The 57,671-nt window shown below is 67.9% G+C and carries 47 protein-coding genes and 3 pseudogenes (2 of these 50 cut by a window edge); 38 read left to right on the forward strand and 12 right to left on the reverse strand.

Features of this window, described 5'->3' with window-relative positions; genetic code table 11:
- Positions 1–609, forward strand: the end of a protein-coding gene (locus tag BN118_RS03255) for a replicative DNA helicase (protein ID WP_003813089.1). It extends 765 nt beyond the left edge of the window; only the last 609 of its 1,374 coding nucleotides appear in the window; its start codon lies beyond the left edge, outside the window; its stop codon occupies positions 607–609.
- 20 nt (positions 610–629) lie between these two features.
- Here the strand turns inward: BN118_RS03255 and BN118_RS03260 are convergent, their stop codons facing one another.
- The 5 genes from BN118_RS03260 to BN118_RS03280 form a co-directional block, all read right to left on the reverse strand.
- A complete protein-coding gene (locus tag BN118_RS03260) occupies positions 630–1,598 on the reverse strand; it encodes a bile acid:sodium symporter family protein (RefSeq protein WP_014905515.1) in 969 nt (322 codons plus the stop codon).
- A gap of 79 nt (positions 1,599–1,677) precedes the next feature.
- Positions 1,678–2,655, reverse strand: a complete 978-nt coding sequence (pdxA, locus tag BN118_RS03265) for a 4-hydroxythreonine-4-phosphate dehydrogenase PdxA (protein WP_003813085.1) — start codon at positions 2,653–2,655, stop codon at positions 1,678–1,680.
- 104 nt (positions 2,656–2,759) lie between these two features.
- On the reverse strand, positions 2,760–4,439 hold the full coding sequence (locus BN118_RS03270) for a PhoH family protein (protein ID WP_003813082.1): 1,680 nt from the start codon (positions 4,437–4,439) through the stop codon (positions 2,760–2,762).
- A 79-nt stretch (positions 4,440–4,518) separates the two neighbouring features.
- Positions 4,519–4,983: a peroxiredoxin gene (locus BN118_RS03275; protein ID WP_003813079.1), complete on the reverse strand. Its 465-nt coding sequence runs from the start codon at positions 4,981–4,983 to the stop codon at positions 4,519–4,521.
- 2 nt (positions 4,984–4,985) lie between these two features.
- On the reverse strand, positions 4,986–5,438 hold the full coding sequence (locus tag BN118_RS03280; protein ID WP_003813077.1) for an Mth938-like domain-containing protein: 453 nt from the start codon (positions 5,436–5,438) through the stop codon (positions 4,986–4,988).
- 216 nt (positions 5,439–5,654) lie between these two features.
- Between BN118_RS03280 and alaC the strand changes: the two genes are divergently transcribed.
- From alaC to BN118_RS03320, 8 genes and pseudogenes are all read left to right on the forward strand, one after another.
- On the forward strand, positions 5,655–6,842 hold the full coding sequence (gene alaC, locus BN118_RS03285; RefSeq protein WP_010931132.1) for an alanine transaminase: 1,188 nt from the start codon (positions 5,655–5,657) through the stop codon (positions 6,840–6,842).
- The gene (locus BN118_RS03290; RefSeq protein WP_003813074.1) at positions 6,839–8,143 is read left to right on the forward strand and encodes a homoserine dehydrogenase; all 1,305 of its coding nucleotides are present in this window, start codon (positions 6,839–6,841) and stop codon (positions 8,141–8,143) included. Before alaC ends, BN118_RS03290 begins: the two co-directional genes overlap by 4 nt.
- A complete protein-coding gene (gene thrC / locus BN118_RS03295; protein WP_010931131.1) occupies positions 8,140–9,546 on the forward strand; it encodes a threonine synthase in 1,407 nt (468 codons plus the stop codon). The genes BN118_RS03290 and thrC overlap by 4 nt, the downstream gene beginning before the upstream one ends.
- Before the next feature lie 213 nt (positions 9,547–9,759).
- Positions 9,760–9,981 carry a YgdI/YgdR family lipoprotein gene (locus tag BN118_RS03300; RefSeq protein ID WP_003813070.1) on the forward strand — a complete coding sequence of 74 codons (222 nt, stop codon included), beginning with the start codon at positions 9,760–9,762 and terminating at the stop codon, positions 9,979–9,981.
- Positions 9,982–10,189: 208 nt separating this feature from the next.
- A complete protein-coding gene (locus BN118_RS03305) occupies positions 10,190–11,140 on the forward strand; it encodes an IS481-like element IS481 family transposase (RefSeq protein ID WP_005012808.1) in 951 nt (316 codons plus the stop codon).
- A gap of 56 nt (positions 11,141–11,196) precedes the next feature.
- Entirely contained in the window at positions 11,197–12,309 is a 1,113-nt protein-coding gene (locus BN118_RS03310) for an Ldh family oxidoreductase (RefSeq protein WP_003812917.1), read from the forward strand.
- Between the two features lie 48 nt (positions 12,310–12,357).
- Positions 12,358–14,099, forward strand: a pseudogene (gene araD, locus BN118_RS03315) (L-arabinonate dehydratase).
- Between the two features lie 45 nt (positions 14,100–14,144).
- A pseudogene (locus tag BN118_RS03320) lies at positions 14,145–14,693 on the forward strand (Bug family tripartite tricarboxylate transporter substrate binding protein); the annotation flags it as partial.
- Here the strand turns inward: BN118_RS03320 and BN118_RS03325 are convergent.
- Positions 14,693–15,643, reverse strand: coding sequence for an IS481-like element IS481 family transposase (locus BN118_RS03325; protein WP_005012067.1), 951 nt, complete (start codon positions 15,641–15,643; stop codon positions 14,693–14,695). The pseudogene BN118_RS03320 and the gene BN118_RS03325 overlap by 1 nt on opposite strands.
- Before the next feature lie 280 nt (positions 15,644–15,923).
- Between BN118_RS03325 and BN118_RS03330 the strand changes: the two genes are divergently transcribed.
- From BN118_RS03330 to rpsT, 10 genes are all read left to right on the forward strand, one after another.
- Positions 15,924–16,544 (forward strand): MotA/TolQ/ExbB proton channel family protein, encoded by a 621-nt coding sequence (locus BN118_RS03330; RefSeq protein WP_003812889.1) that lies wholly within the window; start codon positions 15,924–15,926, stop codon positions 16,542–16,544.
- Positions 16,541–16,954 (forward strand): ExbD/TolR family protein, encoded by a 414-nt coding sequence (locus tag BN118_RS03335; RefSeq protein WP_010931122.1) that lies wholly within the window; start codon positions 16,541–16,543, stop codon positions 16,952–16,954. The genes BN118_RS03330 and BN118_RS03335 overlap by 4 nt, the downstream gene beginning before the upstream one ends.
- Positions 16,951–17,994, forward strand: coding sequence for a tetraacyldisaccharide 4'-kinase (gene lpxK, locus BN118_RS03340; RefSeq protein WP_010931123.1), 1,044 nt, complete (start codon positions 16,951–16,953; stop codon positions 17,992–17,994). Before BN118_RS03335 ends, lpxK begins: the two co-directional genes overlap by 4 nt.
- A 55-nt stretch (positions 17,995–18,049) precedes the next feature.
- Complete coding sequence (locus tag BN118_RS03345; RefSeq protein ID WP_003812895.1) at positions 18,050–18,238, forward strand: Trm112 family protein; 189 nt, start codon at positions 18,050–18,052, stop codon at positions 18,236–18,238.
- A 9-nt stretch (positions 18,239–18,247) separates the two neighbouring features.
- Positions 18,248–19,012 carry a 3-deoxy-manno-octulosonate cytidylyltransferase gene (gene kdsB, locus BN118_RS03350; protein ID WP_010931124.1) on the forward strand — a complete coding sequence of 255 codons (765 nt, stop codon included), beginning with the start codon at positions 18,248–18,250 and terminating at the stop codon, positions 19,010–19,012.
- A 90-nt stretch (positions 19,013–19,102) separates the two neighbouring features.
- A complete protein-coding gene (adk, locus tag BN118_RS03355; RefSeq protein WP_003812899.1) occupies positions 19,103–19,759 on the forward strand; it encodes an adenylate kinase in 657 nt (218 codons plus the stop codon).
- A gap of 91 nt (positions 19,760–19,850) precedes the next feature.
- Positions 19,851–20,609 (forward strand): 3-hydroxyacyl-CoA dehydrogenase, encoded by a 759-nt coding sequence (locus tag BN118_RS03360; protein ID WP_010931126.1) that lies wholly within the window; start codon positions 19,851–19,853, stop codon positions 20,607–20,609.
- Between the two features lie 25 nt (positions 20,610–20,634).
- Complete coding sequence (gene murJ, locus BN118_RS03365) at positions 20,635–22,236, forward strand: murein biosynthesis integral membrane protein MurJ (protein ID WP_010931127.1); 1,602 nt, start codon at positions 20,635–20,637, stop codon at positions 22,234–22,236.
- A gap of 200 nt (positions 22,237–22,436) precedes the next feature.
- Positions 22,437–23,441, forward strand: coding sequence for a FecR domain-containing protein (locus BN118_RS03370; RefSeq protein WP_003812906.1), 1,005 nt, complete (start codon positions 22,437–22,439; stop codon positions 23,439–23,441).
- 100 nt (positions 23,442–23,541) lie between these two features.
- Complete coding sequence (gene rpsT / locus BN118_RS03375) at positions 23,542–23,805, forward strand: 30S ribosomal protein S20 (RefSeq protein WP_003812908.1); 264 nt, start codon at positions 23,542–23,544, stop codon at positions 23,803–23,805.
- A 117-nt stretch (positions 23,806–23,922) separates the two neighbouring features.
- Here rpsT and garL read toward each other — a convergent pair whose 3' ends face one another.
- Together garL and BN118_RS03385 are read right to left on the reverse strand one after the other, a co-directional pair.
- The gene (gene garL, locus BN118_RS03380; RefSeq protein ID WP_014905516.1) at positions 23,923–24,699 is read right to left on the reverse strand and encodes a 2-dehydro-3-deoxyglucarate aldolase; all 777 of its coding nucleotides are present in this window, start codon (positions 24,697–24,699) and stop codon (positions 23,923–23,925) included.
- A gap of 50 nt (positions 24,700–24,749) precedes the next feature.
- Positions 24,750–25,187, reverse strand: a pseudogene (locus BN118_RS03385) (tripartite tricarboxylate transporter substrate-binding protein); the annotation flags it as partial.
- Between the two features lie 102 nt (positions 25,188–25,289).
- Between BN118_RS03385 and BN118_RS03390 the strand changes: the two are divergent.
- From BN118_RS03390 to pcaF, 5 genes are all read left to right on the forward strand, one after another.
- Positions 25,290–26,240, forward strand: coding sequence for an IS481-like element IS481 family transposase (locus BN118_RS03390; protein WP_005012067.1), 951 nt, complete (start codon positions 25,290–25,292; stop codon positions 26,238–26,240).
- Positions 26,241–26,407: 167 nt separating this feature from the next.
- Positions 26,408–27,799 carry an exodeoxyribonuclease VII large subunit gene (gene xseA, locus BN118_RS03395; RefSeq protein ID WP_014905517.1) on the forward strand — a complete coding sequence of 464 codons (1,392 nt, stop codon included), beginning with the start codon at positions 26,408–26,410 and terminating at the stop codon, positions 27,797–27,799.
- Positions 27,800–27,871: 72 nt separating this feature from the next.
- Positions 27,872–28,450, forward strand: a complete 579-nt coding sequence (sodB, locus tag BN118_RS03400; protein WP_010931119.1) for a superoxide dismutase [Fe] — start codon at positions 27,872–27,874, stop codon at positions 28,448–28,450.
- Between the two features lie 116 nt (positions 28,451–28,566).
- Positions 28,567–29,964: a chloride channel protein gene (locus BN118_RS03405; RefSeq protein WP_041166132.1), complete on the forward strand. Its 1,398-nt coding sequence runs from the start codon at positions 28,567–28,569 to the stop codon at positions 29,962–29,964.
- A gap of 115 nt (positions 29,965–30,079) precedes the next feature.
- Positions 30,080–31,285, forward strand: a complete 1,206-nt coding sequence (pcaF, locus tag BN118_RS03410) for a 3-oxoadipyl-CoA thiolase (RefSeq protein WP_014905519.1) — start codon at positions 30,080–30,082, stop codon at positions 31,283–31,285.
- Between the two features lie 99 nt (positions 31,286–31,384).
- Here the strand turns inward: pcaF and BN118_RS03415 are convergent, their stop codons facing one another.
- Both BN118_RS03415 and BN118_RS03420 read right to left on the reverse strand, forming a co-directional pair.
- Positions 31,385–31,903 carry a DUF192 domain-containing protein gene (locus BN118_RS03415; RefSeq protein ID WP_003820399.1) on the reverse strand — a complete coding sequence of 173 codons (519 nt, stop codon included), beginning with the start codon at positions 31,901–31,903 and terminating at the stop codon, positions 31,385–31,387.
- A gap of 94 nt (positions 31,904–31,997) precedes the next feature.
- Positions 31,998–32,243 carry a cold-shock protein gene (locus BN118_RS03420; RefSeq protein ID WP_003812875.1) on the reverse strand — a complete coding sequence of 82 codons (246 nt, stop codon included), beginning with the start codon at positions 32,241–32,243 and terminating at the stop codon, positions 31,998–32,000.
- 227 nt (positions 32,244–32,470) lie between these two features.
- On the opposite strand from BN118_RS03420, the gene clpS reads away from it, so the two are divergent.
- The 8 genes from clpS to putA all read left to right on the forward strand — a co-directional run bounded on the left by clpS (position 32,471) and on the right by putA (position 50,267).
- Complete coding sequence (gene clpS / locus BN118_RS03425) at positions 32,471–32,785, forward strand: ATP-dependent Clp protease adapter ClpS (RefSeq protein ID WP_003820400.1); 315 nt, start codon at positions 32,471–32,473, stop codon at positions 32,783–32,785.
- A gap of 98 nt (positions 32,786–32,883) precedes the next feature.
- Positions 32,884–38,064 carry an alpha-2-macroglobulin family protein gene (locus BN118_RS03430; RefSeq protein ID WP_162471245.1) on the forward strand — a complete coding sequence of 1,727 codons (5,181 nt, stop codon included), beginning with the start codon at positions 32,884–32,886 and terminating at the stop codon, positions 38,062–38,064.
- Positions 38,061–40,229: a penicillin-binding protein 1C gene (gene pbpC, locus BN118_RS03435; protein ID WP_010931115.1), complete on the forward strand. Its 2,169-nt coding sequence runs from the start codon at positions 38,061–38,063 to the stop codon at positions 40,227–40,229. Before BN118_RS03430 ends, pbpC begins: the two co-directional genes overlap by 4 nt.
- 55 nt (positions 40,230–40,284) lie before the next feature.
- Positions 40,285–42,600 carry an ATP-dependent Clp protease ATP-binding subunit ClpA gene (gene clpA / locus BN118_RS03440; RefSeq protein WP_014905521.1) on the forward strand — a complete coding sequence of 772 codons (2,316 nt, stop codon included), beginning with the start codon at positions 40,285–40,287 and terminating at the stop codon, positions 42,598–42,600.
- A gap of 4 nt (positions 42,601–42,604) precedes the next feature.
- Positions 42,605–43,924: a paraquat-inducible protein A gene (locus tag BN118_RS03445; protein ID WP_003820402.1), complete on the forward strand. Its 1,320-nt coding sequence runs from the start codon at positions 42,605–42,607 to the stop codon at positions 43,922–43,924.
- 18 nt (positions 43,925–43,942) lie between these two features.
- Positions 43,943–45,616, forward strand: a complete 1,674-nt coding sequence (locus tag BN118_RS03450) for a PqiB family protein (RefSeq protein WP_014905522.1) — start codon at positions 43,943–43,945, stop codon at positions 45,614–45,616.
- 4 nt (positions 45,617–45,620) lie between these two features.
- Positions 45,621–46,289, forward strand: coding sequence for a PqiC family protein (locus tag BN118_RS03455; protein ID WP_010931111.1), 669 nt, complete (start codon positions 45,621–45,623; stop codon positions 46,287–46,289).
- Positions 46,290–46,445: 156 nt separating this feature from the next.
- Positions 46,446–50,267 (forward strand): trifunctional transcriptional regulator/proline dehydrogenase/L-glutamate gamma-semialdehyde dehydrogenase, encoded by a 3,822-nt coding sequence (putA, locus tag BN118_RS03460; protein ID WP_010931110.1) that lies wholly within the window; start codon positions 46,446–46,448, stop codon positions 50,265–50,267.
- Between the two features lie 154 nt (positions 50,268–50,421).
- Here putA and BN118_RS20080 read toward each other — a convergent pair whose 3' ends face one another.
- Positions 50,422–50,580 (reverse strand): hypothetical protein, encoded by a 159-nt coding sequence (locus BN118_RS20080; RefSeq protein ID WP_158322896.1) that lies wholly within the window; start codon positions 50,578–50,580, stop codon positions 50,422–50,424.
- A gap of 17 nt (positions 50,581–50,597) precedes the next feature.
- Between BN118_RS20080 and BN118_RS03465 the strand changes: the two genes are divergently transcribed.
- The 6 genes from BN118_RS03465 (at position 50,598) to BN118_RS03490 (ending at position 56,406) form a co-directional block, all read left to right on the forward strand.
- The gene (locus BN118_RS03465; RefSeq protein ID WP_005015810.1) at positions 50,598–51,548 is read left to right on the forward strand and encodes an IS481-like element IS481 family transposase; all 951 of its coding nucleotides are present in this window, start codon (positions 50,598–50,600) and stop codon (positions 51,546–51,548) included.
- Positions 51,549–51,569: 21 nt separating this feature from the next.
- Positions 51,570–52,715 carry a branched-chain amino acid ABC transporter substrate-binding protein gene (locus BN118_RS03470; RefSeq protein ID WP_003812857.1) on the forward strand — a complete coding sequence of 382 codons (1,146 nt, stop codon included), beginning with the start codon at positions 51,570–51,572 and terminating at the stop codon, positions 52,713–52,715.
- A gap of 226 nt (positions 52,716–52,941) precedes the next feature.
- On the forward strand, positions 52,942–53,793 hold the full coding sequence (locus BN118_RS03475; protein ID WP_414734100.1) for a branched-chain amino acid ABC transporter permease: 852 nt from the start codon (positions 52,942–52,944) through the stop codon (positions 53,791–53,793).
- Positions 53,790–54,878 carry an ABC transporter permease subunit gene (locus tag BN118_RS03480; protein WP_003812851.1) on the forward strand — a complete coding sequence of 363 codons (1,089 nt, stop codon included), beginning with the start codon at positions 53,790–53,792 and terminating at the stop codon, positions 54,876–54,878. The genes BN118_RS03475 and BN118_RS03480 overlap by 4 nt, the downstream gene beginning before the upstream one ends.
- Entirely contained in the window at positions 54,875–55,678 is an 804-nt protein-coding gene (locus tag BN118_RS03485) for an ABC transporter ATP-binding protein (protein WP_010931109.1), read from the forward strand. Before BN118_RS03480 ends, BN118_RS03485 begins: the two co-directional genes overlap by 4 nt.
- A complete protein-coding gene (locus BN118_RS03490) occupies positions 55,675–56,406 on the forward strand; it encodes an ABC transporter ATP-binding protein (protein WP_003812846.1) in 732 nt (243 codons plus the stop codon). Before BN118_RS03485 ends, BN118_RS03490 begins: the two co-directional genes overlap by 4 nt.
- 57 nt (positions 56,407–56,463) lie before the next feature.
- On the opposite strand, the gene BN118_RS03495 is transcribed toward BN118_RS03490, so the two are convergent.
- Positions 56,464–57,671, reverse strand: partial view of an MFS transporter gene (locus BN118_RS03495; RefSeq protein ID WP_010931108.1) — the 3' portion only. It continues 82 nt past the right edge of the window; the window shows 1,208 of its 1,290 coding nt (coding positions 83–1,290); its start codon lies beyond the right edge, outside the window — the gene reads right to left on this strand; it ends in the stop codon at positions 56,464–56,466.

Raw genomic sequence — 57,671 nt, forward strand, 5'->3', positions numbered from 1 at the left:
CAGCTGGCCATGCGTATGCTGGGCTCGGTGGGCATGCTCGACCAGCATCGCATGCGTACCGGCAAGCTGGTCGCCGACGATTGGCCGCGCGTCACCCACGCGGTGCAACTGATGCAGGACGCGCAGGTCTACATCGACGAAACGCCCGCGCTCAGCTCGATGGAAGTGCGCGCCCGCGCGCGGCGCCTGGCGCGCCAGTGCGGGCAGCTGGGCCTGATCATCATCGACTACCTGCAGCTGATGTCGGCCAACAGCGCGGGCGAAAACCGCGCGACCGAAATCTCGGAAATCAGCCGCTCGCTCAAGGGCCTGGCCAAGGAGCTCAACTGTCCGCTGATCGCGCTGTCGCAGCTCAACCGCAGCCTGGAGCAGCGCCCCAACAAGCGGCCGGTAATGAGCGACCTGCGCGAATCCGGCGCCATCGAGCAGGACGCCGACGTGATCCTGTTCATCTATCGCGACGAGGTCTACAACCCGGACTCGCCCGACAAGGGCTCGGCCGAGATCATCATCGGCAAGCAGCGTAACGGTCCGATCGGCACCGTGCGCCTGACCTTCCAGGGGTCGAGCACGCGCTTTCTCAATTTCGCGCCCGGCACCCAGTACTGAGCCCGGCCGCCGCGCCCGGATCAGTCCGGGCGCTTGCCGTAGCGCGTGGCCAGCACGGCGCACACCATCAGCTGGATCTGGTGAAACAGCATCAGCGGCAGCACGATGGCGCCCACGGCCTGTCCGGCAAAGATCACCTGGGCCATCGGGATACCGCTGGCCAGGCTCTTTTTCGAGCCGCAGAACAGCAGCGTGATGCGGTCGGCCACATCGAATTTGAACAGCCGCCCCAGCAGCAGCGAGCCCGCCATCGCCAGGACCAGGATGATGCAGCACACGGCCAGCAACCCCAGCAGCGCCGGGATCGGCGTATTGCTCCACAGGCCTTCGTTGACCGCTTCCGAGAAGGCGGTGTAGACCACCAGCAGGATGGATCCCTGGTCGACCCACTTGAGCAGCGCCTTGCGGCGATGCACCCAGGCGCCGATCCAGGGCCGCAGCAATTGCCCCAGCACGAAGGGCAGCAGCAGTTGCAGCATGATCTTGCCGACCGCGTCGAACGAAATCGGCGCGGCCGCGGCGCTGGCCACGACGGTGCCCACCAGCAGGGGAGTGATGAAGATGCCCAGCAGGCTGGAGGCCGATGCGCTGCAGACGGCGGCCGGCACGTTGCCGCGCGCGATCGACGTGAAGGCGATGGCCGACTGTACCGTGGCCGGCAGGCAGCACAGGAACAGCACGCCCAGGTACAGTTCGGGCGTGACCAGCGGCTCGAGCACCGGCTTGAGGGCGACCCCCAGCAGCGGAAACATCAGGAACGTGGCCGGGAAGATCGTCAGGTGCAGGCGCCAGTGCGTGACTCCCGCCACGATGGCGTCGCGCGACAGGCGCGCGCCGTGCAGGAAGAACAGCAGCGCCACGGCCAGGTTGGTGATCCAGCCGAACGCGACGATGCCTTGCCCGTAGGCGGGCGCCAGGCTGGCGATGATGACGGTGGCGACGAGCAGGAGCGTGAAACGATCGGGCAGAAAGCGGGCAATGCGTTGCATCGGATTGGAGGAGGCGCTGAGAGTGTTTGGGTCGCCGCTATTGTAGGGTGCGCGGGATCAGGCCATCGTCAGCTGGCGGTCAGGTCATCGCCAGCGCGAGGTCGAAGGCCGCGACCAGCGACGCGTGGTCGGCGATGCCCTGCCAGGCGATGTCGAACGCGGTGCCATGATCGACGCTGGTGCGCACGAACGGCAGGCCGACGGTGACATTGACGCCCTGGTCCAGCCCCAGGTACTTCACGGGTATCAGGCCCTGGTCGTGGTATTGCGCCACGACGATGTCGAACTCGCCGCGGCGGGCTCGCATGAAGACGGTGTCGCCCGGCCACGGGCCCGAGGCATCGATGCCTTCGGCGCGCGCCTGGGCCACCGCGGGGGCGATGATGTCGATGTCCTCGCGGCCGAATTTGCCGTCTTCGCCGGCGTGCGGGTTCAGGCCCGCCACCGCCACGCGTGGCCGCGTCACGCCCATCTGGCGGCAGGCGCGGTCGGCCAGCCGGATCGCGCGCAGCTCGGCCTGTGGCGTGATCTGCGCCACCACCGCCGCCAGCGGAATGTGTATGGTGACCAGCAGCACGCGCAATTCGTCGTTGGCCAGCATCATGGCGAAGTCGCGGGTGCCGGTGCGTTCGGCCAGGATCTCGGTGTGGCCCGGCTGGTCGATGCCGGCCAGTTGCATGGATTTCTTGTTCAGCGGCGCGGTGACGATGGCGCGTATGCGTCCCGCTCGCGCATCGTCGATCGCGGCGCACAGGTAGTCGTAGGCGCCCTGGCCGGCCGCCGCGCTGACGCGTCCGGCGGGCAGGTCGGGCGGCAGCGGCGTGCCGCGGGCGATGACTTCGATACAGCCGGGTTGGCCGCTGGCCTGGTCGATGGCGGCCAGTTCGAGCACGCGCAGCCGTGCGCCCAGCAGTTCGGTGGCGCGCCGCATGATGGCCGGGTCGCCGTAGACGACGGCGGGCGCGCCCAGGCCCTGGGCGCAGGCCTTGGCGATGATTTCCGGGCCGATGCCGGCGGCGTCGCCCATGGTGATGCCGACGGGAAGGGGGGCGGTCATGGTTGCAGTGGTGCGGAAGTCGGGAATGCGACCATGCTACACCGCCGGGCACGCCGGGCAAAAAAAGAAGGCCCCGCAGGGCCTTCTTCCGGCATGGGTGGATGCTAGAGCACGTCGCCGGCGTAGTCGGCCAGGCGGGAGCGTTCGCCGCGCTGCAAGGTGACGTGGCCGGAATGCGGCCAACCCTTGAAGCGGTCCACCACGAAGGTCAGGCCGGAACTGCCTTCGGTCAGGTAGGGCGTGTCGATCTGCGCCACGTTGCCCAGGCAGACTACCTTGGTGCCGGGGCCGGCACGGGTGATGAGCGTCTTCATCTGCTTGGGCGTGAGGTTCTGCGCCTCGTCGATGATGAGGTACTTGTTCAGGAAGGTGCGGCCGCGCATGAAGTTCAGCGACTTGACCTTGATGCGCGAGCGGATCAGGTCCATGGTGGCGGCGCGGCCCCAATCGCCGCCTTCGCCTTCGCCCATGTTCAGCACGTCCAGGTTGTCTTCCAGCGCGCCCATCCAGGGCAGCATCTTCTCTTCCTCGGTGCCCGGCAGGAAGCCGATGTCTTCGCCCACCGGCACCGTGACGCGCGTCATGATGATCTCGGTGTAGCGCTTGGTCTCCAGTACCTGCGTGATGCCGGCGGCCAGCGCCAGCAGCGTCTTGCCGGTGCCTGCCTGGCCCAGCAGCGACACGAAATCGCATTCCGGGTTCATGAGCAGGTTCAGGGCGAAGTTCTGCTCGCGGTTGCGCGCCGTGATGCCCCAGACGTTGTTCTTGCCGTGGGTGTAGTCGCGCAGCGTGGCCAGCACCGCCGTCTTGCCGCTGACTTCGCGCACCTGTGCGTACAGGGGCATCTGGCCTTCGAAATACACGAACTGGTTGACCAGGAACTGCGCGCACAGCGGCCCGCGGATGCGGTAGAAGGTCGTGCCGCCCTGTTGCCAGGATTCCACGTCCTTGCCGTGCTTGTTCCAGAAGTCTTCCGGCAGCTGCGTCACGCCGGAATACATCAGGTCGGTGTCTTCCAGGACGTGGTCGTTGTAGTAGTCCTCGGCGGCCATGCCCAGCGCGCGGGCCTTCAGGCGCATGTTGATGTCCTTGGACACCAGCACGACCTCGCGCTGCGGGTGGCGTTCCTGCAGCGCGCGCACCACGCCCAGGATCTGGTTGTCGGCCTTGCCCATGGGCAGGTCGGACGGCAGCGTGCTGTGGATGGCGGTGGTCTGGAACATCAGGCGCCCCGTGGCGTCCTTGTTGCCCAGGGCATTGAGCGCCAGGCCGTCATCCAGGTTGTCGGCATCCTGCACCAGCGAATCGAGCGAGCGGCTGACCTGGCGCGCGTTGCGCGCCACTTCCGACATGCCCTTCTTCTGGTGGTCCAGTTCTTCCAGCGTCATCATGGGCAGGAAGATGTCGTGTTCCTCGAAGCGGAACAGCGACGAGGGGTCGTGCAGCAACACATTGGTGTCCAGCACGAACAGCTTGCGCGCCGCGCTGTCGGTCCGTGCACGGGGCTTGCGCGCGGGCGCCGGCCTGGCGGCGGGGCGATTGGCCGCCGGCGCGGGGGCCGGGGCGGGCGCGGGCGCCGGCGCTGCCACCGGGCGCGCCGGCGCCTTCTGCTGCGCCTTGCGCGCCGGCGCCAGGCCGGCGAGTTCGGGCTGCAACAATGGCTCGTCAGTGTTGCCGGCGACCGCGGGTTTGCTGTTGGTACGTGCTGCCTTGGCGCGGGCGGTATCGCCCGAAGGGAAGGTCAGGATGGCTGCGGGACGATTGGGCAACTTCGGAAGCGGCATAGGTGTCACTCTCCTGTGTGAGCCGGCTTGGGGTCCTGTGTGAGCCGGCTTGGGGCGCCTGACAATGGGCAATATAGGCTTAGCCGATGCTCTTGGCGGCTTGCAGGACTTCCTTGGCGTGGCCGGGTACTTTCACCCCGCGCCACTCCTGCACCAGCACGCCATAGGCGTCGATCAGAAAGGTGCTGCGTTCGATGCCGCGCACCTGTTTTCCGTACATGTTCTTCTGCTTGATGACGCCGTACAGATTGCACACGGTTTCGTCGGCGTCGGAGATCAGCGGGAAGGGCAGCTCGTACTTGGTCTTGAAATTCTCGTGCGATTTGAGCGAGTCGCGCGATACCCCCAGCACGATGGTGCTGGCGGCCAGGAAGTCCTCGTACAGGTCGCGAAAGTCCTGGCTTTCGGTGGTGCAGCCGGGCGTGTTGTCCTTGGGATAGAAATACAGCACGACCGCGCGGCCCTGGCACTGGTCCAGGCTCACGGGGCCGATGGTGCTTTCCGCTGTGAACAGCGGGGCGGGTTTGCCTATCAGCGGGGTCATCGCTAGGAGTCTCCGTCGGGAAGGAGGGCGACGACGACGCGTCGGCCCTCGGCCATCAGAATGTTGTAGGTACGGGCGGCGGCCTGGGTGTCCATCGCCTCGACGCCCACGCCCATTGCCAGCAGCGGGCGCACCTGCTCGGGGCCGAGCAGGTGCTGGCGCCTGCCGGTGCCTACCAGCAGCACTTCGGGGGCGTTGGCCGGGCGCGCGCCGGCGCCTGCCTCGGGCTCGTCCAGGAATGCCAGCGGATCGCGGACTACCTCGGCCAGACCGGCGGCTTGTTGCAGGAGGGAGGCGGTAATGTCGGCCGGACGCTGGACCGGCCAGCTTGCGACCGGGCCTTCGGGCGCGAAGGCGATGGCGTGGGAAAAGCGGACCTGGTTGACTTCGATGTAGCCGTCACCATAGGCGGTGACGGTATTCAGCGCCGTCGCAGGATCGGTATGCAGCTTCAATAAAAACTCCGACTATGTGGTTCCGATAATAGCGCATCGGCATGACAGCATGTTGCAGGGTATCCACGGGGCCGGCGGGGACGGATCAATGTCCATTTGCCGGGCGGGCGGGCTTGCGCTAGATTACAGGGTTTTGTTGCGCTGCAATCTTGCGGCGCGCCGGCCGCGCGCGGCCTTTTCCCGCCCCTCTTTCTGTCGCCCTTTAGGATTCCCATCATGAGGAAGTTCTCCCGCATCGAGCGTTTGCCGCCGTACGTGTTCAATATTACCGGCGAGCTCAAGATGGCGGCACGACGGCGCGGCGAGGACATCATCGACATGTCGATGGGCAACCCCGATGGCGCGACGCCGCAGCACATCGTCGACAAGCTGGTCGAGGCCTCGACCCGGCCCGATACGCATGGCTATTCGGTCTCCAAGGGCATCCCGCGCCTGCGCAAGGCGATTTGCGACTGGTACATGCGCCGCTACGCGGTGGAGTTCGACCCGGATTCGGAAGCCATCGTCACCATCGGCTCGAAGGAGGGCCTGGCGCACCTGATGCTGGCGACGCTGGATCGCGGCGATACGGTGCTGGTGCCCAACCCGAGCTACCCGATCCACATCTACGGGGCGGTGATCGCGGGCGCCAACATCCGTTCGGTGCGCATGACGCCCGGCATCGACTTCTTCGAGGAACTCGAACGCGCCGTGCGCGAGTCGATTCCCAAGCCCAAGATGATGATCCTGGGCTTTCCCAGCAACCCGACCGCGCAGTGCGTCGACCTGTCGTTCTTCGAGCGCGTGGTCGCGCTGGCCAAGGAGCACGACATCCTGGTGGTGCACGACCTGGCCTACGCCGACGTCTGTTTCGACGGCTATGTCGCGCCGTCCATCATGCAGGTGCCCGGCGCGCGCGACGTGGCGGTCGAGTTCTTCACCATGAGCAAGAGCTACAACATGGCCGGCTGGCGCATCGGCTACATGGTCGGCAACCGCGAGCTGGTCGGCGCGCTGGCGCGCATCAAGAGCTACCATGACTACGGCACGTTCACGCCGATCCAGGTGGCCTCGATCGCGGCGCTGGACGGCCCGCAGGATTGCGTCAACGAGATCGTGGCGCAATACCAGCGCCGCCGCGACGTGCTGGCGCGCGGCCTGCACGAGGCAGGTTGGAATGTGGAGATCCCGAAGGCGTCCATGTATATCTGGGCGCAGATCCCCGAGCCCTACAGGGCGATGGGTTCTTTGGAGTTCGCCAAGCGTGTCCTGTCGGATGCGAAGGTGGCCGTGTCCCCCGGGATCGGCTTCGGCGAGTATGGCGACGAGTACGTACGCTTCGCTCTTATCGAAAACGAGCAGCGCACCCGGCAGGCGGTGCGCGGCATCAAGGATATGTTCCGCAAGGACGGTTTGCTTAAATGAATCCGATGAAGGTGGGCCTGTTGGGCCTGGGCGTGGTGGGCGGCGGCACCTGGGCGGTGCTGGCGCGTAATGCCGAAGAAATCGCACGGCGCGCCGGACGGCGCATCGAAGTCAGCCGCATCGCCGTGCGCGACGTGGCCAAGGCGCGCAGCCGCGTCGGGGATGGCGTCGAGATTTCGACCGACGGCTTTGCCCTGGTGCGCGATCCGGCGGTCGACATCGTGGTCGAATTGATCGGCGGCGATACGCTGGCGCGCGAGCTGGTGCTCGAAGCCATTGCCCAGGGCAAGCATGTCGTCACCGCCAACAAGGCGCTGCTGGCCAAGCACGGCAACGAGATCTTCGCCGCCGCTTCGGCCCGCGGCGTCATGGTGGCGTTCGAGGCCGCGGTGGCCGGAGGGGTGCCCATCATCAAGGCGATCCGCGAAGGCCTGACCGCCAACCGCATCGAATGGGTGGCCGGCATCATCAACGGCACCACCAATTTCATCCTGTCCGAAATGCGCGCCCGCGGGCTGCCGTTCGCCGACGTGCTGGCCGAGGCGCAGCGCCTGGGCTACGCCGAGGCCGACCCCACCTTCGACATCGAAGGCGTGGACGCCGCGCACAAGCTGACCCTGCTGGCCTCGCTGGCCTTCGGCGTGCCGGTCCAGTTCGACAAGGCCTATGTCGAGGGCATCACGCAACTGGCCCAGGAGGACATCGCCCACGCCGAGCGCCTGGGCTATCGCATCAAGCTGCTGGGCATCACCAAGCGGCGCGTCGATGGCATCGAGCTGCGCGTGCATCCGACGCTGGTGCCGGCCGAGCGCTTGCTGGCCAATGTCGAGGGCGCCATGAACGCCGTGCTGGTGCGCGGCGATGCCGTGGGGCCCACGCTGTACTATGGCCAGGGCGCCGGCGAAGAGCCCACCGCGTCGGCGGTGGTGGCCGACCTGGTCGACGTGACCCGCCTGCACACGGCCGACCCCGGCCACCGCGTGCCGCACCTGGCCTTCCAGCCCGATGCGCTGTCCGACCTGCAGATCCTGTCGATCGAGGAAGTCAGCACCTCCTATTACCTGCGCATGCGGGTCGACGACCAGCCCGGCGTGCTGGCCGACATCGCGCGCATCCTGGCCGACCGCTCGATTTCCATCGGTTCGATGATCCAGCAGCCCGCGCGCATCGGCGGCGCCGACATCATCTTCCTGACGCACGAAGCCGTCGAAGGCAATGTGAACCAGGCCATCGAGCACATCGAAGCGCTGCCGTTCGTGCGTTCGAAGGTGACGCGCCTGCGCATGGAAAACCTCACATGAAGTACATCTCGACCCGCGGCGGCATGGCCCCGCAGAGTTTCTCCGACATCCTGCTCGAAGGCCTGGCGCCCGACGGCGGGCTGGCCATCCCCGAGCAGCTGCCGCAAGTCGACGCGGCCACACTGGAGTCCTGGCGCGGGCTCTCGTACGCCGACCTGGCCTTCGAAGTGCTGTCGCTGTTCGCCACCGACATCCCGGCCGAGGACCTGCGCGGGCTGACGCGCGCAGCCTACCGGCAGGGCGTGTTCAAGAGCGAAGACATCGTCCCGGTGCGCGAGCTGGGGCAGGGGTTGCAGCTGCTGGGCCTGTCCGAGGGGCCCACGCTGGCCTTCAAGGACATGGCGATGCAGTTTCTCGGCCAGGTCTTCGAGTACGTCCTGACGCGGCGCGGCACCACGCTGAACATCGTCGGCGCCACCTCCGGCGATACCGGGTCGGCGGCCGAGTACGCGCTGCGCGGCAAGCAGGGCGTGGCCGTGTTCATGCTGTCGCCGCACGGCCGCATGAGCGCATTCCAGCGCGCCCAGATGTACTCGCTGCAGGATGAGAACATTCACAATATCGCGGTGCGGGGCGTGTTCGACCAGGCGCAGGACATCGTCAAGCAGCTGGCCGGCGACCTGGCGTTCAAGACGCGCTATCGCCTGGGCGCGGTCAACTCGATCAACTGGGCGCGCATCGCCGCCCAGGTGGTGTACTACTTCCACGGCTGGCTGCGTGCCGCGCCCAAGGGTGGCGAGGTGTCGTTCGCGGTGCCTTCGGGCAACTTCGGCAACATCCTGTCCGGGCACATCGCGCGCGGCATGGGCGTGCCGATCCGCCGCCTGGTGCTGGCCACCAACGAGAACAACGTTCTCGAGGAGTTCTTCCGCACCGGCGGTTACCGCCCGCGCGGTCCCGAGCACACCTACGCCACCTCCAGCCCGTCGATGGACATCTCGCGCGCCTCGAACTTCGAGCGCTTCGTGTTCGACCTGGTCGGGCGCGACCCCGGCCGCGTGGCGTCGCTGTGGGCCGACCTGGCGCGCGACGGCAGCTTCGACCTGTCGGCGCTCAAGCCGCAGTTCGAAACCCGCTACGGGTTCGTGGCCGGCGCCAGCTCGCACGCCGACCGCCTGCAGACCATACGCAATACCTTCGACGAAACCGGCGTGCTGGTCGACCCGCACACGGCCGATGGCATCAAGGTGGCGCGCCAGTTCGTCGAGCCGGGCGTGCCCATGCTGGTGCTCGAGACGGCCCTGCCGGCCAAGTTCGCGGAAACCATCGAGGCGGCGCTCGGGCGCACCGTGCCGCCGCCGGCTGACCTGGCCGACCTCGAATCGCTGCCCCAGCGCGTGACGCTCATGGACTGCGACGCGCAGGCGGTGCGGGCCTTCATCGAGGCCCACGCCAAAGTGTAAAGACGCCTTGCAGGCTGTTTGCAAGGGCAACCCCCGGCCGCCGCAAGGCGCCCGGGGGTTGCCTTTTCATGGCCGTCCATACAGGGGAGAAACAGGGCATGCGCGACGGGGACGCAGCGATTACAGTCCCATGCATTTTGACCACATCCGGTCACCGCGCGGGACGGGCTGGCGCACTACAGTGAAACGACATTGTCACTTTGGAGATTGCCCATGACCCTGAAAACCATGACGCTGGCTTTTGCCGTAACCGGCCTTGGCGTGTTGGCGGGATGCTCATCGCCCTCGGTGGTACAGCAGCGCGATGGCAGTCAGGTCGTGACGCCCGACGAGCCGAAGTACAACGAGGACACCGGCTTCTACGAGTACGAGAAGGACGGCCACAAGGTCCAGATGAACAAGGACGACGTCAAGACGATCGAGGAGGTCAAGTAGGCGAGGGTTCGCGGTCCAGGCTCGGCGAGGCTCTTCCCGCCGCCGCCGAACCGTGAAAAAAAGCCCGCCGGCGCGATGCTGGCGGGCTTTTCTCGCGCAAGCGGCCCTAGCTGTGAAGATTCAATAGGTTGTATGCATGGTTCATCCGAACCGGATTTGAGAAACTGGAAATCGCCACCCCCCCAGTTCACTCAAGGAGCCCGGCCGGATGAACACCCATAAGCATGCCCGATTGACCTTCCTACGTCGACTCGAAATGGTCCAGCAATTGATCGCCCATCAAGTTTGTGTGCCTGAAGCGGCCCGCGCCTATGGGGTCACCGCGCCGACTGTGCGCAAATGGCTGGGCCGCTTCCTGGCTCAGGGCCAGGCGGGCTTGGCCGATGCGTCCTCGCGCCCGACGGTCTCGCCCCGAGCGATTGCGCCGGCCAAGGCGCTGGCTATCGTGGAGCTGCGCCGCAAGCGGCTGACCCAAGCGCGCATCGCCCAGGCGCTGGGCGTGTCAGCCAGCACCGTCAGCCGCGTCCTGGCCCGCGCCGGTCTGTCGCACCTGGCCGACCTGGAGCCGGCCGAGCCGGTGGTGCGCTACGAGCATCAGGCCCCCGGCGATCTGCTGCACATCGACATCAAGAAGCTGGGACGTATCCAGCGCCCTGGCCACCGGGTCACGGGCAACCGACGCGATACCGTTGAGGGGGCCGGCTGGGACTTCGTCTTCGTGGCCATCGATGACCACGCCCGCGTGGCCTTCACCGACATCCACCCCGACGAGCGCTTCCCCAGCGCCGTCCAGTTCCTCAAGGACGCAGTGGCCTACTACCAGCGCCTGGGCGTGACCATCCAGCGCTTGCTCACCGACAATGGCTCGGCCTTTCGCAGCCGCGCCTTCGCCGCGCTGTGCCATGAGCTGGGCATCAAGCACCGCTTTACCCGACCTTACCGCCCACAGACCAATGGCAAGGCCGAACGCTTCATCCAGTCGGCCTTGCGTGAGTGGGCTTACGCTCACACCTACCAGAACTCCCAACACCGAGCCGATGCCATGAAATCCTGGCTACACCACTACAACTGGCATCGACCCCACCAAGGCATCGGGCGCGCTGTACCCATCTCCAGACTCAACCTGGACGAATACAACCTATTGACAGTTCACAACTAGGCCGGCAGGTCCCGGCGCATCGGCCGGCCTGCGAAATCACAGCGAGGAGAGGTGCGGTGCCCGAGAGCGGTATGGAAGCGGACATGGTTGCGATAGGCCGGGTGCGGGAGCAGATCGATCGCGTCCTGCGGGCGTGGGGCATGCCCGAAGCGCCGGCTGGCGTGACGGCCGACCTGATGGCCGAGACCGATTTGCTGGGCATCGACTCGCATGGCATTTCCATGCTGCCCTCCTACGAGGACAAGCTGCGCGCCGGCACGCTGCGCATCGATGCGCAGCCGCGGCTGGTGCGCGAGGGCACGGCCAGCGCCTTGCTCGACGGCATGGGCGGCCTGGGCCACCCGGTGGCGGCGCAGGCCATGCGGATGGCGGTCGACAAGGCGTTCGAGCATGGCGTGGGCGCGGTGTCGGTGCGCAATTCGCATCATTTCGGCGCGGCCGGCGTCTACGCGCGCCTGGCGGTGCAGCGCGGCGCCGTGGCGCTGGTGACCAGCAGCGCCACCACGCTCATCATGGTGCCTACCCATGGCGCCCGCCCCATGCTGGGCACCAACCCGATCGCATTCGGCGCGCCCGCCGCCCACAACGACGCGTTGCTGCTCGACATGGCTACCACCACCGTGGCCGCCAACAAGGTCAAGGTGTACGACTACTACGGCAAGCCCTTGCCGCCCGGCTGGGCGGTGGACGGGGCGGGCGCCGGCGTGACCGATTCGGCCGCCGCCATGCAATTCATCTTCCAGCGCCCCGAAGGCGGCCTCACGCCGCTGGGCGGCACCGCCGAGATGAGCAGCCACAAGGGCTACGGCCTGGCCATCATGGCCCAGGTGCTGGGCGGCACGCTGGGCGGCAGCCTGATGGCGGCGCGCCATGCGGCCCGGCGCAGGCCGGACGATCCCGATGATGTCGGTCATTTCTTCCTGGCGCTCGATCCGGACGCTTTTCGCGCCGGCGGCTCGTTCGAGTCCGAGATGGATGACCTCATCGACACGCTGCACGATACGCCCGCGGCCGACCCGGCCCAGCCGGTGCTGGTGCCCGGCGATCCGGAGGCGGCCGAGCGCGCGCGGCGCTTGCGCGATGGCGTGCCGCTGGCGGCGGCGCTGCGCGAACGGCTGCGGCGGATCTGCGAACGCAGCGGCGCCGAGTATGTGCTGGATGCCGGTTGAGCCGGCGGCGCACAAGAGCATTCATATCCCCGAGGAAGACGAGACATCATGAGCCAGGCTCCCAAACGCAAACGTCCCGAAGATCTGCGCAGCCACCGCTGGTACGGGGTCAAAGACCTGCGTGCCTTCGGGCACCGCTCGCGCACGGCGCAGATGGGCTATCACCGCTCCGATTACGCGGGCAAGCCGGTGATTGCCATCATCAACACCTGGAGCGACATCAATCCCTGTCACAGCCATTTCAAGCAGCGTGTCGAAGAGGTCAAGCGCGGCATCTGGCAGGCGGGCGGCTTCCCGGTGGAAATGCCAGCCATGAGCCTGTCCGAGCCGTTCCAGAAACCCACCACCATGCTGTACCGCAATCTGCTGGCGATGGAGACCGAAGAGCTGCTGCGCTCGTATCCGGCCGATGGCTGCGTGCTGATGGGCGGTTGCGACAAGACGACGTCAGCGCTGCTGATGGGGGTGGTGTCGATGGGCCTGCCGACCGTGTTCGTGCCGGCCGGCCCCATGCTGCGCGGCAACTGGAACGGCAATACGCTGGGTTCGGGCTCGGATACCTGGAAGTACTGGGCCGAGCTGCGCGCCGTCAACATCACCGAAGAGGACTGGCAGGGCGTGGAAGACGGTATCGCGCGCTCGCCCGGCCACTGCATGACCATGGGCACGGCCTCCACCATGACGGCCGCGGTCGAGGCGCTGGGCCTGTGCCTGTCGGGTTATTCGTCGATCCCGGCGCCCGACTCCCGCCATGCGCAGATGGCCAGCCTGACGGGCAAGCGCATCGTCGAGATGGTGTGGGAAGACCTGAAGCCTGCCGACATCCTGACGGCGGCGTCGTTCGATAACGCCGTGCGCACCGTGCTGGCCCTGTCGGGCTCGACCAACGCAGTCGTGCACCTGATCGCGCTGGCGCGCCGCGCCGGCTTCGGGCTGGATCTCGAGCGCTTCGATCATCTGGCGCGCAGCACGCCGGTGCTGGCCAACCTGCGGCCGGCCAGTACCTGATGGAAGACTTCTACTACGCCGGCGGCCTGCGCGCACTGCTGGCGCAACTGGGCGACCTGCTCGACACCCGCCAGATGACGGTGGACGGGCGCACGCTGGGCGAGAACATCGCCGGCGCGCGCGTGTTCAACGACGAGGTGATCCGCTCGCGCGAGCGCGCGCTGATCGAACGCGACGGCTTGGCCGTCCTGCGCGGCAACCTGGCGCCCGATGGCGCGGTCATCAAGCCGGCCGCCATGGAGGCGCGCCTGCAGCGCCACACCGGCCGCGCTGTGGTGTTCAAGGATTACAACGACATGGCCGAGCGCATCGACGCGCCCGACCTGGACATCGACGCCGATTCCGTCATCGTGCTGCAGAACGCCGGTCCGCAGGGCGCGCCGGGCATGCCGGAGTGGGGCCAGCTGCCCATTCCGCAGAAGCTGCTCAAGCAGGGCGTGCGCGACATGGTACGCATCTCGGACGCCCGCATGAGCGGCACCAGCTATGGCGCCTGTGTGCTGCATGTGGCGCCGGAGGCCTACGTCGGCGGCCCGCTGGCGCTGGTGCGCAGCGGCGACCGGATCGCGCTGGATGTGCCCGGGCGGCGCATCGACGTGCTGATCTCCGACGAAGAGCTGGTCGCGCGCAAGGCGGCCTGGCAGGCGCCGCCGCCCAAGTTCGAGCGGGGCTTCGGCGTGCTGTACCTCAAGCACATCGGACAGGCCGACAGCGGCTGCGATTTCGACTTCCTGCAGACGCGGCCGCAGCAGGCCGCCGAAGGAGAGCCGGAGATCCACTGAGGGGCGCGCGGGCGCGGCCCGATCACGACGACAAAGGAGACAGGCATGACGAAGATCGGCTTCAGGTTGGCGGGAGCGCGGCGCTGGACCGCGGCCCTGGCGGGACTGTTGTTGGCCGGCGCGGCCCACGCGCAGGCGGATTGGCCCTCGCGGCCGGTGCATCTGGTCGTGCCGTTTCCGCCGGGCGGCAGCACGGACTCGGTGGGGCGCCTGCTGGCGGCCGAGCTGGCCAAGGACCTGGGCCAGTCGGTCATCGTGGAGAACAAGGGCGGCGCCAACGGCAATATCGGCTCGGACATGGTGGCCAAGGCGGCCCCGGACGGCTATACGCTGCTGTTGTCGGGCGTGGGTTCGAACGCCATCAACTACGCGCTCTACCAGAGCATGCCTTATCGCAACAGCGATTTCGCCCATATATCCCTGCTGGCCACCGGTACCAACGTGCTGGTCGCCAACCCCGATTTCCCGGCGCGCAACTTCGCCGATTTCATCAAGCTGGCCAAGGAGAATCCGGGCAAGTACACGCATGCGAGCTCGGGCAACGGTTCGTCGGGGCATCTGGCGATGGAGATGCTCAAGCAGGCCGCGGGCATCTAGCTGTGAACTGTCAATAGGTTGTATTCGTCCAGGTTGAGTCTGGAGATGGGTACAGCGCGCCCGATGCCTTGGTGGGGTCGATGCCAGTTGTAGTGGTGTAGCCAGGATTTCATGGCATCGGCTCGGTGTTGGGAGTTCTGGTAGGTGTGAGCGTAAGCCCACTCACGCAAGGCCGACTGGATGAAGCGTTCGGCCTTGCCATTGGTCTGTGGGCGGTAAGGTCGGGTAAAGCGGTGCTTGATGCCCAGCTCATGGCACAGCGCGGCGAAGGCGCGGCTGCGAAAGGCCGAGCCATTGTCGGTGAGCAAGCGCTGGATGGTCACGCCCAGGCGCTGGTAGTAGGCCACTGCGTCCTTGAGGAACTGGACGGCGCTGGGGAAGCGCTCGTCGGGGTGGATGTCGGTGAAGGCCACGCGGGCGTGGTCATCGATGGCCACGAAGACGAAGTCCCAGCCGGCCCCCTCAACGGTATCGCGTCGGTTGCCCGTGACCCGGTGGCCAGGGCGCTGGATACGTCCCAGCTTCTTGATGTCGATGTGCAGCAGATCGCCGGGGGCCTGATGCTCGTAGCGCACCACCGGCTCGGCCGGCTCCAGGTCGGCCAGGTGCGACAGACCGGCGCGGGCCAGGACGCGGCTGACGGTGCTGGCTGACACGCCCAGCGCCTGGGCGATGCGCGCTTGGGTCAGCCGCTTGCGGCGCAGCTCCACGATAGCCAGCGCCTTGGCCGGCGCAATCGCTCGGGGCGAGACCGTCGGGCGCGAGGACGCATCGGCCAAGCCCGCCTGGCCCTGAGCCAGGAAGCGGCCCAGCCATTTGCGCACAGTCGGCGCGGTGACCCCATAGGCGCGGGCCGCTTCAGGCACACAAACTTGATGGGCGATCAATTGCTGGACCATTTCGAGTCGACGTAGGAAGGTCAATCGGGCATGCTTATGGGTGTTCATCCGGCCGGGCTCCTTGAGTGAACTGGGGGGGTGGCGATTTCCAGTTTCTCAAATCCGGTTCGGATGAACCATGCATACAACCTATTGAATCTTCACACCTAGCGCAAACGCAATGCGGGACTGCGTTCGAGGCAAGTTTTGCACAGAATTATCCACAATTTCTGTGGATAGTTTTGCCGCCCGGGCGGCCTTGCCACCGCCCCCTTGTGGCCGTTACAGTGCGGCCTTGCACCGTCGCCGCGCTATCGCGGCGGCCGGCCCCCGCCCTGGAGTCTCCGTTTTGCTCAACCTGCTACGCGAAGCCGGCTGGCCGATCTGGCCCCTGCTCGCCACTTCCATTCTTGGCCTGGCGCTGATCGTCGAACGCCTGCTGGCGCTGCGCCGCAGCCGGATCCTGCCGCGCGGGCTGAACGAACAGGTCCTGGAGATGCTGCGCAACCAGCAGGACACCCCCGAAGCCCTGGCAAGGCTGGAGCGCAACTCGCCCTTGGGCCGGGTGCTGGCCGAAGTGCTGCGCCAGCGCCACCTGCCGCGCGAGGAACTGCGGACCGCCGTCGAGGACGCCGGCCGTGGCGCGGCCTACGAGCTGGGCCGCTACGTTTCGGCCATCGGCACCATTGCCGTGGTGGCGCCGCTGATGGGCCTGTTCGGCACCGTGGTCGGCATGATCGAGATTTTCGGCTCGTACGCACCGGGTGCCAGCGACCCCGCGCAACTGGCGCGCGGCATCTCGATCGCCCTGTACAACACCGGCTTCGGCATCCTGATCGCCATTCCCGCCATGATCGTGCACCGCTACCTGCGCGCGCGCATCGACGGCTACCTGCATGCCATGGAACAGTCGGCCGGGCGGCTGGCCCGCTACGTGGCGCCGGCCCGCTCGCGCGAGGCGCGGCCATGAACTTCCGCGGCGGCCGCGCCAGCCAGGATGAGCTCGAGATCAACCTGATCCCCCTCATCGATGTCCTGCTGGTGATCCTGATCTTCCTGGCCGCCACCACGTCGTTCGCGCGCTTCACGCAGCTGAAGGTCGTGCTGCCGGAGGCCGCGGCCGAACAGGAAGCCCCGCCGGCGCTGGAAATCGCCATCAGCCAGGACGGCCACTACGCCCTCAACGGCAACCTGCTCGACGCCGCCAACCCCACCGACATCGCCCATGCGCTGAACCTGGCCACCGCCGGCAAGGCCGACCCCATCGTGGTCATCAACGCCGACGCCCAGGCCACGCACCAGGCGGTGGTCAATGTCATGGAAGCGGCCCGCCTGGCCGGCATCGGCCGGGTCAACTTCGCCGCCCAGATCGCCCGGTGAACGCGCCGCGCTGCCTGCGCCGCCTGCTCGAGCGCCAATGGCGCCAGGGCGGCTGGCTGTCCACCCTGCTGCGGCCGCTGGCCGCGCTGACCGGCCTGGTCGTGGCCCGCAAGCGCAACGCCTATCTGACCGGCGCGCGTGCCGCCTGGCGGGCGCCCGTGCCGGTCGTGGTGGTCGGCAACATCTACGTGGGCGGCACCGGCAAGACCCCGGTCGTGATCGAAGTGGTCCGGCAACTGCAGGCGCGCGGCTGGACGCCGGGCGTGGTCAGCCGCGGCTACGGCGTGGACGTGGGCGCCGCCCCGCGCGTCGGCCAGGGGCAACTCGCTGCCGCCGACTACGGCGACGAGCCCGCCTTGATCGCGCGCGCCACCGGGGCGGCCATCGCCGTGCATCCGCATCGCCCCCGGGCCGTGCAGGCGCTGCTGCGCGCGCACCCCGGCGTCGACGTGGTGGTCAGCGACGACGGCCTGCAGCACCTGGCCCTGGCGCGCGACGTGGAAATCGTGGTGCAGGACGAACGGGGCGTGGGCAACGGGCGCCTGTTGCCGGTCGGCCCGCTGCGCGAGCCGGCGCAGCGGCTGGCCGATGTCGATGCCATCGTCACCAATGCGGGCCGCCCGCGCGCCGCGGCGGCGCCGGCGGCCGGGGCGCCGCGCCAGCTGGCCATGTGGCTGGAGCCCACCCACGCACAGCGCGTGACCGACGGCGCCACGCGGACGCTGGCCGACCTGGCCGCATTGCCGCCGGCGCGCCTGGCCGCCGCGGCCGGCATCGGCAATCCGGCGCGTTTTTTCCAGACGCTCGAGCAAGCCGGCATCCGTCCCGCGCACACGCTGGCGCTGCCCGACCACTACGCCTATGCGCAGTCGCCCTTTACCGCGCTGGATGCCGACCTCATCCTGGTTACCGCCAAGGACGCGATCAAATGCGCCGCGCTGGACGACCCGCGCCTGTGGGCGGTGCAGGTCGGCACGCGCCTGTCCGACCCGGATTTCGGCGACTGGCTGTCGGCCACCCTGCGCGCCCGCCAACCCTGACCCGGCCGCGCCGGCGCCGCCCCGCGCAGCCGGCGTTCTGCTTTAGAATCGCGACATGGAATCCCGTTTGCTCGACATCCTCGTCTGCCCGGTGTGCAAGGGCCGCCTCGAATTTCAGCGCGCGCAGGCCGAACTGGTCTGCAACGCCGACCGCCTCGCCTTTCCGGTGCGCGACGGCGTGCCCATCATGCTGGAGGCCGAGGCGCGCTCGCTCGACGCCGAGGCGCCCGCCCAACCCTCCTGAGTCCGGCCAGTGAGCTTTACCGTCCTGATCCCGGCGCGCCTGGCGTCCACCCGCCTGCCCGACAAGCCGCTGGCCGACATCGCCGGCAAGCCCATGGTGGTGCGCGTGGCCGAACGCGCCGCGCTGTCGGGCGCAGAGCGCGTCATGATCGCCACCGACGATGCGCGCGTCCAGCAAGCGGCCGCCGCCCATGGCCATGCCGCCATCCTGACCCGTCCCGACCACCCCACCGGCACCGACCGCCTGTCCGAGGCCGTCGACGCGCTGGGGCTGCCCGATGACGCCATCGTCGTCAACGTACAGGGCGACGAGCCGCTGATCGAACCGGCCCTGATCGACGCGGTCGCCGCCCAGCTGGTGGCCGCCCCGCATGCCGATATCGCCACCTGTGCCTGTCCGCTGGCCGATGCCGAGGCGCTGTTCAACCCCAATGTCGTGAAAGTGGTGTGCACGGCCGACCGGCGCGCCCTGTACTTCTCGCGCGCCCCCATCCCGTGGGCGCGCGACGCCCTGGCCGGCGGCGCACGGGTTCTTGCCCCCGGCCTGCCCGCCTGGCATCACATCGGCATCTATGCCTATCGCGTGGCCTTCCTACGCCGTTTCCCGGCCCTGTCGCAGGGACAGCTGGAACGCTACGAATCGCTGGAACAGCTGCGCGCGATGGAGCACGGCCACGTTATCGTGGTGCACCATACCGACAGCGCGCCCGCCGCCGGCGTGGACACGCCAGCCGACCTGGAACGTGCCCGGGCCGCATACACGAATCGGTTATAAGGGTTATTTCCCATGGCGCGGCCCCACATCCGGTGCTGCATTGCGGCATAATCGCCCCGATCACAAAAAACAAACCCATCAGGAGCCCCCATGCGTCTCATTCTGCTCGGACCGCCCGGAGCCGGCAAAGGCACCCAAGCCGCCTTTCTCACCCAACACTACGGCATCCCGCAGATATCCACCGGTGACATGCTGCGCGCCGCCGTCAAGGCCGGCACGCCGCTGGGCCTGGAAGCCAAGAAGGTCATGGACGCGGGCGGCCTGGTCTCGGACGACCTGATCATCGGCCTGGTGCGCGATCGCCTGACCCAGCCCGATTGCGCCAACGGCTACCTGTTCGACGGTTTCCCGCGCACCATCCCGCAGGCCGACGCGCTCAAGAGCGCCGGCATCGCGCTGGATTACGTGGTCGAGATCGAAGTGCCGGAAAGCGACATCATCGAACGCATGAGCGGACGCCGCGTGCACCCGGCCAGCGGCCGCAGCTACCACGTACGCTTCAATCCGCCCAAGGCCGAAGGCGTGGACGACGTCACGGGCGAACCGCTGGTGCAGCGCGACGACGACCGCGAGGAAACCGTGCGCCATCGTCTCAACGTCTACCAGAACCAGACCCGCCCGCTGGTCGACTACTACTCGTCCTGGGCCCAGTCCGATGCCGCCGCGGCGCCCAAGTACCGCAAGATCTCCGGCGTCGGCTCGGTCGACGAAATCAAGAGCCGCCTGTCGCAGGCTTTGCAGAGCTAAACCGCGCCGCGAGGCCGCCGCGCCGCCCGCGCAGGGGTGCGCGGCCGCGCGCGCCCTGCCCGCCTTCATTGCTAGCCAAGTAGGATCTGACATGGAAATCGCGAACAAGGTATTCATCGTTACCGGTGGCGCATCCGGCCTGGGCGCCGGCACCGTGCGCATGCTGGTGGCCAACGGCGCCAAGGTCGTCATCGCCGACGTGCAGGACGAACCCGGCCAGGCGCTGGCCAAGGAGCTGAACCAGCGCTACGTGCACTGCGACGTGACGCAGGAAGCCGATGGCAAGCAGGCGGTGGCCGCCGCGGTCGAGCTGGGCCCCCTGTTCGGACTGGTCAACTGCGCCGGCGTCGCGCCGGCCGCCAAGATCGTCGGCAAGAACGGCGCCCACCCGCTGGACCTGTTCCAGAAGGTGGTCTCCATCAATCTGATCGGCAGCTTCAACATGATGCGCCTGGCCGCCGAGGCCATGAGCGCCAACACGCCCGAGTCCACCGGCGAGCGCGGCGTGCTGATCAACACCGCCTCGGTCGCGGCCTTCGACGGCCAGATCGGGCAGGCGGCCTACGCGGCCTCCAAGGCCGGCGTGGCCGGCATGACGCTGCCGATCGCGCGCGACCTGTCCAAGACCGGGATCCGCTGCATGACCATCGCCCCGGGCATCTTCGGCACGCCCATGATCTTCGGCATGCCGCAGGAAGTCCAGGACTCGCTGGCCGCCAGCATCCCCTTCCCCGCGCGCCTGGGCCGCCCGGAAGACTACGCCAGGCTGGTGCACAGCATCATCACCAACGATATGCTCAACGGCGAAACGATCCGCCTCGACGGCGCGATCCGGATGCCGCCCAAGTAATCCCTCCCCCCGACGTGCCGGCTCGATGCCGGCACGTTGCTTTGGTACCCTGGCTTTTATGGCATTGCTACGCTCGGCGGCTACCGTCAGCAGTTTCACCCTGCTGTCGCGCATCACCGGCCTGGTGCGCGACATCCTGGTGGCGCGCGCGTTCGGCGCGGGCCCCCTGACCGATGCGTTCTGGGTCGCCTTCCGTATTCCCAACCTGCTGCGCCGCCTGTTTGCCGAAGGCGCGTTCGCGCAGGCCTTCGTGCCCATCCTGGGCGCGGCCCGCACCGAACGCAGCGACGCGGAGGTACGCACGCTGCTCGACCGGGTGGCCGTGCTGCTGACCGCCGCGCTGATGCTGGTCACCCTGGCCGGCGTCGTGGCGGCGCCCTGGGTGGTGACCGCCATGGCCAGCGGACTGCGCAGCGCCGAACGCGGCGCCGAGTTCGGCGCCGCGGTATGGATGACGCGGGTGATGTTCCCGTACATCCTGTGCATGTCCCTCATCGCCTTCGCATCCGGCGTGCTCAACACGTGGCGCCGCTTTGCCGTGCCGGCGTTCACGCCGGTGCTGCTCAACCTTGCCATGATCGCGGCCTGCCTGTGGCTGGCGCCGCGCATGGACGTGCCGATCTACGCCCTGGCCCTGGGCGTGATGGCCGGCGGCGTCGCGCAACTGGCCGTGCAATGGCTGGCGCTGGCCCGCCTGGGCCTGACGCCGCGCTGGTCGCTCGATTTGCGGCAGGCCTGGCGCGACCCGACGGTGCAGCGGATCCTGAAACAGATGGCGCCCGCCACGCTCGGGGTATCGGTGGCGCAGATTTCCCTGCTGATCAACACCAATATCGCCACCTGGCTGCAGCCGGGCAGCGTGACCTGGCTGTCGTTTGCCGACCGGCTGATGGAGTTTCCCACCGCCCTGCTGGGCGTGGCGCTGGGCACGGTGCTGCTGCCCAGCCTGTCGGCGGCGCACGCGCGCGCCGACCAGGACGGCTACAGCGGCCTGCTGGACTGGGGACTGCGCCTGGTACTGATGCTGGGCCTGCCGGCCGCCCTGGGCCTGGCGCTGCTGTCGGACGGGCTGGTGGCGACCCTGTTCCACTACGGCGCGTTCCAGGCGCAGGACGTGCAGCAGACGCGGCTGGCCGTCATCGCCTATTCGGCCGGCCTGATCGGCCTGCTGGCGATCAAGATCCTGGCGCCCGGCTTCTACGCCAAGCAGGACATCCGCACCCCGGTCAAGATCGCCATCATGGTGCTGGTGCTGACCCAGCTGCTCAACGCCATCCTGGTTCCGTGGCTGGCGCATGCCGGACTGGCGCTGGCCATCGGCCTGGGCGCCTGCATCAACGCCCTCGCGCTGCTGACCGGGCTGCGCCGGCGCGGCGTCTACCGGCCCGGCGCCGGCTGGGGGCGTTTCATGCTGCGGCTGGTCCCGGCCCTGGCGGCCCTGGCGGCCGTATTGCTGGCCGCCGACCGCCATATCGACTGGATCGCGCTGCAGCCGTGGCCGGGGCTGCGCGCCCTGTGGCTGGGCGGCGTGCTGCTGGCCTGCATGCTGGCCTACTTCGGGCTGCTGCTGGCCGCCGGCATGCGGCCACGCGATTTCACCCGCCGCGGCGCCCGTTGGCGCATGTAACATTTCCATTGATACACACGTTGAAATAGTGAAAATCACAACAAAGACCGGCCCTTACGGCCGGTCTTTGCATTTATTGGATCGACATTTGTAACCATATAAGGTAAATTTTCGTAAAAAAGCATACTGTTTAATCTGGCATTGATACTGTCCAACTTGCCATCGCCGGACGAGCCGTAAGGCTCAATGCGGATCGAACCTTGAACACTGCCGCCAATACGCCGCCGCTTTCCGACCAGGTCGTCGACTGGTTGCTGCTGCTGCGCTCGGGCCAGGCCACGCGTACCGACTACGCCCGGTTCCTGGCGTGGCGCAACGCCAACCCGATGAACGAGAACGCCTGGCAGCAACTCACGGGTACCCTGGCCGGCGCCAATACCGGCCGGCTGGGCGACGCCTATCCGACCGGCTACGACGGCGCCGACCAGGCACCGCCCGCCGAGCTGCCCGCCGAGACGCTGGCCATGCCGGCGCGGCGCCATTTCCTCAGCAGCGTCGGCGCCCTGGCGCTGGGCGGCGCCGGCCTGGCCGCCGCGGCCTACGTCGGCAACAGCTTCTATCCGCTCAACGCGCTGGCCGCCGACGCGGCCACCAACACCGGCGAGCGGCGCCGCTACATGCTGTCGGACGGCAGCGAACTGCTGCTGGACGCCCGCAGCCGGGTCAACCTGGAATTCACGGCCACCTACCGGCGCCTGCATCTGCTCGAAGGCGCCGTCTCGGTCACGGTGCGCGCCGATCCGTACCGCCCGTTCTCGGTCCAGACCGCCGAAGGCGTGGTGCGCTCGCTGGGCACCCGCTACATGGTGCGGCAGCAGGTCCGCCGCACGCTGGTAGTCGTGCACGAGAACGACGTGGAGATCGAAACCGTGGCCAACGCGCGTGGCATCGTGCGCGCCGGCACCGGCGCCCGCTTCGACGCCACGCGCGTGGACACGCCGCGCGCCGGGCTGGCGGCCCACGCGGCCTGGGAAAACGGCTGGATCGAGGCGCATGGCCGCCCCCTGGCCGACGTCGTGGCGGCCATGCGCCCCTACCGGCGCGGCACGCTGCGAGTCAGCATGGCGGCGGGCGGCCTGCCGGTCTCGGGAACCTTCCCTCTGGACGACAGTGATGCTACGCTTGTGGCCTTGCAAGCCAGCGTGCCCATCCGGGTCACCCGCCTGACGCCCTGGTTCGTGTCGATCGGCGTCGCAACCGCCTGACACCCTGCCCCCGCCGCCCTTTTTGTTGGCGCGGGGCTTGCAATCCCCGTCGGACTTGATACAATGTCTGACTTTGCCGAATTCATACTAGCTAAGCAACATGGCCAATACCGCCCAAGCCCGCAAGCGCGCTCGCCAATCGGTCCAGCGCAACAAGCACAACTCCAGCCTGCGCTCGATGCTGCGCACCGCCATCAAGCGCGTTCGCCAATCCATCGCCACTGGCGATAAGGCTGCTGCTGGCGAAACGCTGCGTAAAGCCACGAGCGTGATTGACAGCGTGGCTGACAAGAACATCATCCACAAGAACAAGGCTGCTCGCCACAAGAGCCGCCTGGCTGCCGCCGTCAAGGCGCTGGCCTAAAGCCAGTATTGCCCTTCGGGGCAGCGAATACGGCAAGCAGAAAGGATGCCCGCGGGCATCCTTTTTGTTTTGGCGCACGCCTGTTTTGGCGCACGCCGGGCGCGGCCGCCGCCCGCCTCAGGCCGGAAATGCCGCGCGCAGGGCGAACGTGGCCTGCTTGAAGACGCCCAGGTCCGAACCGACCGCCACGAAGTGCGCCCCCATGTCCAGGTAGCGCCTCGCATCGGCCTGCACCGGCGCGAGTATCCCTACCGCCTTGCCTTGCGCGGCCACCCTGCCGTGCAGATGGCGGATGGCTTCCTGCACCTCAGGATGCCCGGGGTTGCCAAGATGGCCCAGGGCAGCGGCCAGATCGGACGGGCCGATGAAGACGCCGTCGACCCCGTCGACCGCGGCGATCTCGTCGACCGCCTCGACGCCCGGGCGGCTTTCGATTTGCAGCAGCACGCAGATGTTGTCGTTGATGGTCCGCAGGTAGTCGGTCACCGTCCCGTAGCGGTTGCTGCGCTGCGCCACCGACACGCCGCGCATGCCCTGCGGCGGATAGCGCATGGCCGCCACCGTCCGGCGCGCATCGTCGGCCGAATCGATGAACGGAATCAGCAGGTTGTAGAAGCCGATATCGAGCATGCGCTTGATCTCGACCGGATCGTTCCAGGAAGGCCGCCCCACGGCGGCGCTGGCGCTGCCCTGCAGCGCCTGCAACTGCTGCAGCAACAGCGGCACATCGTTGGGCGAGTGCTCGGCATCGAGCAGCAGCCAGTCGAAATCGGCCATTCCGGCCACTTCGGCGGTAATGTGGCTGGCCAGGCTCAGCCAGTAGCCGATCAGTTGCTCGCGCGCCAGGATGCGCTGGCGAAACCGGTTGGGCAGCGGTGAATTCATCGTCGTCATTCCCCGAGGTGGATGAGGGCCGGCGCCTGGCGCCGGCCGTGGTTGCCGGGTCAATCCATGCGGGCGCCGGAGGCCTGGGCCGCCTTGCCCCATTTGTCGATTTCGGCGGCGACAAAGGCGTCGAACGCCTTGGGGTCATTGCCCACGACCACGAACCCCACCGCCTGCAGCTTGTCGCGCAATTGCGGCGCGGCCAGCGCGCGCACGGTGGCCTGGCTCAGCCGATCGATGACCGGGGCGGGCGTGCCGGCAGGCGCCGACAGGCCGAACCACGATTCGGCGGCGAAACCCGGATAGCCCGACTCGGCAATGGTGGGCGTATCCGGGTAGGCCGGGTTGCGCTTGACGCTGGCCACCGCCAGCGCCCGCACCTTGCCGCCCTGCACCTGCGGCAGCAGGTTGTCCTGGTTCAGGAACAGCACCGACACGCGCCCGCCTATCGTATCGGTAATGGCGGCGGCCCCGCCCTTGTACGGGACGTGCACCAGCTAGATGTGAAGATTCAATAGGTTGTATGCATGGTTCATCCGAACCGGATTTGAGAAACTGGAAATCGCCACCCCCCCAGTTCACTCAAGGAGCCCGGCCGGATGAACACCCATAAGCATGCCCGATTGACCTTCCTACGTCGACTCGAAATGGTCCAGCAATTGATCGCCCATCAAGTTTGTGTGCCTGAAGCGGCCCGCGCCTATGGGGTCACCGCGCCGACTGTGCGCAAATGGCTGGGCCGCTTCCTGGCTCAGGGCCAGGCGGGCTTGGCCGATGCGTCCTCGCGCCCGACGGTCTCGCCCCGAGCGATTGCGCCGGCCAAGGCGCTGGCTATCGTGGAGCTGCGCCGCAAGCGGCTGACCCAAGCGCGCATCGCCCAGGCGCTGGGCGTGTCAGCCAGCACCGTCAGCCGCGTCCTGGCCCGCGCCGGTCTGTCGCACCTGGCCGACCTGGAGCCGGCCGAGCCGGTGGTGCGCTACGAGCATCAGGCCCCCGGCGATCTGCTGCACATCGACATCAAGAAGCTGGGACGTATCCAGCGCCCTGGCCACCGGGTCACGGGCAACCGACGCGATACCGTTGAGGGGGCCGGCTGGGACTTCGTCTTCGTGGCCATCGATGACCACGCCCGCGTGGCCTTCACCGACATCCACCCCGACGAGCGCTTCCCCAGCGCCGTCCAGTTCCTCAAGGACGCAGTGGCCTACTACCAGCGCCTGGGCGTGACCATCCAGCGCTTGCTCACCGACAATGGCTCGGCCTTTCGCAGCCGCGCCTTCGCCGCGCTGTGCCATGAGCTGGGCATCAAGCACCGCTTTACCCGACCTTACCGCCCACAGACCAATGGCAAGGCCGAACGCTTCATCCAGTCGGCCTTGCGTGAGTGGGCTTACGCTCACACCTACCAGAACTCCCAACACCGAGCCGATGCCATGAAATCCTGGCTACACCACTACAACTGGCATCGACCCCACCAAGGCATCGGGCGCGCTGTACCCATCTCCAGACTCAACCTGGACGAATACAACCTATTGACAGTTCACAGCTAGGCTGCTCGCAATGTATGCAGCATGCGTGACACTATTTTCAGTGTAAAAACAAAGACTTGCACGGAATTTGCTGGCGTTGCGGGCAGCCGGGGGGCGGCGCGGCGGTTCGGTTATGATGCGGGCCCGCCGCATAAGGCCTGTGGACATATATCGGCTCGGAAACCCTTATGACAATTGGATTGTCGGTCACAAACGACGTATTCGCGCGGGATATCCTGACAGTTGCCCAGTTGAACCAGGCTGTGGGCCAATTGCTGGAGCGCAGCATCCCGTCGCTGTGGGTGCGCGGCGAGATTTCCAATTTCACCCAGGCGGCCTCGGGCCACTGGTATTTCACGCTCAAGGACAGCCGTGCCGCGGTGCGCACCGTCATGTTCCGCAGCCGCGCCGCCCAGGTGGGGTTCGTGCCGCGCCCGGGCGACCAGGTCGAGGTGCGCGCGCGCGTCTCCCTGTACGAACCCCGCGGCGACTACCAGTTGCAGGCCGACGGCATGCGCCGCGCCGGCGTGGGCAACCTGTACGAGGCTTTCCTGCGCCTGAAGGCGCAACTGCAGGACGAAGGGCTGTTCGATCCGCAGCGCAAGCGCCAGCCGGCGCGGCTGCCGCGCGCCATCGGGGTGGTGACCTCGCTGCACGCGGCCGCCTTGCGCGATGTGCTGTCGGCGCTGGCGCGCCGCGCGCCGCAGGTGCCCGTGATCATCTACCCGGCGCCGGTGCAGGGCGCCGACGCGGCCGCCCGGCTGGCGGCGCGCGTCGCGCAGGCCAACCAGCGCGCCGAGGTCGATACGCTGCTGCTGGTGCGTGGCGGCGGCAGCATCGAGGACTTGTGGAGTTTCAACGACGAAGCGCTGGCGCGCGAGGTGGCCGCCAGCGACATCCCGGTGATCAGCGGGGTGGGGCACGAGACCGACTTCACCATCGTCGACTTCGTGGCCGACCTGCGCGCGCCCACGCCCACCGCCGCCGCCGAGCTGGCCTGCGTGCCGCGCGGCGATTTGCTGGCCGCGCTGCGCCACACCGCCGAGTGGCTGGCGCGGGCCCAGCAGCGCCGGCTCGACCAGGCCGCCCAGCGCCTGGACCGGGCCGCCGCCATGCTGACTTCGCCGGCGCAACGACTGGCGCACCAGCAAGAACGCCTGAACACGCTGCGCCATCGCCTGGCCTCCGCATGGCGCGGGCCGCAGGGGCGCCGGGTGGCGCGGCTGGACATGCTGGCCCAGCGGCTGGCGCATCGGCGGCCCGATACCGGGCGCGCAGCCGAACGCAGCGCCGCGCTGCTGGCGCAACTGGGGCGTGCGCAGGCGCGCCTGGCGGCCGCCCGCCAGGCCAGGCTGGACACGCTGGCCGCGCAACTGCGCGCGCTCGATCCGCAGCATACGCTGGCGCGTGGCTATGCCATCGTGCGCGACGCCGCCGGGGCCATCGTTACCGACGCCACGCGCCTGGCCGCGCGCGACCGGATCGAGATCGCCGTGGCGCGCGGCCGGATCGGCGCCGACGTCACGGACATCGGGACACCCGATGGCACCGACGGTAACCCTGCGTTGCGGCGGGGTTAAGGCGATAGCCCGCACAAGAGCCGATACAATGAGAAGGCTTGATCGTGCATTCAACAAAGAAGGAATCGACTCATGGCACACACTCTTCCCCCCCTGCCTTACGCTCTGGATGCGCTGGCTCCGCGCATTTCCAAGGAAACGCTCGAGTTTCACTACGGCAAGCACCACCAGACGTACGTCACCAACCTGAACAACCTGATCCCCGGCACGGAGTTCGAGAACCTGTCGCTGGAAGAGATCGTCAAGAAGTCCTCGGGTGGCGTTTTCAACAATGCCGCCCAAGTCTGGAACCACACGTTCTACTGGAACAGCCTGTCGCCCAACGGCGGCGGCGAGCCCTCCGGCGCGCTGGCCGATGCCATCAAGGCCAAGTGGGGCAGCGTGGACGCCTTCAAGGAAGCCTTCAACAAGTCGGCCGCCGGCAACTTCGGCTCGGGCTGGACCTGGCTGGTCAAGAAGGCCGACGGTACGCTGGACATCGTCAACACCAGCAACGCCGCCACGCCGCTGACGACCGCCGACAAGGCGCTGCTGACCTGTGACGTGTGGGAGCACGCGTACTACATCGATTACCGCAATGCCCGTCCCAAGTACCTGGAAAATTTCTGGGCGCTGGTGAACTGGGAATTCGCCGCGAAGAATTTCGCCTAATCGCCGCACGTGCGATCGAGACGGCCCGGCCCTGCCGGGCCGTTTGCATTGCAGCCACGCCGCGTGCGCGATGGTAAGGTACGGCCTGCGACCCTCCTTCCTTGCCCTGCGCGCCCATGCCGAATCCGGAACTGGCCGTTCGTCCGCACCGCTATCTCGTTCATCTGCGCCGGCTGGCGCGCCGCAAGCTGTGCCAGATGCGGCGCGTCTCGCATCGGACGCTGAGCGTGTCCCTGCTGCTGGGCGGCGCGGCGCTGGTTGCGCTGGTGTCGTTGGGCTTTACGCAATTGGCCGACCTGGCGCTGCACTGGAACCGGCAATGGACCGCCGCCCACGGCTGGCTGGCCCTGATCGTGACGCCGTGCGCGCTGGCCGTCCTGTGCTGGCTGACGCTGCGCCTGGCGCCCTATGCATCGGGCAGCGGCATTCCGCAGGTGATCGCCGGCCTGTCCTTGCCGCCTGGCGGGGCGCAGCAGCGCCTGGTCTCGCTGGTCCAGGCCCTGTGGAAGATTCCGCTTACCTTCCTGGCCATGCTGGCTGGCGCATCGGTCGGCCGCGAGGGCCCCTCGGTGCAGGTGGGCGCCGCGCTGATGCTGGCGTGGGGCCAGCTCTGGCGCCGCCTCGGCGTGCCGCTGCGCGGCTTTCACAGCCAGGAGCTGATAGCCGCGGGCGCGGCCGGCGGGCTGGCGGCAGCCTTCAATGCGCCGCTGGCCGGCGTGATCTTCGCCATCGAGGAGCTGGGCCGCGGCACGGTGCTGCGCTGGCAGCGCCTGGTGCTGATCGGCGTGCTGGCCGCCGGTTTCCTGGTGGTGGCCATCGCCGGCAACAACCCGTACCTCGGTACCTTCGCGGGCCAGGCGCTGGCGCACAACATGCTGTGGTGGACGCTGGTGTGCTGCGTGGTCAACGGCATCCTGGGCGGCGTGTTCGCCCGGCTGCTGGGCAAGGGCGCGGCCGGCGCGGCGCCGCAACGCTGGCGCGAACGCGTGCGCCGCCATCCGGTGGCGACGGCGTTCGGGCTGGGGCTGGCGCTGGCCTGCCTGGGCCTGTTGACCGGCGGCGCGGTCTACGGCACCGGCTACGACAAGGCGGCGGCCCTGCTGTCCGGCCACGACGGCGTGCCGGACGGCTTCGGGCTGGCCAAGCTGGCCGCCACCGTGGCCTCGTACTGGGCCGGCATTCCGGGCGGCATTTTCACGCCGGCGCTGACCACCGGCGCCGGCATCGGCGAGCAGATCAGTCATTGGGCCGGCCCGGGCGTGGATACGCGCGTGCTGGTGCTGGTTTCCATGGCGGCCTTCCTGGCCGCCGCGACCCAGGCGCCGCTGACCGCCAGCGTGGTCGTCATGGAAATGACGGGCAGCCAGCCCATGCTGTTCTGGCTGCTGGTCGGCGCGCTGGGGGCCTCGGTCGTGTCGCGCCAGTTCTGCCCGCGGCCGTTCTATCACTTGGCGGCTGGCCGGTTTCGTCGCACGGCCGTGGTGGAAGCAGGGCGCAAGGCGTCCACGGAATAGACGGACCACGTTTGGCGTCCGTCTGTTGGACATCTGCGCCGGGGTGCGGCCTGCTTATGACGCACTGCGGTAACATCAGCCGATCCGCAGTTTCCTTCACCCTTTCGAGCTTCCCATGACTGTGCAAGCCTTTATCTGTGATGCGATTCGCACCCCTTTCGGCCGCTACGGCGGTGCGCTGTCTTCCGTGCGGGCCGACGATCTGGCCGCCGTGCCGATCAAGGCCCTGATGGCGCGCAACCCCGGCGTACGTTGGGAAGAACTGGACGATGTGCTGTACGGCTGCGCCAACCAGGCGGGCGAGGACAACCGCAACGTCGCCCGCATGGCGGCCTTGCTGGCCGGACTGCCGATCGAGGTGCCGGGCGCGACCATCAACCGCCTGTGCGGTTCGGGGCTGGACGCCGTCGGCTCGGCCGCGCGCGCGATCGCCGCCGGCCAGACCAGCCTGATGCTGGCGGGCGGGGTCGAGAGCATGAGCCGCGCCCCGTTCGTGATGGGCAAGGCCGACAGCGCCTTTTCGCGCAACGCCGCCATCTACGACACCACCATCGGCTGGCGCTTCGTCAACAAACTGATGAAGGCCCAGTACGGCGTGGATTCCATGCCGGAGACGGCCGAGAACGTGGCCGATGATTTCAAGATCAGCCGCGCCGACCAGGACAAATTCGCGCTGGCCAGCCAGCAGAAGGCGCTGCGCGCGCAGCAGTCGGGCTTTTTCGACGCCGAGATCACGCCGGTGCCCATCGCTCAGAAGAAGGGCGATCCCGTGGTGGTGTCCAAGGACGAGCACCCGCGCGATACCAGTCTGGAAGCGCTGGCCAAGCTCAAGGGCGTGGTGCGCGAGGGCGGTTCGGTGACCGCCGGCAACGCTTCGGGCGTCAACGATGGCGCGGCCGCGCTGTTGCTGGCCGACGAGAAGGCGGCCGCCAGCCATGGGCTGACGCCGCGCGCTCGCGTGGTCGGCATGGCCACTGCCGGCGTGGCGCCGCGCATCATGGGCATGGGCCCGGCGCCCGCCACGCGCAAGGTGCTGGCGCAGACCGGCCTGTCGCTGGCGCAGATGGACGTCATCGAGCTGAACGAAGCCTTCGCGGCGCAGGGCCTGGCCGTGATGCGCGACCTCGGCATCGCCGATGACGACGCCCGGGTCAACATCAACGGCGGCGCCATCGCGCTGGGCCATCCGCTGGGCGCCTCCGGCGCGCGCCTGGTGACGACCGCCATCAACCAGCTGCAGCGCGGCGGCGGCCGCTACGCGCTGTGCACGATGTGCATCGGCGTGGGGCAGGGCATCGCGCTGATCATCGAGCGCGTCTGAGCCTGGCGAGTCCCCGGCATGGCAAAAAGGAGCCTTAGGGCTCCTTTTTTGCGTTCTGGCGCCTGCCGCGGGGGCGGGCGCGGTCCGACGGCGCCGGGTTCAGGGCAGGCCGTTGATCCGGGCGCCGGCCTTGATGCCGTGCCGCGCGAACCAGCCCTGGGCCATTTCCAGCGCATAGCGCACCGACTTGCGCGAGCAATGCGTATCGTCGGTGCGCGGCGCCATGTCTTCGATGTTGACGATGGTGCCGTCGTCGGCAATGAAGGCGATCGACAGCGGCAGCGGGGTGTTGCGCATCCAGAAGCACTGCTGGTCGGGAGCCTCGAAGACGAACAGCATGCCGTCGTTGCCGGGCAGTTCGGTGCGGTACATCAGGCCCTGGCGGCGGGTGTCGTCGTTGTCCGCCACCTCCGCGTGGATGATATGGATGCCGGCCGACAGCGGCGTGGTGGGCAGGCGGGGCTGCGGCTTGCCGCTGCTGCTATGCTGCGCCGCGGCGCCGAAGGAAAGGACGGAGAGCGCCAGCACGGCGGCGCAGAAGCGGGTGCGGGCAATGCGGCGCAGGACAGGCAGGACGGCGGCAATCGACATGGGGGCTGGAGTTGGCGGACAATGCAAAATAAAAGGCGGGGCATGCAGCCCCGCCTCAAATAATAACGACGCCCGGCGCCAAATGGTATCGGCGCAGTGGCGACGCGATAAGCAATGGTGCTCAGGCAGACGTAATATTGAGTGCCTGTTTGCCCTTGGGACCCTGAATGATCTCGAACGAGACCTTCTGGCCTTCTTTTAGGGTTTTGAAACCGTTCATCTGGATGGACGAGAAATGCGCGAACAGATCTTCACCGCCGTCATCGGGCGTGATGAATCCGAACCCCTTCGCATCGTTGAACCATTTAACGGTACCCGTGGCTTTAGGATTGTCCCCTTGGACAGCGGTTGCGGTCGTATCAGACATGCGGACTGCCTCATTGAATCGTATGTTGTCAGAAGGGTGCGGCAGCGTCTGCTTTTTACCCCTCCCGGGTGTCCGGATGAGGCTCGTAACAGCCGAGAGCCCCCCGAATGCGTGGATAATGCGCTGGTTTTCTTTCTGACGTCAAGTATGGAAACTACGCATTTCTGGTTGTAAATCTACGTAAGTAACACATTGCTTTCAGTACGTTTAAATAGAATAGCCGCCCTATGAGTTCTACCTTGGATACGCAGCACGACGTGGTCGTCGAGAAGCAGCCGGCGCGCACGGCGCCGCCGCCGATGTACCAGGTCGTGCTGCTTAATGACGATTACACGCCCATGGAGTTCGTGGTCAAGGTGCTGCAGAAATTCTTCGGCAAGAACAGCGAAGACGCCACGCGCATCATGCTGCAGGTGCACCACGAAGGCCGCGCCGTCTGTGGCGTATATCCACGCGATCTGGCGGCCACGCGCATCGCGCAGGTCTCGCAGTATGCGCGGGCGCGCCAGCATCCGCTGCAGTGCATTATGGAACCGACCTGATCCGCATCGGGCGCGGTCGCCGCGTCGTTTTGCCTGGCCTTGCGCGGGCGCAATAAGAAATCGGCCTCAATAAAAAGTAGGGGTGGTCTGTGAGCGGAATGAAGAAGGAGGCCTGGCTGGCCCTGGGCGGGGCGGTCGTTGTGGCGGCGGCCGTGGGGACAGGCTGGTGGATGGGCAAGGGCGGCGGGCAACCGGCCGCCACGCCTGCCGCCGTTACCGCGCCGGCGGCGGGCCAGGCGGCGCAGCCCGCGCCGCAGGCCGCGCAACCGGCCACGGGCCAGGCGGTGGTCGGCAGCGCCGACCCCTTTGCCGCGCTGAACTGCCAGCCGCGCCAGTACAACGACACCCTGTCGCTGGCGCTCACCTTTACCCAGCCGGTCGACCGCAGGACCGACCTGTCCCGCCTGATCAAGGTGGTCGACACCGGTCCGCTGGCGCAGTCCGACGACGAGAATGCCGCCATTGAACGGCCGGCGCCGGCCCAGGCCGGCGCGGCGGGCGCCAAGGGCAAGCAGGTCGATGGCGCCTGGGTGGTCGGCGACAATCCGCGCGTCGTGTATTTCCCGTATGTGCGGCCGCAGCGCTCCTATGCCGTGCAATGGCAGGGCGATGTGCCGGCCGGCGACGGCAAGAGCACCCTGGGCGCCGTTGGCCACTGCGTCGTCAACACCCAGGCCATGCCGCCCTCGTTCTATTTCGCCAGCCGCGGCGTCGTGCTGCCGGCCGGCCAGAATGGCGGCCTGCCGGTGGCCACGGTCAACCTGGCCGAGGTCGATGTGCAGTTCCTGCGGGTCGAGCCCGACCGCGTGCCCGAGTTCTTCGGTTCGGTGCTGGGTATCGGCAACGACGCCGGCGCGGACGACCGCGACGACGCCGACGATTGGCGCTACGCCGATAACCGCAGCCTGAAGGGATCGGTCAGCAACTGGGACCTGGACCGCCTGCACGGCCTGACCACCAGCGTCTACCAGGGACGTTTCCTGACCGACGACAAGCCCAACCGCCGCCATGTGACCTTTCTGCCGATCGAAGGCGTCAAGGAGCTGCAGGAGCCGGGTATTTATGTCGCGGTCATGAGCCAGCCGGGCCGGTTCCGCTATGAATACCAGGTGACCTATTTCTATGTCAGCGATATCGGCCTGCACACGCGCCGCTACGCCGAGCGCATCGAGGCCTATACCGTATCGCTGAAGGACGGCGTGGCCATTCCGGGCGCGCTGGTCGAGGTGCTCGACGGCGCCGGCAAGGTGCTGGCCAAGGCCAACTCGGATGCCCAGGGCCATGTGCGCATCGACGGCGACTTCGCCAAGTCGAAGGTGCTGCGCGCTTCGCGCGGCAAGGAAATGACGGTGTTGGCGCTGGGCGAGCCCGCGCTGGACCTGTCCGAATTCGACGTAGGCGGCCATCCGGGGCGCAGCAACAATCTCTTTGTCTACGCCGGCCGCAATCTGTACCGGCCGGGCGAAACCTTCCATGTGTCGGTGCTGCCGCGCGACCCCGACGGCCGGCCGCTGGCCGCCGCGCCCGTGTCGGCCACCCTCAAGCGTCCCGATGGCCGCGTGGTGCGCACGGCGCTGTGGCATCCGGCCAAGGACCAGCCCGGCTATATCGAGCAGGCCATCGAGTTGCCGGTCGATGCCCAGACCGGCGCATGGATGCTGGAGCTGCGCATCGACCCGGCCGCGCGGCTGCCGGACGCCGCCTGGAAGTTCCAGGTCGAGGAATTCCTGCCCGAGCGCATGAAGTTGCAGCTGGACTCCGCGCAAACCGTGCTGCAGCCGGGCCAGCCGTGGCGCGTGGACGTGCAGGGCGATTATCTGTACGGCGCGCCGGCCGCCGGCAACCGCCTGCTGTCCAGCTTCCAGGTCAAGCGCAACCGCTACGCGCTGCCGCAACAGTGGCCGGGCTTCATCTTCGGCGACGTGGCCGACGATACGCGCCGCCACTACGAGGAGCTGCCCGAAAGCGAGCTGGACGACACCGGCGCCGGGCAGCTGGAGATCGACCCGCACACCGACGGCACGCATTCGCCGATGAGCGTGCGCGTATCGGCCAGCCTGCTGGAGTTGGGCGGGCGGCCGGTGGTGCGTTCGCTGGAGCGCACCGTGTGGCCTGCGCCGCAGTTGATCGCGGTGCGGCCGCTGTTCGACCGCGACGTGGCGCGCGAAGGCGCGCCGGCGGCGTTCGAAATCACCCGGGTGGACGCCAGCGGCAAGGTGGTGCCCGTCCAGCAGGCCCAGGTTCGCCTGTACCATGAAGAGCGGCAGTATTACTGGCGCTTCGACGACCAGCGCGGCTGGCACAGCGGTTACACCGAGAACGAGGAACTGACCGATTCGCGCGTCGTCGACGTGGGCGAGCGCACGCCGCTGACCCTGAACGTGGGTTGGGGACGCTATCGCCTGGAGATTGCCGACCCGCAGACCGGCGAAACCCTGCGGTACCGCTTCTATGCCGGCTGGAACGCGCAGGACGCCGATGCCGTGGGCAATCGGCCCGACCGGGTGCAGCTCAAGCTGGAAGGCGTGCCGGCGCGCCCGGGCGACACGGTTGCCATGACGATCACGCCGCCGCACGACGGCCAGGCCCTGGTCACGGTCGAGGGCGACCGCATGCTGTGGTCCAAGTGGGTCCCGGTCCAGGCCTCGGGCACCCAGGTCGAGATTCCCGTCGACAAGGCGTGGAAGCGCCACGATCTGTATGTCTCGGCCACTGTGTTTCGCCCCGGCAGCCAGGGCGACCGGGTGACGCCGGCGCGCGCGCTGGGCCTGGCGTTCCTGCCGATCGCCAGTGACGAGCGCCGCTTGCAGGTGTCGTTGTCGGCGCCGGCCAAGACCCGTCCCGAGACGCGCGCCACCGTGCGCGTGAAGGTCGAGGGCGCGGCGGGCAAGGCGGCGAGGGTGACCTTGTCGGCCGTCGATGTGGGCATACTCAACATCAACCAGTACGCCACGCCCGATCCGCTCGATTTCTTCTTCGGCAAGCATCGCTACGCGCCGGAACTGCTGGATATATACGGCAAGCTGATCGAGAAGATGGATGGCACGCAGGGCCGCCTCAAATGGGGCGGCGACGCGGCCATGCGCGGCGACAGCCGCAGCCTGCCCAAGAAGGTCAAGCTGGTCGACCTGTTCTCCGGCCCGGTGAAGCTGGACGACAAGGGCGAGGCCGACATCGCGCTCGATCTGCCGGACTTCAACGGCACGCTGCGCCTGATGGCGGTGGCCTTTACCGCCGACCAGTTCGGCAGCGCCGACAGGGAAATGACGGTGGCCGCGCCCATCGTGGCCGAATTGAACACGCCGCGCTTCATCACGCCGGGCGACCAGACGGCCATTGCGCTGGACGTCACCAACCTCAGCGGCGCCACCCAGAAGATCACGGTGCGCCTGCAGGCGCTGGATCCGCTGGCCATCGCCGACGGCACGCGCACCCTGACCCTCAAGGACAAGCAGCGCAGCACGCTGCGTTTCGTGGCCACCACGACCGGCTCGTACGGCCTGGGCCTGATGCGCCTGTCGGTCGACGGCGAAGGCGCCGCCGAACCGGTGCGCATCGTGCGCGAGTCGGTGCTGCAGGTGCAGCCCGCCCATGCGCCGGAGCGCCGCGTGCGCCGCGTCCGGCTGAATCCGGGCGAGGCGCTGCCGGCGCCGGGCGATTGGACGTCGGCCTATTTCCCGGACTCGGTATCGGTCAGCATGACGCTGTCCAACCGTCCGCCGATCAACGTAAGCCGTTTGGTCGATGGCCTGCTGACCTATCCCTACGGCTGCACCGAGCAGACCATCAGCGCGGCGATCCCATGGGTGCTGATCGACGAGGCGGCGGCCGAGCGGTTCGGCCTGAAGGTGTATTCGCGCGCCGACCGCGAGAGCCGCGTCGCGTCGGCCCTGGGGCGGCTGGCCGGCATGCGTGCGGCCAACGGCTCGTATTCGCTGTGGGGCGACAGCAGCTCGCGCGACGTCTGGCTGACGGCTTACACCGTGGGCTTCATGCAGGACGTGCGCGACCACGAGTTCAATCTCGCCCCGGCCCTGCTCGAACGGCCGCGCCAGTGGCTGCTCGAGCAGCTGCAGCAGGCTTCGGGCGGCTTCGGCACCTGGTCGCCGAACCTGCGCCGCACCCTGGCGAGCGGGCGCTTCGACGAGAACGACGCCGCCATCCTGAGGGAGGACCACCGCCGCTTCGCCGGTCTGGCCGCCGCGGCGCTGGTGCTGGCGCGCGACGGCAAGGCGCCGTTGTCGACCGTGCGCCAGCTCTACGACAACTATCAGGAGCGCGCGCGCTCGCCCCTGCCGTTGATGCAGCTGGCGGCCGCCTTCAAGCTGATGGGCGACGAGGGCCGCATGAAGACGGCGCTGGACGAGGCGATGACGCGCTCGTACGGCATCAATCGCCGCGCCGGCTCAAACTACCTGGACGAATGGCTGGGCGACTACGGCAGCGCCGTGCGCGACTACGCGCTGTCGTATGCCCTGGTCAATCAGTACGGGCTCAAGCACGACCGTACCGAGGCGCTGCTCGACCAGGTCGGCGGGTACCTGGGCGTGCGTTCGTACCTGTCCACCCAGGAGCAGATGGCTTTGCTGCTGGCGGCGGGCGCCACCGGCGCCGAGAGCCGTACGCCCTGGCAGGCCGCGCTGCAGATCGGCACGGGCGAGCTCAAGACGCTGCAGGGGCGCGACGACCACACCCTCGCGTTGAGCGCGGGCGACCTGGCCGGCCTGCAGTTGCGCAATACCGGCAGCCAGTCGATGTTCGCCGAGTTCGACGTCCAGGGCACCACCATGGCTGCCCCGGCGCCGCGCTCGGACGTGATCCGCCTCAAGCGCGTCTGGTACCGTCCGGATGGCACCGCCTGGAACGGCGGCACCTTGCAGACCGGCGACATGCTGGTGGTGTGGGTGCAGGCAGAAGCCAGCCGGCTGATTCCGGACGCCCTGGTGGTGGACCGCGTGCCGGCCGGCTTCGAGATCGAGAACCTGAACCTGTCGCAAAGTCCGGACATGCAGGACTGGACGATCGGCGGACGCCGCGTGGCCGAGTCCATGGCCGACCCCAATATCAAGCACCGCGAATTCCGCGACGACCGCTACGTCGCGGCGACGATGCTGGGCCGGGGCAAGGTGGATATCTTCTACCTCGCGCGCGTGGTGACGCCGGGGCGCTACAGCGTGCCCGCGACCGAGGCCGAGGACATGTACCGGCCTGAATTGCGCGCAGTGGGCGACTCATGGAGCAGCATAGAGATCCGCGACCGCGCGCCGCGTCGTCCATGACCTTCCGGCGCCTGGCCGGCTGGCGCCGGCCGGCGCTGGCCGCGGCGGTGCTGGCCGGCGGCGTCGTCATGGCCTTGCTGGCGCTGGACCGCCTGTTCCCGCTGCCGCGCTTCGGCTCCGACGGCGCCCAGGTCGTCGTGGCAGCCGACGGCACGCCGCTGCGCACCTATCCCAGCCGCGATGGGGTCTGGCGCTACCCGGTCGGGCCCGGCCAGGTATCGCCGCACTATCTCGAAACCCTGCTCACGTACGAGGACCGCTGGTTCTATTGGCACCCCGGCGTCAATCCCTTCGCCCTGGCGCGGGCGGGCTGGCAATGGGCTGCGCACGGCCGCATCGTCTCCGGCGGCTCGACGCTGACCATGCAGGTCGCGCGCCTGCTCGATCCCGAGCTGGCCGGCCAGCCGTCCAAGACCCTGTCGGCCAAGTTGCGCCAGGCCTGGCGCGCCATCCAGCTGGAAATGCACTACAGCAAGGACGAGATCCTGGGGCTGTACCTCAGCCACGCGCCGATGGGCGGCATCGTCGAGGGCGTGGAAATGGGAGCGCGCATGTGGCTGGGCAAATCGGCCGCCGACCTGAGCCACGCCGAGGCGGCGCTGCTGACCGCCTTGCCGCAGGCGCCGTCGCGCCTGCGCCCCGACCGCCATCCGCAGGCCGCCCAGCTGGCCCGGGACAAGGTGTTGCAGCGCATGGCGCAGCGCGGCGTGTGGGACGCGGCGCTGGTGGCCGACGCGCGTATCGAGAATGTGGTCGCCCCGCCGTTGCGCGCGCGCTGGCTGGCGCCGCTGGCCGCCCAGCGGCTGCTGGGCGAAGCGGGGCCGGCCGCCGGCGTGGTCCGATCCACCCTGGATCCCGATATCCAGTCCACGGTGGAAGCCATGCTGCTGGACCGCGTCGACGCCTTGCCGCCCAAGGTGTCCATGGCCGTGCTGGTCATGGACAACGACAGCCTGGAGGTCAAGGCGTACGCCGGCTCCGCGGATTTCACCGACGACAGCCGCTACGCGCACGTGGACATGGTGCGCGGCGTGCGCTCGCCGGGCTCGACGCTCAAGCCGTTCCTGTATGCGCTGGCGCTGGACGAGGGACTGATCCATTCGGAAAGCCTGCTGCTGGACGCGCCGCTGTCGTTCGGCGGCTACGCGCCGGGCAATTTCCAGGCGGCGTTCGCCGGGCCGGTCAGCGTGGCCCAGGCGCTGCAGCGGTCGCTGAACGTGCCGGCGGTGGACCTGCTGGACCGGGTCGGTCCGGCCAGATTCGCATCGGTTATGCTGGCGGGGGGCGTGCATTTGCGCATGCCGGCCGGCGCGGTGCCGAACCTCAGCTTGATTTTGGGCGGGGGCGGCACCACATTGGAAGAACTGGTCGGTGCTTACCGCGCGCTGGCTCGCGGCGGCCTGTCGGGCCGGCCCCGGCTGCGCGCCAGCCAGCCGCGCATCGAGGCTCGCCTGATGAGCCCCGGGGCGGCCTGGATCGTGCGCGATATCCTCGAGTTGGGCGGCCATCCGGATCGTCCCCTGTTTCAGGGCGCCGCCGCGGGCCGCCAGCTGGCCTGGAAAACCGGGACCAGTTTCGGCTTTCGCGATGCCTGGGCGGTGGGCGTGACCGACCGCTATACCATCGGCGCGTGGGTGGGCCGGCCCGACGGCACGCCCAACCCGGGATTTTTCGGGGCCAACGTGGCGGCGCCGCTGCTGCAGGACATCGTGGCCGCGTTGCCGGCGGGCGCGCCCGTGCCGCGCACCCGTCCGCCGCAGGTGCAGGCCGTGGTGACGTGCTGGCCGCTGGGCTGGCGGCTGGGCAGCGCGCCAGCGGGCATTTGTCCGGAGCGCCGCATGGCCTGGGCGCTGGACGATACGGTGCCGCCGTCGTTCGTCGGCTATGCCGATACGGCGACAGGGCCTTTGCGCATCGAGGGCGTGGCCGATGGCACCATTCTGCGTCCGGTGCCCGGAAAGCGGGCAGTCACGCTGGAAGTCGGCGCGCAGGGCGCCAGTGGTGAGGTATGGTGGATGCTGGACGGTAAGGTGTACCGTAGTGGCGCGGCTGGACAGGCGCAGACACTGACGTTGTCGCGCAATGGGCGGTACGCGTTGACAGTGATGGACGGCCAGGGCAGGTATGCTGGTCTGGAATTTGAAATCTCTGGCGTTACGCCATGATCGGCATAGAATATGAATCGTGTATTTGACCGCTTCGATGCGTTACGGAGGAAGCGTGATTTCCCAAGAGCTTGAAGTCAGCCTGCATATGGCTTTTGTCGAGGCCCGCTCGGCCCGGCATGAATTCATTACCGTAGAGCACCTGTTGCTGTCGTTGCTGGACAACGCTTCGGCAGTCGAAGTGCTGCGTGCCTGCGCCGCCAATCTGGATGACTTGCGCCGTAATCTGCGTCAGTTCGTGACCGAGAACACCCCGGTCATTCCCAGCGGGGCCGCCGAAGTCGACACCCAGCCCACGCTGGGTTTCCAGCGTGTCATACAGCGCGCCATCATGCACGTGTCGGCCGGCGGCACCGGCAAGAAGCCGGTTACCGGCGCCAACGTGCTGGTCGCCATATTCGGCGAGAAGGACTCGCACGCCGTGTACTACCTGCAACAGCAGGGCGTCACGCGGCTGGATGTCGTCAATTTCCTGTCACATGGCATCACCAAGCAGCCGCAGGAGGAATCCTCGGCGCTGCCCAAGGAACAGCAGGCAAGCGGCGAGGAGCCGGGCGCAGAGTCGCGCCAGTCGCCGCTGGACCAGTACGCCAACGACCTGAACGCCGCGGCGCTGGCCGGCCGCATCGATCCCCTGATCGGCCGCGAGCACGAGGTCGAACGGGTCATCCAGGTATTGTGTCGCCGGCGCAAGAACAATCCGCTGCTGGTCGGCGAGGCCGGCGTGGGCAAGACCGCCATCGCCGAGGGCCTGGCCTGGCGCATCACGCGCGGCGAGGTGCCCGAGGTGCTGCAGACCGCGCAGGTCTTTGCGCTGGACATGGGCGCCTTGCTGGCCGGGACCAAGTACCGGGGCGATTTCGAGCAGCGCCTCAAAGGCGTGCTCAAGCAGATCCGCGGCAATCCCGACGCGATCCTGTTCATCGATGAAATCCACACCCTGATCGGGGCCGGTTCGGCTTCGGGCGGCACGCTGGATGCATCCAACCTGCTCAAGCCGGCATTGTCGTCGGGGCAGCTCAAGTGCATCGGCGCCACCACCTATACCGAATTCCGCGGGGTGTTCGAGAAGGACCACGCGCTGTCGCGCCGGTTCCAGAAAATCGACGTGCCCGAGCCCAGCGTCGAGCAGACCGTGCAGATCCTGCGCGGCCTGAAGAGCCGGTTCGAAGAGCACCACAACGTGCGCTACTCGGCCGCCGCGCTGAGCGCCGCTGCCGAGCTGTCGGCCCGCTACATCAACGACCGCCACCTGCCCGACAAGGCCATCGACGTCATCGACGAGGCCGGCGCGGCGCAGCGCCTGCTGCCGCGCTCGCGGCAGAAGAAGGTCATCGGCAAGGGCGAGATCGAGCACATCGTTTCCAAGATCGCGCGCATCCCGCCGCAGTCGGTGTCCAACGACGACCGCAGCAAGCTGGCCACGCTGGACCGCGATCTCAAGACCGTGGTGTTCGGCCAGGACGAGGCCATCGGTGCGCTGACCGCCGCCATCAAGATGGCGCGCTCGGGGTTGGGCAAGCCCGACAAGCCCATCGGCGCCTTCCTGTTCTCCGGCCCCACCGGGGTGGGCAAGACCGAAGTGGCGCGCCAGCTCGCGTTCACCATGGGCATCGAGCTGCTGCGCTTCGATATGTCCGAGTACATGGAACGCCATGCCGTCTCGCGCCTGATCGGCGCGCCGCCGGGATACGTGGGGTTCGACCAGGGCGGCCTGCTGACCGAGGCCATCACCAAGCAGCCGCACTGCGTGCTGCTGCTCGACGAGATCGAAAAGGCGCATCCGGATATCTTCAATATCCTGCTGCAGGTCATGGACCACGGCACGCTGACCGACAACAACGGGCGCAAGGCCGACTTCCGCAACGTCATTCTCATCATGACGACCAACGCGGGGGCCGAAACCCTGAACCGTCCCGCCATCGGTTTTGCCAATGAACGCGTCGCGGGCGACGAAATGGCGGAGATCCGCCGGATGTTCACGCCCGAGTTCCGCAACCGGCTCGACGCCATCATTCCGTTCTCGGCGCTGTCGCGGGAGATCATCCTGCGGGTCGTCGACAAGTTCCTCATGCAGCTCGAGGACCAGCTGCACGAGCGTCGCGTGGCCGCGGTATTCACCGAGAAGCTGCGCGACCACCTGGCCAAGGAAGGCTTCGATCCGCTCATGGGCGCGCGTCCCATGCAGCGCCTGATCCAGGACACGATACGCCGCGCGCTGGCCGACGAGCTGCTGTTCGGCAAGCTGGTCGACGGCGGCAACGTCACGGTGGACCTGGACGACGCGGGCAAGGTGGTTCTCGGTTTCGAGGCTCCCGGCAAGCCGTCGTCCAACGCCGCCGACAAACAGGAAGTGGAACTGATCGACTGACCGTGTGGATCCACGCTCTCTGATCGCCTGCGAGAACTGCGCCAGTATTTGCCGGCAACCTGATCTCGAACCTGGCGAAACCGCGGCCTGCGCCCGCTGTGGCACCACGCTCTGGCGCTACAGCGGGTTGACGCTGTCCAACTGGCTGGCATTGGCCCTGGCGGCGCTGATCGTCTTCGTGCTGGCCAACGCCTATCCCGTGGCCAGCCTGGAAGTGCAGGGCATGGTGCAGCGGGCCTCGCTGCTCGACGCCATCCGCGTGACCTGGCAGCAGCAGCACTGGGTGGTGGCCATCATGACCGGGCTGGCCGGCTTCGGCATGCCGCTGGTCCAGCTCATGGTGCTGCTGTGGGTGCTGGGGCCCCTGGCGGCCGGGCGCCTGCCGGTCGGGTTTCGCGGCGCGATGCGTTTCCTGGGACTGTTGCGGCCCTGGAGCATGGTGCAGGTGTTCCTGTTGGGCGTGGTGGTTTCGGTGGTCAAGCTGGCGGGCATGGCGGCGGTCAAGCCCGCCGTCGGCCTGGCGGGGTTTGCCGCCCTGACGGTGTTGCTCACCATACTGGGGCGCCTGTCCCCGCATGTGCTGTGGCGCTACGCCGAGCGCGCCGGCCTGGTCGACGTGCACGTGCCGCGCTCGGGCCCCGGTATGGTGCTCACCGGCTGCCACGTGTGCGGCCAGGTCCAGGCCCTGCCGGCCGGGCATGACGACGAGGCGCTGCACCACTGCCGGCGTTGCGCCGCCCAGCTGCATCTGCGCAAGCCCGACCATCTGGCGCGCACCTGGGCCCTGTTGCTGGCCGCCGTCGTGTTCTATATTCCCGCAAACATCCTGCCCGTCATGAGCGTGTCGTCGGTCGTGGGCGACAGCGCCCATACCATCCTGGGCGGGGTGGTCGAACTCTGGGAGATGGGGTCGTGGGATATCGCACTGATCGTGTTCGTCGCCAGTATCATGGTGCCTCTGACCAAGCTGCTGGCGTTGTCCCTGCTGGCGCTGACGCTGCAACGCGGCAGCACGGCCAACCTGCGCCAGCGCACGCGGCTCTATCAAATGGTCGAGTTCATCGGACAATGGTCGATGCTTGATGTCTTCGTGGTCATCGTGCTGGCGGCGCTGGCCAATTTCCAGGGGCTGATGGAAATCAGCGCGGGCAGCGGCGCGGCGTCGTTCGGCATGGTGGTCATCCTGACCATGATGGCCGCCATGAGTTTCGATCCGCGGCGCAGCTGGGACCTGGAATCCGCGCCCGCGCCGCACGTGCACGATGCCTTGCACGCCCATTCTTCCGCGCATGGCGCAGCCGCCAGCGACCAACCGTCTACCTAGAAGCAAAGGAACCCGGACATGGCCGAGTCGACGCCTCCACCGCAGGAACCGGGTACGCCGATAGCGGCTCCCCAGATCGCCCGCAAGCAGAAATCGCGCATTTCCTGGATCTGGCTGGTGCCGATCGTGGCGGCATTGGCCGGCCTGTCGCTGGTGGTGCGCACCATCATGCAGGCCGGGCCCGAGATCACCATCCTGTTCGACACCGCCGAGGGCCTGGAAGTGGGCAAGACGCAGGTGCGCTACAAGGATGTCAACATCGGCGTGGTGCAGGGCATCCACTTCAACGAGGACCGCAGCAAGGTCGTGGTCGAGGCGGAGCTGGCCAAGGAGGTCTCCAACCTGGCGCGCGACGGCACCCAGTTCTGGGTGGTGCGCCCGCGCCTGGGCATCAGCGGCGTATCCGGCCTGGGCACGCTGTTGTCGGGCGCCTATATCGGCGTCGATGCGCCGCCGGACAAGGAGGGCGGCACCGACCGCGCTTCCAAGTTCGAATTCGTCGGCCTGGAATTGCCGCCCGCCGTCACGCACGACCGGGCCGGCAAGCGCTTCATGCTGAGCGCCACCGACCTGGGCTCGCTGGACATCGGTTCACCCGTGTATTTCCGCCGCATTCCCGTCGGCCGGGTCATCGGCTACAAGCTGGACGACAGCGGGCGGGTGGTCAATGTCGAGGTCTTCGTCGATGCACCCAACGATCGTTTCGTCACCGACTCCACGCGGTTCTGGAATGCCAGCGGGGTGGACGTGGCCGTCAATGCCAGCGGCCTGAAGGTGCGCACCCAATCGCTGGTGTCGCTGGCGGTGGGCGGCGTGGCGTTCGAATCGGTGTCGGCGCGCCAGGGCGAACCGGTCAAGGCCGACACGCGCTTCGAGCTGTATGAGAGCGAGACGGCCGCCAAGGCCAACCCCGATGACCAGCCATTCCCGATCCGCATGCGCTTCGACCAGTCGATCCGCGGTCTGACGGTCGGCTCGCCCATCGACTTCCAGGGCATTACGCTGGGCGAAGTCACGCGCATCGCCATCGATTTCGACAACGCCAAGAAGCGCTTCTTCGCGGTGGTCGACGCCACCGTGTACCCCGAGCGCATCGGCCGGGTGTTCGACGAGATCCGCGCGCGCACCGAGGCCAGCAGCGGTTCGCACGCCGCCGGCCAGCTGCTGTCGATCATGATCAAGTATGGCTTGCGGGCGCAATTGCGCACGGCCAACCTGCTCACCGGCCAGCTCTACATCGTGCTCGACACCTTCCCGGAGGCGCCGCCGGTGGCGTTCGTGCCCGGCGACGATCCGGTCATCATTCCGACGATCCCGGGGCAGCTGGACCAGCTGCAGGCCCAGATCAGCAGCATCGTGACCAAGATCGAGAAGATCCCGTTCGACCAGATCGGCACCGACCTGCGCGCCACGCTGGCGTCGACCGCCAAGCTGATGAACCGGCTCGACAAGGATCTGGCGCCCGAGGCCCGCGCGGTGCTGCGCCAGGCTCGCCAGTCGCTGGTCGACATCAACAACATGCTGGCCCCCGATTCGGGCCTGCCGGCCAACACCGAGCGCGCCATGCAGGAAATGTCGCGCGCCGCGCGCTCGCTGCGCAACCTGGCCGATTATCTGCAGACCAACCCGGAGGCGTTGTTGAAAGGGCGGGGCGCCGACCCGATCCCCGGCGCCGGCCCCGTCAGGAACTGAGCCCATGAAATCCACTGTTGCCCGGTGCGCGCCCCTCTTGATCGCCACGATCCTGGCCGGTTGCGGCGCCTCGCCGCCCGCCCGCTACTACACGCTGCAGCCGCCGGGCGCCACGCAGGCCGTTCAGGCAGGCGTGGCCGCCGCCCCGTTCATGATCGAGATCCTGCCGGTCAACGTGCCGGCGCAGGCCGACCAGCCGCAATTGATGGTGCGTACCGGCGACGGCACGGTGGCGCCGCTGTACTCCGAGCGCTGGAGCGCGCCGCTGCCCGACGAGTTCCGCGCCGCCTTGTCCGATACCTTGACGCGCGAATTGGGCGCGCCCGACGTGCAGGTGATCAAGCCCGCCTCGGGTACGCCGGTGTGGCGCGTCCAGGTGGACGTGCAGCGCTTCGACCTGGTGGCGGGCGGGCCGTCCCTGCTCGACGCCACCTGGCGGGTGCGGCCGGTCAACCTGGTCGCGCCCGCGCTGGTGTGCCGCACGCGGGTGGATGTGCCGGCCGGCGGCGAGCGCGACACGGCGGCGCTGGTTCAGGCCCAGCAGCGCGGTACGGCCTTGCTGGCGCGCACCATCGCCTCGGCGATCCGCAGCCAGGGCCAGTCGGCCGAGGCCGGCGGGCCCGAAGTGCAGGTGCTGGGTTGCAGCCGCAACGACGCGAAAACAGAAGGTTAACCTTTTTCGTATACGGGTTAACCTTAATACCGTACGCGTTGCAACCTCTTTAGGATACGGTTCCACCGCCAGTGCCCGCCGTGATCGCGGGCACTGGATCGCAGTCCTGATGGCAGGCATCACGCCGGCCACCGTATCTCTGGAAGCACGCATCCCATGGCTAGCACGACTCTGGGCGTCAAGGTCGACGACGCATTGCGCGATCGCCTCAAAGCCGCCGCGCAGAAACTGAACTGCACCCCGCACTGGCTGCACAAGCAGGCCATTCTTTCCTATCTCGACAGAATCGAACGCGGCCATCTGCCGGCGGAAATGGCCCATCTGGGGCGCGACGAGCGCGGCGAGGACGAGGACGCAGGCGCGTCGGCCGATGCCATGCCGCCTTTCTTCGAGTTCGGCCAGGACGTGCAGCCGCAATCCGTGCTGCGCGCCGCCATCACCGCCGCCTATCGCCGGCCCGAGCCGGAATGCGTGCCGTTGCTGCTGGGGCAGGCCCGCGTGGCCGGCCCCGAGAAGGTGCACGCCATGGCCAGCAAGCTGGTCCACGCGCTGTGGGCCAAGCGCAGCGGCGGCGGCGTCGAAGGACTGATCCAGGAGTTCTCGCTGTCCAGCCAGGAAGGCGTGGCGCTGATGTGCCTGGCCGAGGCGCTGTTGCGCATTCCCGACCGCGCCACCCGCGATGCCCTGATCCGCGACAAGATCGTGCACGGCGACTGGCGCTCGCACATGGGCGGATCGCAGTCGCTGTTTGTCAACGCCGCGACCTGGGGCCTGATGATCACCGGCAAGCTGGTCGCCGTCAGCAGCGAGCAGTCGCTGTCCAAGGCGCTGACGCGCCTGATCGGCAAGGGCGGCGAGCCGCTGGTGCGCAAGGGCGTGAACATGGCCATGCGCATGATGGGCGAGCAGTTCGTCTCGGGCCAGACGATCTCCGAGGCCCTGGCCAACAACCGCAAGATGGAGGCGCGGGGCTTTCGCTACTCGTACGACATGCTGGGCGAGGCCGCGACCACGGCCGCCGACGCCGAACGCTATTACGCGGCGTACGAGCAGGCCATCCATGCCATCGGCAAGGCGGCCGCCGGACGCGGCATCTACGAAGGCCCGGGCATCTCGATCAAGCTGTCGGCGCTGCATCCGCGTTATGCGCGCGCCCAGCGCGACCGGGTCATGGCCGAGCTGCTGCCGCGCGTCAAGGCGCTGACGCTGCTGGCGCGCCAATACGATATCGGCCTGAACATAGACGCGGAGGAAGCCGACCGGCTCGAGATTTCGCTGGACCTGCTGGAAGCCTTGTGTTTCGTCCCCGAGCTGGACGACTGGAATGGCATCGGCTTCGTCATCCAGGCCTATCAGAAGCGCGCGCCGTTCGTGATCGATTACGTGATCGACCTGGCCAAGCGCAGCCGCCACCGCCTGATGGTGCGCCTGGTCAAGGGGGCGTATTGGGACACGGAGATCAAGCGCGCCCAGGTCGACGGCCTGGAGGGGTATCCGGTCTACACGCGCAAGGTGTACACCGACGTCGCCTACCTGGCCTGCGCGCGCAGGCTGCTGGCGGCGCCCGAGGCCACATACCCGCAGTTCGCCACCCATAACGCCTATACCCTGTCGGCCATCTACCAGATGGCGGGACAGAACTACTACCCGGGGCAGTACGAGTTCCAGTGCCTGCACGGCATGGGCGAACCGCTGTACGAGGAGGTGGTCGGGCCGCTGGCGCAAGGCAAGCTGAACCGCCCGTGCCGCATCTATGCCCCGGTGGGCACGCACGAAACCCTGCTGGCGTACCTGGTGCGCCGCCTGCTGGAAAATGGCGCCAACACTTCCTTCGTCAACCTGATCGGCGACGACAGCATCACGGTCGAGCAACTGGTGGCCGATCCGGTCGAGGCGGCGTCCCGCATCGTGCCGCTGGGCGCGCCGCACGAGAAAATCCCCCTGCCGCGCGAGCTGTACGGCAGCGTGCAGCAGGGCGCGCGGGCCAACTCGGCCGGCCTGGACCTGACCAACGAGCATCGCCTGGGCTCGCTGTCGGCGGCCCTGCTGGCCAGCGCCGCGACCGACTGGCGCGCCTGGCCCATGCTGGGCGAGGGAGATCCCGGCTGGGATCCGGCCAGCGCGGTCGAAGTGGCCAACCCGGCCAACCTGCGCGACATCGTCGGCCACGTCATGCAGGCCACGCCGCAACATGTGGAGCAGGCCCTGCGCGACGCCGCCAACGCGGCGCCCATCTGGCAGTCCACGCCGGTGCCCGAGCGCGCGCAGTGCCTGCGGCGGGCGGCCCAGCTGCTGGAAGAGCAGATGCAGACGCTGCTCGGCCTGATCGTGCGCGAGGCCGGCAAGTCGCTGCCCAACGCCATCGCCGAGGTGCGCGAAGCGGTGGACTTCCTGCGCTATTACGCCGACCAGGCCGAGCGCGAGTTCGACAACGATACCCATCGTCCGCTGGGCCAGGTGCTGTGCATCAGTCCATGGAACTTCCCGCTGGCCATTTTCACCGGCCAGGTCGCCGCCGCGCTGGCCGCCGGCAACACCGTGCTGGCCAAGCCGGCCGAGCAGACTTCGCTGATCGCCGGCCAGGCGGTGGCCATCCTGCGCGCCGCGGGCGTGCCCGCCGGCGCGGTGCAACTGCTGCCGGGCCGTGGCGAAACCGTGGGGGCCCAGCTGGTGGCCAGTCCGCAGGTGCGCGGCGTGATGTTCACCGGCTCGACCGAGGTGGCGCGCATCATCGCCGGCGCGCTGGCCGAGCGTCTGGACGACCAGGGCCACACCATTCCGCTGATCGCCGAGACCGGCGGCCAGAACGCCATGGTGATCGATTCGTCGGCGCTGGCCGAGCAGGTCGTGTTCGATGTGCTGACCTCGGCGTTCGACTCCGCCGGCCAGCGCTGCTCCGCGCTGCGCGTGCTGTGCCTGCAGGAGGACAGCGCGGATCACGTGCTGACTATGCTGCGCGGCGCGATGCGCGAGCTGCGCGTGGGCAATCCCGACCGCCTGTCGGTCGACGTGGGGCCCGTGATCGACGCCGAGGCGCGCAACGGCATCCAGGGCCATATCGAGGCCATGCGCTCGTCCGGACGCCCGGTCGACCAGGTCGAACTGGCGGGCGAGTGCCGCTACGGCACGTTCGTGCCGCCGACGCTGATCGAGATCGACCATATCGGCGAGCTCACGCGCGAAGTGTTCGGCCCGGTGCTGCACGTATTGCGCTACCGGCGCGACGACCTGGACGGGCTGATCGAGCAGATCAACGCCACCGGTTATGGGCTGACCTTCGGCGTGCATACCCGCATCGACGAAACCATCGCCCGCGTCACCGAACAGGTGCACGCCGGCAACCTGTATGTCAACCGCAACATCGTGGGCGCCGTGGTCGGGGTGCAACCCTTCGGAGGCGAAGGCCTTTCGGGCACCGGCCCGAAGGCGGGCGGGCCGCTGTACATGTACCGGCTGCTGGCCACGCGCCCGGCCGGCCTGCCGCCCGCCCTCGACCCGGCGGCGCCGATGCCGCAGGCGCTTGCCTTGCCGGGCCCGACCGGCGAGACCAATACCTACCGGGTCGAGCCGCGCGGCGCGGTCTATTGCGTGGCCGCCACCGAGGCCGGCGCCCGGGCGCAATGGGCCGTCGTGAGCCAGACCGGCAACCATGCCTGGTTCGCCGATACGCCGGCGGCGCGCGCCTGGATCGACGGCCTGGACGCCAGGCTGCGCGAGCAGGCTGCCTTGCTGGAAGATTCCGAATTTGATGAGGCCGATTTCCAGGCGGTGCTGTTCGAGGGGGACGGCGACGCCTTGCGCGCGCTGAACATGCGCATCGCCCAACGTCCCGGCCCCCTGGTGTCCGTGCATGGCCTGAGCGCCGACGCCCTGGCCGCCGGGGCCAGCTACGCGCCCGACCGCCTGCTGGCCGAGCGTTCGATCAGCGTCAACACGGCGGCCGCTGGCGGCAACGCCAGCCTGATGACGATAGGTTGAGCTGCATGGGGGTAACCCGCGCCTGCTTGCGGGTTATCTCCAATATCGAAGTTGGTTGTACTCGTTCGACAATCCGGTCCCACCCGGAGCGGACGCGCTGTCACTGTAATCCGACACGGGGCCTGCAAGCACTGGACGAACTCCCGCCCAGGCCCTAGTGTTTATAGCCACGCCCACGGCGCGGCCAGTATCCGGCAAACCGGGCCACAAGCCTGGCATAACAGGTATCTAGTTGTGAAGATTCAATAGGTTGTATGCATGGTTCATCCGAACCGGATTTGAGAAACTGGAAATCGCCAACCCCCCAGTTCACTCAAGGAGCCCGGCCGGATGAACACCCATAAGCATGCCCGATTGACCTTCCTACGTCGACTCGAAATGGTCCAGCAATTGATCGCCCATCAAGTTTGTGTGCCTGAAGCGGCCCGCGCCTATGGGGTCACCGCGCCGACTGTGCGCAAATGGCTGGGCCGCTTCCTGGCTCAGGGCCAGGCGGGCTTGGCCGATGCGTCCTCGCGCCCGACGGTCTCGCCCCGAGCGATTGCGCCGGCCAAGGCGCTGGCTATCGTGGAGCTGCGCCGCAAGCGGCTGACCCAAGCGCGCATCGCCCAGGCGCTGGGCGTGTCAGCCAGCACCGTCAGCCGCGTCCTGGCCCGCGCCGGTCTGTCGCACCTGGCCGACCTGGAGCCGGCCGAGCCGGTGGTGCGCTACGAGCATCAGGCCCCCGGCGATCTGCTGCACATCGACATCAAGAAGCTGGGACGTATCCAGCGCCCTGGCCACCGGGTCACGGGCAACCGACGCGATACCGTTGAGGGGGCCGGCTGGGACTTCGTCTTCGTGGCCATCGATGACCACGCCCGCGTGGCCTTCACCGACATCCACCCCGACGAGCGCTTCCCCAGCGCCGTCCAGTTCCTCAAGGACGCAGTGGCCTACTACCAGCGCCTGGGCGTGACCATCCAGCGCTTGCTCACCGACAATGGCTCGGCCTTTCGCAGCCGCGCCTTCGCCGCGCTGTGCCATGAGCTGGGCATCAAGCACCGCTTTACCCGACCTTACCGCCCACAGACCAATGGCAAGGCCGAACGCTTCATCCAGTCGGCCTTGCGTGAGTGGGCTTACGCTCACACCTACCAGAACTCCCAACACCGAGCCGATGCCATGAAATCCTGGCTACACCACTACAACTGGCATCGACCCCACCAAGGCATCGGGCGCGCTGTACCCATCTCCAGACTCAACCTGGACGAATACAACCTATTGACAGTTCACATCTAGTGCGACACATCGGAGGAAACCATGACCTTGCGCACCCCCATCAAAATGCTGGCAGCGGGCATTGCCGCCGCCTGCCTGGCTGGTGTGGCCCAAGCGGCCGATATCAAGTTCGGCTTCGCGGCGCCCCTGACCGGCCCGCAGTCCCATTACGGCGAAGACATGCAGAACGGTCTGACGCTGGCGCTGGAAGAAGCAAATCAGAAGGGCGTGACCGTGGGCGGCAAGCCCGCCAAGTTCGTGCTGGTCTCGCGCGACGACCAGGCCGATCCGCGCGTTGCCGTGCAGGTGGCCCAGCAACTGGTGGACCAGGAGGTCAACGGCATCCTCGGCCATTTCAACTCGGGCACCACCATCCCGGCGTCGCGCGTCTACCATGACGCGGGCCTGCCGCAGATCGCCATGGCGACCTCGCCCGAATATACCAACCAGCAGTACGAGACGACCTTCCGCATGATGACCAGCGACACCCAGCAGGGCGCCGCGGTCGGCAAGTTCATGGTCGAGAAGCTGAACGCCAAGAAGGTCGCCATCATCGACGACCGCACGGCCTACGGCCAGGGGCTGGCCGACGAGGTCGAGAAGGCCGTCAAGGCGGCCGGCGGGCAGGTGGTGCGGCGCGAGTACACCACCGACAAGGCCAACGATTTCACGTCCATCCTGACCAACATTAAGGGCGTGGCGCCCGATGCCATCTTCTATGGCGGCCTGGACGCGCAGTCCGGCCCCATGAAGCGCCAGCTGGCCACGCTGGGCCTGAAGGCGCCGCTGGTGTCCGGCGAGATGACGCGCAGCGACACCTTCATCAAGCTGGCCGGCGATGCGGCCGACGGTACCTACGCCTCGCTGGCCGGCGTGCCGCTGGAGAAAATGGCCGCCGGCAAGGAGTTCGCCAAGCGCTATGAAGAGCGCTTCAAGAAGGCGCCCGGCGTCTACGCTCCCTACGCCTATGACGGCGCCTGGAACATGATCACCGCCATCGAGAAGGCGGGTTCGGCCGATCCGTCCAAGTACCTGCCGGAACTGGCCAAGCTGTCGCGCAAGGGCGCCACCAGCGAACACATTGCCTACGACGCCAAGGGCGACCTCAAGGAAGTTGCGGTCACCATCTACGAAGTCAAGAATGGCAAGTGGGAAATGGTTGAAACCATGGTGAGCCAGGCCAACTGATCGGCCTGTGCCGGCGGCGCGGGCTCCCCGGGGCGCTGCGCCGCCATTTGCCGCAGCCGCGCCGCCGCCGGGCGCCGCGCGCTGCCAGTGGCGTCGCGTTTCCGATCGCTGCGTCGCTTCGTCTCCCTCGGCTGGAACGAACCCTCGTATGGATATTTTCACTCAACAGATAATCAATGGCCTGACGCTGGGCAGCGTGTATGCGCTGGTCGCGCTGGGCTATACGATGGTGTACGGCATCATCGGCCTGATCAACTTCGCGCATGGCGACGTGGTCATGATCGGCGCGATGGCGGCGACCATGGTCGCCGCCGCCCTGGTGGGCGGCGATCCGTCCACCTCGGCCTTCGCCGTCCTCGACGCCGGCCTGCTGGTCTCGGTGCCCCTGTGCATGGCCGTGGGCTGGACCGCCGAACGCGTGGCGTACCGGCCCTTGCGCCGCGCGCCGCGGCTGGCCGCGCTGATCACCGCCATCGGCGTATCCATCATCCTGCAGAACGTGGCGATGATGGTGTGGGGCCGCAATTACCTCAACTTTCCCCAGGTGCTCACGCCCACCGTGTTCGAGATCGGCGGGGCGCGCATGAGCATGCTGCAGATCGCCATCGTGGTCATCGCCGCGCTGATCATGGGCGCGCTGCTGCTGGTCGTGCACAAGACGCGGCTGGGTACCGCCATGCGGGCCACCGCGCAGAACCGCGAAGTGGCCGGCCTGATGGGCGTGAACATCAACACCGTGATCTCGGCGGCCTTCCTGATCGGTTCGGCGCTGGCGGCCATCGCCGGCATGATGGTCACCACCTATTACGGCGTGTCGCAGTACACCATGGGCTTCATGCTGGGCCTGAAGGCGTTCACCGCGGCCGTGCTGGGCGGCATCGGCAACCTGGTCGGGGCCATGGCCGGCGGCCTGCTGCTGGGCATCATCGAGTCGCTGGGCTCGGGCTACATCGGCGACCTGACCGGCGGCTTCCTCGGCAGCCACTACCAGGATGTCTTCGCCTTCGTGGTGCTGGTGATGGTGCTGATCTTCCGGCCTTCGGGCTTGCTGGGCGAGCGCGTGGGAGACCGAGCATGACACGACAACCGAACAAGTCCGGGCTGTCGGCGCGCAACCTGGTCGGCATCGCGCTCATCGGCATCGTGCTGGCCGTGCTGCCTTTCGTGCTCGGCATGGCCGGGCAGAGCTGGGTGCGCATCCTCAACTTCGCGCTCCTGTACGTCATGCTGGCGCTGGGCCTGAACATCGTGGTGGGCTTTGCCGGCCTGCTCGACCTCGGCTATATCGCCTTCTATGCCGTGGGCGCGTACACCTGGGCCTTGCTGGCCTCGCCGCATTTCGGCCTGCACCTGCCGTTCTGGGCCATCCTGCCGATGGCATTGGGCGTGGCCTGCGTATTCGGCGTGCTGCTGGGCGCACCCACCCTGAAGCTGCGCGGCGACTACCTGGCCATCGTCACGCTGGGATTCGGCGAGATCATCCGCATTTTCCTCAACAACCTGAATGCGCCGGTCAACATCACCAACGGGCCGCAGGGCATCAACCGCATCGACGCCTTCAAGGTCGGAGACTTCGTCTTCGGACGCACCGAGACCATCCTGGGCATCCGCTTCACGGGGCCCGAGAAGTACTACTACCTGCTGGTGCTGCTGACGCTGCTGATCATCGTGGTGTGCGTGCGCCTGCAGAATTCGCGCATCGGGCGCGCCTGGGAAGCCATACGAGAAGACGAGATCGCGGCCAAGGCCATGGGCATCAACAGCCGCAACATCAAGCTGCTGGCCTTCGCCATGGGCGCCTCGTTCGGCGGCGTGGCCGGCGCGCTGTTCGCCGCCATGCAGGGCTTCGTCAGCCCCGAGAGCTTCAGCCTGACGGAGTCGATCTCGGTGCTGTGCATGGTGGTGCTGGGCGGCATGGGCCATATTCCCGGCGTGATCCTCGGCGCGGTGATCCTGGCCGTCCTGCCCGAGTTTCTGCGCGCGGTGGTCGAGCCCGCGCAGCACCTGCTGTTCGGCGCCGTGGTGCTCGATCCCGAAGGCATCCGCATGCTGCTGTTCGGCCTGGCGATGGTGTGCGTCATGCTGTTCCGGCCGGCCGGCCTGTGGCCCTCGGCGGTGCGCAAGCGCGAACTGAGCAGCACGCGCCAGGGAGGTGCCGCATGAGCCGCATCCTGCACGCCCAGGGACTGGGCAAGCGCTTTGGCGGGCTGCGCGCGCTGTCGGAGGTCAGCTTCGATATCGAGGCCGGCGAGATCTACGGGCTGATCGGCCCGAACGGCGCCGGCAAGACCACGCTGTTCAACGTGCTGACCGGGCTGTACGTCCCCGAAGAGGGACAGTGCGAGTTCAACGGCATGTCGCTGATCGGCAAAAAGCCGCACGAGGTGGCCGCCGCCGGCCTGGCGCGCACCTTCCAGAACATCCGCCTGTTCGCCAACCTGAGCGCGATCGAGAACGTCATGATCGGCCGCCATGTGCGCACGCACGCGGGAGTGCTCGGCGCCGTGCTGCGCACCCGCGCCGAGCGGGTCGAGGAGGCCGCCATCGAACGCCGCGCGCAGGAGCTGCTGGAATACGTCGGCATCGGGCACCGCGCCAACGACGTGGCGCGTTCGCTGCCCTACGGCGACCAGCGGCGGCTCGAGATCGCCCGCGCGCTGGCGACCGATCCTCGGCTGCTGGCGCTGGACGAGCCCGCCGCCGGCATGAACGCCTCGGAAACCGTGGTGTTGCGCCAGCTGATCGAGAAGATCCGCACCGATGGCGTGACGGTGCTGCTGATCGAGCACGACATGAAGCTGGTCATGGGCCTGTGCGACCGGGTGCTGGTGCTGGAATACGGCAAGGTGCTGTCGATGGGCCGGCCGGCCGAGGTGCAGCGCGATCCCAAGGTCATCGAAGCCTACCTGGGGGCCGGCGCGGCGCACGATCCCGAACTGCATACGACGGAGCAAGCACCATGACGGCATCGCAAGCGCTACTCGAATTGCGCGGCCTGCAAGTGGCCTACGGCGGCATCCGGGCCGTGCGCGGCATCGACCTGCGCGTCGATCCCGGCGAACTGGTCTGCCTGATCGGCGCCAACGGCGCGGGCAAGAGCACGACCTTGCGCGCCATCTGCGGCCTGGTGCCGCTGGCCGGCGGGCAGGTGCTGTACGACGGCCAGTCCATCGGCGGCCAGCCGTCGTTCGCCCTGGTGCGCAAGGGCCTGGTGATGGTGCCGGAAGGCCGCGGCATCTTCGGTCAGCTCACCATCGAGGAAAACCTCGCCATGGGGGCCTACGTGCGGCGCGATGCCGCGCAGGTGCGCCAGGACACCGAGCGGGTGTTCACGCTGTTTCCGCGTTTGGCCGAGCGGCGCCGCCAGGCTGCCGGCACGCTGTCCGGCGGCGAGCAGCAGATGGTCGCGATGGGGCGCGCCATGATTGCGCGGCCGCGCCTGCTGCTGCTGGACGAGCCGTCGATGGGCCTGGCGCCGTTGATGGTCGACAAGGTGTTCGAAGTGGTGCGCACCATCGCGGCCGAGGGCGTGACCATTCTGCTGATCGAGCAGAATGCCCGCCTGGCGCTCGAACATGCCGACCGCGGCTATGTGATGGAGTCGGGCGAGATCACGCTGTCCGGCCCGGCCCGCGAGATGCTGCACGATCCCAAGGTGCGCGCGGCCTATCTGGGCGAAGTCGAGGCCTGAGCCAGTCCGCACGCACGGGCGCCGGTTCTTCTTGCGGAACCGGCGCCCGTGCCGCGTTCAGGCTTCGGCCAGCGCCGTCGGGCGCGGCTTGCGATTGATCATCAGGGCAATGACCGCGGCGATCAGGCCGGTGCTGCCGGCCAGTACGAAAGCCATCAGGTAGCTGCCCGTGGTTTCGCGTACCACGCCGCCCATCCAGGCGGCGCTGGCCGCGCCCAACTGGTGGCCGGCGACGATCCAGCCGAAGACGATGGGGGCGTCGCGATCGCCAAAGGCTTCGGTGGTCAGGCGCAGTGTCGGCGGCACGGTGGCGATCCAGTCCAGCCCGAAGAAAATCGCGAACAGCGACAGGCTGTAGAACGAGAAGTCCGAGTAGGGCAGGTACATCAGCGACAGGCCGCGCAGGCTGTAATAAACGAACAGCAGCCTGCGCGGGTCGTAGCGGTCGGTCAGCCAGCCCGAGGCCGTCGTGCCCACCAGGTCGAAGATGCCCATCAGCGCCAGCAGGCCGGCCGCCTGCACTTCGGCGATGCCGTGGTCGCCGCACAGGGCGATCAGGTGCGTGCCCACCAGGCCATTGGTGGTAAAGCCGCACACGAAGAAGGTCGCGAACAGATACCAGAACGTGCGGGTGCGCGCTGCGCGCCGCAAAGCGCCGAAGGTGGCGGCCAGCAGGCCGGTACGCGGCGCGACCGACGGCTCGGGCGCGTCCGGCGCGCTGCCATAGGAGCGCAGGCCGACATCGGCGGGCCGGTCGGGCACCAGCCACCAGGCAAGGGGCGCCATCAGCGCGGCGCCGGCAGCGACCGCCCAGACCACGCGGGTCCAGTCGCCGGAAGCCGCCAGGGCCGCCAGCACGGGCAGGAACAGCAGATTGCCGGTGGCCGTGCTGGCCGTCAGCAAGCCCATCATCAGTCCGCGGCGCGTGGTGAACCAGCGATTGACGATGGTCGCGCCCAGGACCACCGCCACCGCCCCCGAGCCTATCCCGGAGAACACGCCCCAGGTCAGCAGCAGGTGCCACGACTCGGTCATGAAGGCGCTGGCCGCGCTGGAGGCGGCCATCAGCAGCAGGGCGCCGATCAACACGCGGCGCAGGCCGAAGTGCTCCATGGCGGCGGCGGCGAACGGGCCCGCCAGGCCATACAGGAAAATACCGATCGCCGCCGCCAGGGAGATCGTGCTGCGGCTCCATCCGAAGGCCTGCTCCAGCGGCACGATCAGCACGCTGGGCGTGGAGCGCAGGCCGGCCGACACCAGCAGCG

The sequence above is a fragment of the Bordetella pertussis 18323 genome (genome assembly GCF_000306945.1).
Taxonomy (GTDB): Bacteria; Pseudomonadota; Gammaproteobacteria; order Burkholderiales; family Burkholderiaceae_B; genus Bordetella; species Bordetella pertussis.

What these genes read in the sequence shown, in the direction of transcription:
- BN118_RS03260 (WP_014905515.1), bottom strand. Translation starts at nt 1,598, where the DNA reads ATGCAACGCATTGCCCGCTTTCTGCCCGATCGTTTCACGCTCCTGCTC.
- pdxA (WP_003813085.1), bottom strand. Translation starts at nt 2,655, where the DNA reads ATGACCGCCCCCCTTCCCGTCGGCATCACCATGGGCGACGCCGCCGGC.
- BN118_RS03270 (WP_003813082.1), bottom strand. Translation starts at nt 4,439, where the DNA reads ATGCCGCTTCCGAAGTTGCCCAATCGTCCCGCAGCCATCCTGACCTTC.
- BN118_RS03275 (WP_003813079.1), bottom strand. Translation starts at nt 4,983, where the DNA reads ATGACCCCGCTGATAGGCAAACCCGCCCCGCTGTTCACAGCGGAAAGC.
- alaC (WP_010931132.1), top strand. Translation starts at nt 5,655, where the DNA reads ATGAGGAAGTTCTCCCGCATCGAGCGTTTGCCGCCGTACGTGTTCAAT.
- BN118_RS03290 (WP_003813074.1), top strand. Translation starts at nt 6,839, where the DNA reads ATGAATCCGATGAAGGTGGGCCTGTTGGGCCTGGGCGTGGTGGGCGGC.
- thrC (WP_010931131.1), top strand. Translation starts at nt 8,140, where the DNA reads ATGAAGTACATCTCGACCCGCGGCGGCATGGCCCCGCAGAGTTTCTCC.
- BN118_RS03300 (WP_003813070.1), top strand. Translation starts at nt 9,760, where the DNA reads ATGACCCTGAAAACCATGACGCTGGCTTTTGCCGTAACCGGCCTTGGC.
- BN118_RS03305 (WP_005012808.1), top strand. Translation starts at nt 10,190, where the DNA reads ATGAACACCCATAAGCATGCCCGATTGACCTTCCTACGTCGACTCGAA.
- BN118_RS03325 (WP_005012067.1), bottom strand. Translation starts at nt 15,643, where the DNA reads ATGAACACCCATAAGCATGCCCGATTGACCTTCCTACGTCGACTCGAA.
- BN118_RS03335 (WP_010931122.1), top strand. Translation starts at nt 16,541, where the DNA reads ATGAACTTCCGCGGCGGCCGCGCCAGCCAGGATGAGCTCGAGATCAAC.
- BN118_RS03345 (WP_003812895.1), top strand. Translation starts at nt 18,050, where the DNA reads ATGGAATCCCGTTTGCTCGACATCCTCGTCTGCCCGGTGTGCAAGGGC.
- adk (WP_003812899.1), top strand. Translation starts at nt 19,103, where the DNA reads ATGCGTCTCATTCTGCTCGGACCGCCCGGAGCCGGCAAAGGCACCCAA.
- BN118_RS03360 (WP_010931126.1), top strand. Translation starts at nt 19,851, where the DNA reads ATGGAAATCGCGAACAAGGTATTCATCGTTACCGGTGGCGCATCCGGC.
- murJ (WP_010931127.1), top strand. Translation starts at nt 20,635, where the DNA reads ATGCCGGCACGTTGCTTTGGTACCCTGGCTTTTATGGCATTGCTACGC.
- rpsT (WP_003812908.1), top strand. Translation starts at nt 23,542, where the DNA reads ATGGCCAATACCGCCCAAGCCCGCAAGCGCGCTCGCCAATCGGTCCAG.
- garL (WP_014905516.1), bottom strand. Translation starts at nt 24,699, where the DNA reads ATGACGACGATGAATTCACCGCTGCCCAACCGGTTTCGCCAGCGCATC.
- BN118_RS03390 (WP_005012067.1), top strand. Translation starts at nt 25,290, where the DNA reads ATGAACACCCATAAGCATGCCCGATTGACCTTCCTACGTCGACTCGAA.
- xseA (WP_014905517.1), top strand. Translation starts at nt 26,408, where the DNA reads ATGACAATTGGATTGTCGGTCACAAACGACGTATTCGCGCGGGATATC.
- sodB (WP_010931119.1), top strand. Translation starts at nt 27,872, where the DNA reads ATGGCACACACTCTTCCCCCCCTGCCTTACGCTCTGGATGCGCTGGCT.
- BN118_RS03405 (WP_041166132.1), top strand. Translation starts at nt 28,567, where the DNA reads ATGCCGAATCCGGAACTGGCCGTTCGTCCGCACCGCTATCTCGTTCAT.
- pcaF (WP_014905519.1), top strand. Translation starts at nt 30,080, where the DNA reads ATGACTGTGCAAGCCTTTATCTGTGATGCGATTCGCACCCCTTTCGGC.
- BN118_RS03420 (WP_003812875.1), bottom strand. Translation starts at nt 32,243, where the DNA reads ATGTCTGATACGACCGCAACCGCTGTCCAAGGGGACAATCCTAAAGCC.
- clpS (WP_003820400.1), top strand. Translation starts at nt 32,471, where the DNA reads ATGAGTTCTACCTTGGATACGCAGCACGACGTGGTCGTCGAGAAGCAG.
- BN118_RS03430 (WP_162471245.1), top strand. Translation starts at nt 32,884, where the DNA reads ATGAAGAAGGAGGCCTGGCTGGCCCTGGGCGGGGCGGTCGTTGTGGCG.
- pbpC (WP_010931115.1), top strand. Translation starts at nt 38,061, where the DNA reads ATGACCTTCCGGCGCCTGGCCGGCTGGCGCCGGCCGGCGCTGGCCGCG.
- BN118_RS03450 (WP_014905522.1), top strand. Translation starts at nt 43,943, where the DNA reads ATGGCCGAGTCGACGCCTCCACCGCAGGAACCGGGTACGCCGATAGCG.
- BN118_RS03455 (WP_010931111.1), top strand. Translation starts at nt 45,621, where the DNA reads ATGAAATCCACTGTTGCCCGGTGCGCGCCCCTCTTGATCGCCACGATC.
- putA (WP_010931110.1), top strand. Translation starts at nt 46,446, where the DNA reads ATGGCTAGCACGACTCTGGGCGTCAAGGTCGACGACGCATTGCGCGAT.
- BN118_RS03465 (WP_005015810.1), top strand. Translation starts at nt 50,598, where the DNA reads ATGAACACCCATAAGCATGCCCGATTGACCTTCCTACGTCGACTCGAA.
- BN118_RS03470 (WP_003812857.1), top strand. Translation starts at nt 51,570, where the DNA reads ATGACCTTGCGCACCCCCATCAAAATGCTGGCAGCGGGCATTGCCGCC.
- BN118_RS03475 (WP_414734100.1), top strand. Translation starts at nt 52,942, where the DNA reads ATGGTGTACGGCATCATCGGCCTGATCAACTTCGCGCATGGCGACGTG.
- BN118_RS03480 (WP_003812851.1), top strand. Translation starts at nt 53,790, where the DNA reads ATGACACGACAACCGAACAAGTCCGGGCTGTCGGCGCGCAACCTGGTC.
- BN118_RS03485 (WP_010931109.1), top strand. Translation starts at nt 54,875, where the DNA reads ATGAGCCGCATCCTGCACGCCCAGGGACTGGGCAAGCGCTTTGGCGGG.
- BN118_RS03490 (WP_003812846.1), top strand. Translation starts at nt 55,675, where the DNA reads ATGACGGCATCGCAAGCGCTACTCGAATTGCGCGGCCTGCAAGTGGCC.